Source organism: Mesorhizobium sp. M0185, from assembly GCF_040322175.1.
In the GTDB taxonomy this organism is placed as follows: Bacteria; Pseudomonadota; Alphaproteobacteria; order Rhizobiales; family Rhizobiaceae; genus Mesorhizobium.
In genome coordinates this window covers 1-46751 of record NZ_JAMYSY010000047.1, presented here as the reverse complement: position 1 = coordinate 46751, position 46751 = coordinate 1, and the positions used below count along the sequence as shown (strand labels likewise).

55 protein-coding genes and 1 pseudogene are annotated in these 46751 nt (G+C 63.1%); 27 read left to right on the top strand and 29 right to left on the bottom strand.

The genetic code is table 11. The annotated features are described in order from the left end of the window. On the top strand, nucleotides 1-223 hold a 223-nt coding region (locus tag NKJ20_RS27310; RefSeq protein WP_352748311.1), incomplete at its 5' end, for an FAD-dependent oxidoreductase. 18 nt (nucleotides 224-241) lie between these two features. Here NKJ20_RS27310 and NKJ20_RS27305 read toward each other — a convergent pair. From NKJ20_RS27305 to NKJ20_RS27290, 4 genes are all read right to left on the bottom strand, one after another. After that, on the bottom strand, nucleotides 242-748 hold the full coding sequence (locus NKJ20_RS27305; RefSeq protein ID WP_352707631.1) for an SRPBCC family protein: 507 nt from the start codon (nucleotides 746-748) through the stop codon (nucleotides 242-244). A 38-nt stretch (nucleotides 749-786) separates the two neighbouring features. Then, entirely contained in the window at nucleotides 787-1233 is a 447-nt protein-coding gene (locus NKJ20_RS27300; RefSeq protein WP_352450227.1) for an SRPBCC domain-containing protein, read from the bottom strand. Continuing rightward, entirely contained in the window at nucleotides 1233-1544 is a 312-nt protein-coding gene (locus tag NKJ20_RS27295; RefSeq protein ID WP_352450226.1) for an ArsR/SmtB family transcription factor, read from the bottom strand. Before NKJ20_RS27295 ends, NKJ20_RS27300 begins: the two co-directional genes overlap by 1 nt. Before the next feature lie 79 nt (nucleotides 1545-1623). Further along, nucleotides 1624-2049 (bottom strand): GNAT family N-acetyltransferase, encoded by a 426-nt coding sequence (locus tag NKJ20_RS27290; RefSeq protein ID WP_352450225.1) that lies wholly within the window; start codon nucleotides 2047-2049, stop codon nucleotides 1624-1626. A gap of 167 nt (nucleotides 2050-2216) precedes the next feature. On the opposite strand from NKJ20_RS27290, the gene leuD reads away from it, so the two are divergent. The 6 genes from leuD (at nucleotide 2217) to NKJ20_RS27260 (ending at nucleotide 6394) form a co-directional block, all read left to right on the top strand. Then, on the top strand, nucleotides 2217-2822 hold the full coding sequence (gene leuD / locus NKJ20_RS27285) for a 3-isopropylmalate dehydratase small subunit (RefSeq protein ID WP_352450224.1): 606 nt from the start codon (nucleotides 2217-2219) through the stop codon (nucleotides 2820-2822). A 61-nt stretch (nucleotides 2823-2883) separates the two neighbouring features. Next, nucleotides 2884-3813 (top strand): Ivy family c-type lysozyme inhibitor, encoded by a 930-nt coding sequence (locus NKJ20_RS27280; RefSeq protein ID WP_352458325.1) that lies wholly within the window; start codon nucleotides 2884-2886, stop codon nucleotides 3811-3813. A gap of 110 nt (nucleotides 3814-3923) precedes the next feature. Next, a complete protein-coding gene (locus NKJ20_RS27275; protein WP_352458324.1) occupies nucleotides 3924-4307 on the top strand; it encodes a RidA family protein in 384 nt (127 codons plus the stop codon). A 51-nt stretch (nucleotides 4308-4358) separates the two neighbouring features. Then, on the top strand, nucleotides 4359-4709 hold the full coding sequence (locus tag NKJ20_RS27270) for a VOC family protein (RefSeq protein ID WP_352458340.1): 351 nt from the start codon (nucleotides 4359-4361) through the stop codon (nucleotides 4707-4709). A 91-nt stretch (nucleotides 4710-4800) separates the two neighbouring features. Continuing rightward, a complete protein-coding gene (gene leuB / locus NKJ20_RS27265; protein ID WP_352707636.1) occupies nucleotides 4801-5904 on the top strand; it encodes a 3-isopropylmalate dehydrogenase in 1104 nt (367 codons plus the stop codon). A 4-nt stretch (nucleotides 5905-5908) separates the two neighbouring features. Next, complete coding sequence (locus tag NKJ20_RS27260; RefSeq protein WP_352748304.1) at nucleotides 5909-6394, top strand: GNAT family N-acetyltransferase; 486 nt, start codon at nucleotides 5909-5911, stop codon at nucleotides 6392-6394. Here the strand turns inward: NKJ20_RS27260 and NKJ20_RS27255 are convergent. Together NKJ20_RS27255 and NKJ20_RS27250 are read right to left on the bottom strand one after the other, a co-directional pair. Further along, nucleotides 6384-7097 carry a DUF805 domain-containing protein gene (locus NKJ20_RS27255; RefSeq protein ID WP_352748301.1) on the bottom strand — a complete coding sequence of 238 codons (714 nt, stop codon included), beginning with the start codon at nucleotides 7095-7097 and terminating at the stop codon, nucleotides 6384-6386. The genes NKJ20_RS27260 and NKJ20_RS27255 overlap by 11 nt on opposite strands. A gap of 88 nt (nucleotides 7098-7185) precedes the next feature. Next, the gene (locus tag NKJ20_RS27250) at nucleotides 7186-9018 is read right to left on the bottom strand and encodes a DEAD/DEAH box helicase (protein ID WP_352748298.1); all 1833 of its coding nucleotides are present in this window, start codon (nucleotides 9016-9018) and stop codon (nucleotides 7186-7188) included. A gap of 200 nt (nucleotides 9019-9218) precedes the next feature. Here NKJ20_RS27250 and NKJ20_RS27245 point away from each other — a divergent pair, with 200 nt between their 5' ends. Then, nucleotides 9219-9368 carry a hypothetical protein gene (locus tag NKJ20_RS27245; RefSeq protein ID WP_352748296.1) on the top strand — a complete coding sequence of 50 codons (150 nt, stop codon included), beginning with the start codon at nucleotides 9219-9221 and terminating at the stop codon, nucleotides 9366-9368. A gap of 106 nt (nucleotides 9369-9474) precedes the next feature. Continuing rightward, nucleotides 9475-10509 carry an aspartate-semialdehyde dehydrogenase gene (locus NKJ20_RS27240; protein ID WP_023680535.1) on the top strand — a complete coding sequence of 345 codons (1035 nt, stop codon included), beginning with the start codon at nucleotides 9475-9477 and terminating at the stop codon, nucleotides 10507-10509. Nucleotides 10510-10902: 393 nt separating this feature from the next. On the opposite strand, the gene NKJ20_RS27235 is transcribed toward NKJ20_RS27240, so the two are convergent. Next, on the bottom strand, nucleotides 10903-11310 hold the full coding sequence (locus NKJ20_RS27235) for an ACT domain-containing protein (RefSeq protein ID WP_352577286.1): 408 nt from the start codon (nucleotides 11308-11310) through the stop codon (nucleotides 10903-10905). Nucleotides 11311-11568: 258 nt separating this feature from the next. On the opposite strand from NKJ20_RS27235, the gene NKJ20_RS27230 reads away from it, so the two are divergent. Then, nucleotides 11569-11979 (top strand): DoxX family protein, encoded by a 411-nt coding sequence (locus NKJ20_RS27230; RefSeq protein WP_352748294.1) that lies wholly within the window; start codon nucleotides 11569-11571, stop codon nucleotides 11977-11979. A gap of 191 nt (nucleotides 11980-12170) precedes the next feature. Beyond that, nucleotides 12171-12434, top strand: coding sequence for a YMGG-like glycine zipper-containing protein (locus NKJ20_RS27225; protein ID WP_023680734.1), 264 nt, complete (start codon nucleotides 12171-12173; stop codon nucleotides 12432-12434). A gap of 73 nt (nucleotides 12435-12507) precedes the next feature. On the opposite strand, the gene rpsP is transcribed toward NKJ20_RS27225, so the two are convergent. The 7 genes from rpsP to NKJ20_RS27190 all read right to left on the bottom strand — a co-directional run bounded on the left by rpsP (nucleotide 12508) and on the right by NKJ20_RS27190 (nucleotide 19535). After that, the gene (rpsP, locus tag NKJ20_RS27220; RefSeq protein ID WP_352450212.1) at nucleotides 12508-12909 is read right to left on the bottom strand and encodes a 30S ribosomal protein S16; all 402 of its coding nucleotides are present in this window, start codon (nucleotides 12907-12909) and stop codon (nucleotides 12508-12510) included. 50 nt (nucleotides 12910-12959) lie between these two features. Further along, complete coding sequence (locus NKJ20_RS27215) at nucleotides 12960-13286, bottom strand: chorismate mutase (protein WP_352450211.1); 327 nt, start codon at nucleotides 13284-13286, stop codon at nucleotides 12960-12962. 7 nt (nucleotides 13287-13293) lie between these two features. Beyond that, on the bottom strand, nucleotides 13294-14910 hold the full coding sequence (ffh, locus tag NKJ20_RS27210; protein ID WP_352748291.1) for a signal recognition particle protein: 1617 nt from the start codon (nucleotides 14908-14910) through the stop codon (nucleotides 13294-13296). Nucleotides 14911-15320: 410 nt separating this feature from the next. After that, nucleotides 15321-16289 (bottom strand): CPBP family intramembrane glutamic endopeptidase, encoded by a 969-nt coding sequence (locus tag NKJ20_RS27205; protein WP_352748290.1) that lies wholly within the window; start codon nucleotides 16287-16289, stop codon nucleotides 15321-15323. Nucleotides 16290-16436: 147 nt separating this feature from the next. Continuing rightward, complete coding sequence (locus tag NKJ20_RS27200) at nucleotides 16437-17039, bottom strand: DUF1236 domain-containing protein (RefSeq protein ID WP_352450208.1); 603 nt, start codon at nucleotides 17037-17039, stop codon at nucleotides 16437-16439. A gap of 63 nt (nucleotides 17040-17102) precedes the next feature. Continuing rightward, on the bottom strand, nucleotides 17103-18197 hold the full coding sequence (locus tag NKJ20_RS27195) for a zinc-binding metallopeptidase family protein (RefSeq protein ID WP_352450207.1): 1095 nt from the start codon (nucleotides 18195-18197) through the stop codon (nucleotides 17103-17105). A 90-nt stretch (nucleotides 18198-18287) separates the two neighbouring features. Continuing rightward, nucleotides 18288-19535, bottom strand: a complete 1248-nt coding sequence (locus NKJ20_RS27190; protein ID WP_352450206.1) for a flavin monoamine oxidase family protein — start codon at nucleotides 19533-19535, stop codon at nucleotides 18288-18290. A 185-nt stretch (nucleotides 19536-19720) separates the two neighbouring features. On the opposite strand from NKJ20_RS27190, the gene NKJ20_RS27185 reads away from it, so the two are divergent. The 3 genes and pseudogenes from NKJ20_RS27185 to NKJ20_RS27175 all read left to right on the top strand — a co-directional run bounded on the left by NKJ20_RS27185 (nucleotide 19721) and on the right by NKJ20_RS27175 (nucleotide 21892). Further along, nucleotides 19721-20521 carry a lytic murein transglycosylase gene (locus NKJ20_RS27185; protein WP_352450205.1) on the top strand — a complete coding sequence of 267 codons (801 nt, stop codon included), beginning with the start codon at nucleotides 19721-19723 and terminating at the stop codon, nucleotides 20519-20521. Between the two features lie 106 nt (nucleotides 20522-20627). After that, nucleotides 20628-21050, top strand: coding sequence for a DUF4279 domain-containing protein (locus tag NKJ20_RS27180; protein WP_352748287.1), 423 nt, complete (start codon nucleotides 20628-20630; stop codon nucleotides 21048-21050). 76 nt (nucleotides 21051-21126) lie between these two features. Beyond that, a pseudogene (locus NKJ20_RS27175) lies at nucleotides 21127-21892 on the top strand (IS5 family transposase). Nucleotides 21893-22816: 924 nt separating this feature from the next. Here the strand turns inward: NKJ20_RS27175 and NKJ20_RS27170 are convergent. Further along, a complete protein-coding gene (locus NKJ20_RS27170) occupies nucleotides 22817-24040 on the bottom strand; it encodes an argininosuccinate synthase (protein ID WP_352685353.1) in 1224 nt (407 codons plus the stop codon). Nucleotides 24041-24208: 168 nt separating this feature from the next. Between NKJ20_RS27170 and NKJ20_RS27165 the strand changes: the two genes are divergently transcribed. Further along, the gene (locus NKJ20_RS27165) at nucleotides 24209-24850 is read left to right on the top strand and encodes a LysE family translocator (RefSeq protein ID WP_352470836.1); all 642 of its coding nucleotides are present in this window, start codon (nucleotides 24209-24211) and stop codon (nucleotides 24848-24850) included. On the opposite strand, the gene NKJ20_RS27160 is transcribed toward NKJ20_RS27165, so the two are convergent. From NKJ20_RS27160 to NKJ20_RS27145, 4 genes are all read right to left on the bottom strand, one after another. Continuing rightward, nucleotides 24822-25301, bottom strand: a complete 480-nt coding sequence (locus NKJ20_RS27160) for a hypothetical protein (RefSeq protein WP_352540808.1) — start codon at nucleotides 25299-25301, stop codon at nucleotides 24822-24824. The genes NKJ20_RS27165 and NKJ20_RS27160 overlap by 29 nt on opposite strands. Next, entirely contained in the window at nucleotides 25298-25723 is a 426-nt protein-coding gene (locus tag NKJ20_RS27155; RefSeq protein WP_352470834.1) for a hypothetical protein, read from the bottom strand. Before NKJ20_RS27155 ends, NKJ20_RS27160 begins: the two co-directional genes overlap by 4 nt. Further along, complete coding sequence (gene rlmN, locus NKJ20_RS27150) at nucleotides 25720-26952, bottom strand: dual-specificity RNA methyltransferase RlmN (RefSeq protein ID WP_352748284.1); 1233 nt, start codon at nucleotides 26950-26952, stop codon at nucleotides 25720-25722. The genes NKJ20_RS27155 and rlmN overlap by 4 nt, the downstream gene beginning before the upstream one ends. A gap of 144 nt (nucleotides 26953-27096) precedes the next feature. Continuing rightward, nucleotides 27097-27603 carry an invasion associated locus B family protein gene (locus NKJ20_RS27145; protein ID WP_023721899.1) on the bottom strand — a complete coding sequence of 169 codons (507 nt, stop codon included), beginning with the start codon at nucleotides 27601-27603 and terminating at the stop codon, nucleotides 27097-27099. Nucleotides 27604-27963: 360 nt separating this feature from the next. Here NKJ20_RS27145 and NKJ20_RS27140 point away from each other — a divergent pair, with 360 nt between their 5' ends. Next, nucleotides 27964-28572 carry a methyltransferase family protein gene (locus NKJ20_RS27140; protein ID WP_352456357.1) on the top strand — a complete coding sequence of 203 codons (609 nt, stop codon included), beginning with the start codon at nucleotides 27964-27966 and terminating at the stop codon, nucleotides 28570-28572. Nucleotides 28573-28612: 40 nt separating this feature from the next. Here NKJ20_RS27140 and NKJ20_RS27135 read toward each other — a convergent pair whose 3' ends face one another. The 4 genes from NKJ20_RS27135 to NKJ20_RS27120 form a co-directional block, all read right to left on the bottom strand. Next, on the bottom strand, nucleotides 28613-28975 hold the full coding sequence (locus NKJ20_RS27135; RefSeq protein WP_031212728.1) for a YkvA family protein: 363 nt from the start codon (nucleotides 28973-28975) through the stop codon (nucleotides 28613-28615). A 92-nt stretch (nucleotides 28976-29067) separates the two neighbouring features. Continuing rightward, nucleotides 29068-29364, bottom strand: coding sequence for a 4a-hydroxytetrahydrobiopterin dehydratase (locus tag NKJ20_RS27130; protein WP_352748283.1), 297 nt, complete (start codon nucleotides 29362-29364; stop codon nucleotides 29068-29070). 6 nt (nucleotides 29365-29370) lie between these two features. After that, on the bottom strand, nucleotides 29371-29967 hold the full coding sequence (thpR, locus tag NKJ20_RS27125) for an RNA 2',3'-cyclic phosphodiesterase (protein WP_352456356.1): 597 nt from the start codon (nucleotides 29965-29967) through the stop codon (nucleotides 29371-29373). 137 nt (nucleotides 29968-30104) lie between these two features. Continuing rightward, a complete protein-coding gene (locus NKJ20_RS27120; protein WP_352748280.1) occupies nucleotides 30105-30749 on the bottom strand; it encodes an arylesterase in 645 nt (214 codons plus the stop codon). A gap of 107 nt (nucleotides 30750-30856) precedes the next feature. Here NKJ20_RS27120 and NKJ20_RS27115 point away from each other — a divergent pair, with 107 nt between their 5' ends. The 4 genes from NKJ20_RS27115 (at nucleotide 30857) to NKJ20_RS27100 (ending at nucleotide 35795) form a co-directional block, all read left to right on the top strand. Beyond that, on the top strand, nucleotides 30857-31567 hold the full coding sequence (locus NKJ20_RS27115) for an ABC transporter ATP-binding protein (RefSeq protein WP_352748278.1): 711 nt from the start codon (nucleotides 30857-30859) through the stop codon (nucleotides 31565-31567). Continuing rightward, on the top strand, nucleotides 31567-34116 hold the full coding sequence (locus NKJ20_RS27110; RefSeq protein WP_352748317.1) for an ABC transporter permease: 2550 nt from the start codon (nucleotides 31567-31569) through the stop codon (nucleotides 34114-34116). Before NKJ20_RS27115 ends, NKJ20_RS27110 begins: the two co-directional genes overlap by 1 nt. A gap of 219 nt (nucleotides 34117-34335) precedes the next feature. After that, nucleotides 34336-35115, top strand: coding sequence for a Bax inhibitor-1/YccA family protein (locus NKJ20_RS27105; protein WP_352450195.1), 780 nt, complete (start codon nucleotides 34336-34338; stop codon nucleotides 35113-35115). 110 nt (nucleotides 35116-35225) lie between these two features. Continuing rightward, a complete protein-coding gene (locus NKJ20_RS27100) occupies nucleotides 35226-35795 on the top strand; it encodes a GNAT family N-acetyltransferase (RefSeq protein WP_352748276.1) in 570 nt (189 codons plus the stop codon). Between the two features lie 4 nt (nucleotides 35796-35799). Here NKJ20_RS27100 and NKJ20_RS27095 read toward each other — a convergent pair whose 3' ends face one another. Beyond that, nucleotides 35800-36186: a DUF2794 domain-containing protein gene (locus NKJ20_RS27095; protein ID WP_031212724.1), complete on the bottom strand. Its 387-nt coding sequence runs from the start codon at nucleotides 36184-36186 to the stop codon at nucleotides 35800-35802. 613 nt (nucleotides 36187-36799) lie between these two features. Then, nucleotides 36800-37549: a DUF1223 domain-containing protein gene (locus NKJ20_RS27090; RefSeq protein WP_352450193.1), complete on the bottom strand. Its 750-nt coding sequence runs from the start codon at nucleotides 37547-37549 to the stop codon at nucleotides 36800-36802. A gap of 175 nt (nucleotides 37550-37724) precedes the next feature. On the opposite strand from NKJ20_RS27090, the gene NKJ20_RS27085 reads away from it, so the two are divergent. Continuing rightward, nucleotides 37725-38411, top strand: coding sequence for a ceramidase domain-containing protein (locus NKJ20_RS27085; RefSeq protein ID WP_352450192.1), 687 nt, complete (start codon nucleotides 37725-37727; stop codon nucleotides 38409-38411). Nucleotides 38412-38464: 53 nt separating this feature from the next. Here NKJ20_RS27085 and acnA read toward each other — a convergent pair whose 3' ends face one another. Next, nucleotides 38465-41155 carry an aconitate hydratase AcnA gene (gene acnA, locus NKJ20_RS27080; RefSeq protein WP_352450191.1) on the bottom strand — a complete coding sequence of 897 codons (2691 nt, stop codon included), beginning with the start codon at nucleotides 41153-41155 and terminating at the stop codon, nucleotides 38465-38467. Between the two features lie 282 nt (nucleotides 41156-41437). On the opposite strand from acnA, the gene ccmA reads away from it, so the two are divergent. From ccmA to NKJ20_RS27060, 4 genes are all read left to right on the top strand, one after another. Continuing rightward, nucleotides 41438-42037, top strand: coding sequence for a heme ABC exporter ATP-binding protein CcmA (ccmA, locus tag NKJ20_RS27075; protein ID WP_352748272.1), 600 nt, complete (start codon nucleotides 41438-41440; stop codon nucleotides 42035-42037). A 37-nt stretch (nucleotides 42038-42074) separates the two neighbouring features. Beyond that, the gene (gene ccmB / locus NKJ20_RS27070; RefSeq protein ID WP_023679814.1) at nucleotides 42075-42740 is read left to right on the top strand and encodes a heme exporter protein CcmB; all 666 of its coding nucleotides are present in this window, start codon (nucleotides 42075-42077) and stop codon (nucleotides 42738-42740) included. A 126-nt stretch (nucleotides 42741-42866) separates the two neighbouring features. Beyond that, nucleotides 42867-43034, top strand: a complete 168-nt coding sequence (ccmD, locus tag NKJ20_RS27065) for a heme exporter protein CcmD (protein WP_352456348.1) — start codon at nucleotides 42867-42869, stop codon at nucleotides 43032-43034. Continuing rightward, the gene (locus tag NKJ20_RS27060) at nucleotides 43031-43606 is read left to right on the top strand and encodes a DsbE family thiol:disulfide interchange protein (protein ID WP_352450188.1); all 576 of its coding nucleotides are present in this window, start codon (nucleotides 43031-43033) and stop codon (nucleotides 43604-43606) included. Before ccmD ends, NKJ20_RS27060 begins: the two co-directional genes overlap by 4 nt. Before the next feature lie 88 nt (nucleotides 43607-43694). On the opposite strand, the gene NKJ20_RS27055 is transcribed toward NKJ20_RS27060, so the two are convergent. Beyond that, nucleotides 43695-43862, bottom strand: a complete 168-nt coding sequence (locus NKJ20_RS27055) for a hypothetical protein (RefSeq protein ID WP_023721879.1) — start codon at nucleotides 43860-43862, stop codon at nucleotides 43695-43697. A 264-nt stretch (nucleotides 43863-44126) separates the two neighbouring features. On the opposite strand from NKJ20_RS27055, the gene NKJ20_RS27050 reads away from it, so the two are divergent. Next, entirely contained in the window at nucleotides 44127-45044 is a 918-nt protein-coding gene (locus NKJ20_RS27050) for an SMP-30/gluconolactonase/LRE family protein (RefSeq protein WP_352748269.1), read from the top strand. A gap of 32 nt (nucleotides 45045-45076) precedes the next feature. Next, on the top strand, nucleotides 45077-45286 hold the full coding sequence (locus tag NKJ20_RS27045) for a tautomerase family protein (RefSeq protein WP_352748266.1): 210 nt from the start codon (nucleotides 45077-45079) through the stop codon (nucleotides 45284-45286). A gap of 106 nt (nucleotides 45287-45392) precedes the next feature. On the opposite strand, the gene NKJ20_RS27040 is transcribed toward NKJ20_RS27045, so the two are convergent. Further along, complete coding sequence (locus NKJ20_RS27040; RefSeq protein ID WP_352748314.1) at nucleotides 45393-45926, bottom strand: NADPH-dependent FMN reductase; 534 nt, start codon at nucleotides 45924-45926, stop codon at nucleotides 45393-45395. A 40-nt stretch (nucleotides 45927-45966) separates the two neighbouring features. Further along, a complete protein-coding gene (locus NKJ20_RS27035) occupies nucleotides 45967-46587 on the bottom strand; it encodes a pyridoxamine 5'-phosphate oxidase family protein (protein ID WP_352748263.1) in 621 nt (206 codons plus the stop codon). Nucleotides 46588-46751 lie beyond the last annotated feature (164 nt).

Below are 46751 nucleotides of genomic sequence, written 5' to 3'. Positions count from 1 at the left end.
CAATACGCTCGACCAGAACGCGGTGATCGGCCCGCACCCGGAGGTCGGCAATTTCCTCTTCGCCAACGGTTTTTCCGGCCACGGCTTGCAGCAGGCTCCGGCGGTCGGCAAGGCGCTGGCCGAACTGATCGTGCATGGCGGCTATCGCACGGTGGATTGCTCGGCGTTCGGGTACAGCCGGATCGCCGACGGGCGGCCGTTTCGGGAATTGAATGTAATTTAACGCTGGCGCGAAGGGATGCTACCGTTGCTTGGTGGATTGAGCCGCCACCAAGCCGCCCGTACCAAGATACGCCTGAAGCCAGCCCAGCACCCGGGCCCAGCCTTCGGCATGCTTCGTTGCGGCAGCAGCGAGGCCGGCGAAGCCGCCATGGCAGATGGTGACGCGTGTGCCGCCGGCGATCGGCTCCAGCAGCCAGGCGACTTTGGTTTCGCGGCGGCCAAGCGTCGGATGGTCCCAGTCGTATCTCCGCGTCTGCACGATCCGGCGCGGCTCTTCGATCTCCAGGAATTCGCCGCTGGCGGGCAGGTGTCTGCCGGCCGCCGTCTCGACGGTGACGCTCCAGCGGCCGCCGACGCGGAGGTCGGCCGCCCATCCGGTCATCCGGTAGGTCCTGGCGGACCCCCACCAGCGCTCGACCTCGCGTGTAACGAGCGCGTCAAATATCCGCTCGGGCGGCGCGCGAACATCGGCGCTCGCCATGACGGTCTCGCCATTGGTCATGCTGTGCACCGCGGAACCGTGCATCACCTGTCCTCCAGAAACGTTTCGCTATCGAAACAACCTCAAGCCTTCGACGCCGGGCGCGACAGGCCTTTGCCGGTTTCGAGCAGGCTCTTCAGGCTGGACAGGATGAGCGGCCAGCCGTTCGCCACATGGCCAAGCAGCTTGTGCGGTCCATCGGCTTCGTGTGTGATGGCGAGCTTCATCATCTCGCCCTCCTGCTCGAGGGCGAAGGTGCAGCGTGTGTAGCCGTCCGCCTTGACCTCGGGCATGAACTCGTTGCGCCATTTGAGCACGATGCGCTTGGGTGGATCGATCTCGAGGACCTCGCCGCTGTCGGTGACCCGGCCGTCGGTGTAAACCATCTTCCACGCCGAACCTTGTTTCCAGTCGCTTAGCATCTGAGCGCCGAGGAAATATTGCCGCTGGAACTCCGGCGCGGTCAGTGCTTGCCAGAGTTTTTCGGGCGAAGTGCGGATGTAGGTGACATAAACGAAAATGTTGCTCATCAGTCTTCCCTTTCGAGACGTTTCTTCAAATCGCCGAGGGCGCCCAGTCGCCCCCGCTCGAATTTGCCGATCCAGCGTTCGGCGATCTCGTTGATGGGAACGGGATTCAGATAATGTTGCTTCTCGCGTCCCTTGCGGATGGTGGCGACGAGGTTTGCTTCTTCCAGGATCGCCAGATGCTTGGTCACCGCCTGGCGCGTCATGTCCATCTCACCGCACAGCGCGTTCAGCGTCTGCCCGTTCCTGGCATGAAGGCTGTCCAGCAATCGCCGGCGTGTCGGGTCGGCCAAGGCGCGAAAGACAGCATCCATGCTCATGACTCTAATATGCAACCATTTGGTTGCATGTCAAGAGGCAGAATGCGCGGGTTGAGGTCGCTGGGAGTGGATTTCAGCGCTTGCGGCCGAACCAGAATGCGTTGGGCATGCGCTCCATGCCGATACGCTCATAGAAGCCGACGGCGTCGGGTATGGAGATCAGGCTGATGGCAACGGAAGGTCCGAGTTGCCGGCGTGCCTCATCCATCAGGCCCTTGCCGATACCCAGCCCTTGCGCCGATGCAGAAACAGCGAGCTCGGAGATATAGCAGACCCAGGAAAAGTCGGTGATGCCGCGAGCGACACCAACCAGCGGCTTGCCCGGTGCATCGATGCGCGCGGTGAGCACCAGGTCGGCACTCGTGAGCATCGCCTTCAAACGGGCATGATCATCGACGGGCCGTGTCTCGCCGAGGCCGGATTCCACCAGAACGCGGCGGAACTCGGCGATGCCGAGGCCCGGTTCGCTGGCGTAAAGGATCGTGGATCGCGTTGTCATGTCGACAAAAGTGCACCATGGGCAGGTGGTTTTGAAGCTGTTTTGTACCGATTTTGTGTTTCGATCGACGACGGAAGTCCAAAAACAGCCGTCTTTTATTTGCCCGCGGCATTGTGTAAACCGGGCGCCAGCAATTCCCCGCAACGAGAAGAAGACGGGCAAGAACCATGGAAAAATTCACCAAGCTCACCGGTGTCGCCGCGCCGATGCCGATCGTCAATGTCGACACTGACATGATCATCCCCAAGGATTATCTCAAGACGATCAAGCGCACCGGGCTCGGCACCGGCCTGTTCGCCGAAATGCGTTACAAGGACGACGGCTCGGAAAACCCGGACTTCGTGCTCAACAAGCCGGCCTACCGCAAGGCGCAGATCCTGGTCGCCGGCGACAATTTCGGCTGCGGTTCGAGCCGGGAACATGCGCCGTGGGCGCTGCTCGATTTCGGCATCCGCTGCGTCATCTCGACCTCGTTCGCCGACATTTTCTACAACAACTGCTTCAAGAACGGCATCTTGCCGATCACCGTCAGCGCGGAAGACCTGGAGAAGCTGATGGACGATGCCTCGCGCGGTTCCAACGCGACGCTGTCGGTCGATCTCGAAGCCAAGGAAATTCGCGGGCCGGACGGGGGCGTGGTCAAGTTCGACCTCGACGAATTCAAGCGCCACTGCCTGCTCAACGGGCTCGACGATATCGGTCTGACCATGGAGAAGGCCGGCGCCATCGCTTCGTTCGAGAAGAAGAACGCTGCTGAGCGCCCCTGGGCCTGAGCGGTACGATGACCTGGCCGCGACAGGCCGGGTTCGTGGCGGCTGAACGGAGGGAACAGTCATGACACGTTCGCTTCTTGCCGGGGCCTGCGCGCTGGCGTGGATTCTGATGCCGGTGGCAGGCGCGCATGCACAGACCGACGTGGTGCTCGTGCCGGCTGACGATGCGTCCGGCGGGGCCGCCGACCAGGGCGCGTTGAGCAATGCGGCCCTAGCCGACAATGACAAACAGGCGCCGATGCCGTTCGAGGGCGGCCAACTGACTATCACCCAGGAGGAAGAGTACGGGGAACGGGTGCTCGCCTTCGACGGCAAGGAACTGGCGCGCAATTACGACGTCTTCTTCGACAAGATCGTCGAGGTCGGCGGCGTCAAGGTGGCGCTGGTCGATGTCGGCGACGGCGGCAATCAATGCGGCCCGGCCAAGGTGATCGTGTGGAAGCCGGAAGGCGGCACGATCCAGACGACCACGGTCGAGCAGGATGAATGCGGCGCGCCGCCGGCCGCGATCTCCGACAGCGCCATCTATTTCGTGCCCTATCTGCTGCCGGGTGATTCCAAGCCGGCGCTGCAATGGTCGCCGACGGACGGACTGACGACGTCCGGTAATCTGACCTACATGCCGGAGCCGGGCACCGACTGGAAAGACATCGATCCGTCGAAATACGACAACATCATTGATGCCTTCCACAACGAGGCCGTCTACAGGCTAGCCGAGACGCTGCTCGGCAAGGACATGCCCGACATCGCGACCAGCCTGCTGGTCGGCGGCGGTACTGAGGAGACCGCTTCGGGCGCCTTTTTTGCCAGCGGCTGCGTGCCGCATGATTGCGGCGGCAATGACGGCTTCATGGCCGTTGACCCGGTCAACCAGAAGCTCTATTTCGCCCGCCGCGGCGACAAGCCCGAGCCGGACGCGTGGCCAGCGGTGAGTACATGGCCGGCCGACGTCAAGGAAGCGCTGGACAAGGCGCTGGGGTCGGCGAATTAGATCGTTCTGCCGCGATCCTTCGCGCGCCCCGGACATCTCCCCACTTGGGGGGAGATCGGCCGTCACCGCCGCTTTCGCCAAACCGCCTACGCTGCAAAAAAGGAGGACCTATGCGAAAACTGATCTCCACCGGTTCGCCCTTCGAGAACACCGCCGGCTATTCGCGCGCCGTGGTGCAGGGCGACTGGTGTTTCGTGTCCGGAACGACCGGCTACGATTATGCGACCATGTCGATGCCGGAGACCGTAGAGGCACAAACGCGCAATTGCCTGGCGACGATCGCCAAGGCGCTCGGGGACGGCGGCTTCGAGATGGCCGATGTGGTGCGGGCACATTACTATATCACCGATGCGGCTTTCGTGGATGTGGTGTTCCCGATCCTCGGCGAGGCCTTTGGCGAGATCAGGCCGGCGGCAACGATGATCGTGTGTCAGCTCAACAAGCCGGAGATGAAGATCGAGATCGAGGTGACGGCGCTGCGGCGCACAGCCTGATGCCTGTCACGGTTGCGACAACGACACGGTCAGCACGAGGATCGGCCCATGGTGAAGGTCAGGCGCATCGTTGCAAACATAGACACGCAGGATATCGCGGCGGCAAAACCTTTCTATCAGGATGTGCTCGGCCTCGATCTCAAGATGGATATGGGCTGGATCGCTACCTACGGCTCGCAAGAGACGATGTCCGTGCAGGTCAGTTTCATGGCCGAAGGGGGATCAGGAACGCCGGTGCCGGACATCTCTATCGAAGTCGACGACATCGATGACGCGCTTGAAAGCATGAGAAAGGCCGGCTTTGCCATCGAATACGGTCCGGCGGACGAACCCTGGGGCGTGCGGCGCTTCTTCGTACGCGACCCGTTCGGCAGGCTGGTCAATATCCTTTCGCACCGGTAGCGACACCGGGCGGCAAAGCGCGGGCTTGCGCAGAACCCGCTTGGCCTTTAGCAAGGCCGCGTTCATGCGCTAAACGATTGGGACGGTTCTCATGGCTTCGAAAAATCTTCTCCTGCTTGCCGGCGACGGTATCGGCCCCGAGGCGATGGCCGAGGTGAAGAAATTGATCGCCGCCATGAACGACAGCCTCGACAGCGATTTCGCCACCGATGAGGGCCTGGTCGGCGGTTGCGCCTATGATGAGCATGGCGCGGCGATTTCCGATGCCGACATGGCCAAGGCGATGGCGGCGGACGCGGTGCTGTTCGGTGCCGTCGGCGGGCCGAAATGGGATGCGGTGCCCTATGAGGTGCGGCCCGAGGCCGGTCTCTTGCGCCTGCGCAAGGACATGGAGCTGTTCGCCAATCTCAGGCCGGCAATCTGCTATCCGGCGCTGGCGGCGTCTTCCTCGCTCAAGCAGGAGGTGGTCGAGGGTCTCGATATCCTCATCGTGCGCGAGCTCACCGGCGGCGTCTATTTCGGCGAGCCGAAGCAGATCATCGATCTCGGCAACGGCCAGAAGCGCGGCATCGACACCCAGGTTTACGACACGTTCGAGATCGAGCGCATTTCGGGCGTTGCCTTCGAGTTGGCACGCACGCGCAAAAACCACGTCACCTCGATGGAAAAGCGCAATGTGATGAAATCAGGCGTGCTGTGGAACGAGGTCGTCACCCAGACGCACAAGGCGCGCTATGCCGACGTCAAGCTCGATCACATGTTGGCCGATGCCGGGGGCATGCAGCTGGTGCGCTGGCCGAAGCAGTTCGACGTCATCGTCACCGACAATCTGTTCGGCGACATGCTGTCCGACATCGCCGCCATGCTGACCGGCTCGATCGGCATGCTGCCGTCGGCCTCGCTAGGCGCACCTGATGTCAAGACCAAGAAGCGCAAGGCGCTCTACGAGCCGGTGCACGGCTCGGCGCCCGACATCGCCGGCAAGGGTATCGCCAATCCGATCGCCATGATCGCCTCCTTCGCCATGTGCATGCGCTATTCCTTCGGCATGGTTGATGAGGCCGACAGGCTGGAAGGCGCGATCGCCGCCGTGCTCGATCAGGGCTTGCGTACCAGGGATATTCATTCGCCGGGGATGACCGAGGTCGGCACCGCTGAGATGGGCGATGCGATCATCGCCAAGTTCCTGGGCTGATCCCGTGTCGGTCGACGTCCGCTGGGCGACGACCGGGGATGCGGCGGCACTCGCCGCCATGCTTTGCGAAATGGCGGTGCATTACCGGCAGCCGCCACTCGACGCCAGCCAAGCTTTGTCGGCGGCACAGAAATGGCTTGGCGACGAAAGTCCGGCCTATCCGCATTTTGCGCTCGCCTTCGTCGATGGTGGAGTTTGCGGGCTGGCCTCGGTTGCGATCGCGCATCCCGGCATCGATCTCGAGCGGCTGCTGTTCCTCAAGGACCTGTTCGTGCGCGATACCGCCCGCGATGGCGGTGTCGGTCGAGCGCTGATGGCATTCCTCGCTGGCAATTGCATGCGCGAAGGCATCGGCCGTATCGATCTGACCACGGAGGACTGCAACGAAGGCGCGCTGCGCTTCTACGTCGGACTCGGAGCGGAGCGCCAGGGCCAGAAGGTCTTCCTCAGGCTTTCGAGCGAGGTGCTGAAGGCGATCGCTAAACCCTGACACCCGCCGGCACCGGACCCCACTTGTTCTCGCGCGGCTGGTTCGGGATCAGCGCAAAGATCAGGATGATCACGGTGCCGAAGGTCGGGATCAGGAAAAGCAGGAAGAGCCAGCCGGTCAGGCCGGTATCGTGCAGGCGACGCACGTTCAGCCCGAACCACGGCAGGGCTGTCGCCAGCAGGAAGAGACCGGAAAGGCCGACCGTCACTGCCGGCAATTCACTGTTGTCGAGATTGCCCATGGCGTCGTCGATAAAGACGCCGAGTCCTATGACCACAATCAGCGCGATCGTCCAGAACAGACAATAGCCCCAATACTCTTTGCGGCGGGCACGGCCGGCGAAGTTGAAGTAATTCTTGGTCAGACCCCGCCAGAAGTAGCTCCACAGGCCAGCCGACTCGGCCGGACTTTGTTCCGCGGAACGGCCGAAATGTTGCGGCTGACGTGCCGCTGGCGCATTGCCGGCCTGAGACGGCGCGGCGGTTGCAGTGGAGGCGTCGGCGGGCGCACTGGCAGGTTGGGCACGGATCGAAAAAACATCGCGTGCCCGTCCGCCAGCCGGCTGGAATTCGACGGTCGTACCTCCGGCAACCGATGCTTCGCGGCGCAAATCTTCGCGCGCCAAAGTGTAGCGGTTGCCGTCGGCTCCGGTGATGAAGCCGAAACCCTGGTCTTCGTCGTAATGAAGAACTTCGCCGCGCATGTCCTGCCCACCCCCATTTCCCCGCCCCAGACTGTGCAAAGTTCCGGCAGACCGCAAGGGGCGTGCGGAAATGGAGAGTGCTGGCTATTTACCCCGGCCGTTTCTTCGATTTCTTGTGTTTCGCAGGTCCGCCTTCGACCTTCGCCTTGGCCGGTTTCCCGGCCCAGGGCTTCGCCTCGAATGCCGGGCGCTGGTCGGCCGGTGCGCGCTTCTCGAATTTGGGCGTGTTCTGATCGAAGGTGCGCTTGCCGCGGTGCGGCTTCCTGTCGGGCCGTGGTTCCTGATAGCCGGCCCGCGACAAATCCGGCGTGCCGTCCAGCCGCTTGACCGCAATGTTGCCCTGCAGCTTCCGGTCGGGGCCGATCGCAGCGAGGAAACGCTCGGCCCAGTCCGCCGCGATCTGCACGAAGGTTTCCTCCGGCTGCATCTTGATGGCGCCGATCTCGCGCTTGGAAATGCCGCCTGTCCGGCACAGCATCGGGATCAGCCAGCGCGGCTCGGCATTCTGCCGGCGTCCGACCGACAGCGAGAACCAGACGCTGTCGCCGAAATCGTCGCGGCGGCTCGGTGTCTCGTCCCGGCGCGCAAATTTTTCGCCCGACGGCGTGAACGCTGCCACGTCGAGAAGATCCTCCGGCGCCGAGTGGCTGGAGCGGCACATCCGCACGAAGGCGGCGGCAACCTGTTCGGGCCCGTGCTGATCGAGAAGCGCCTCGACGAAGCCGCGCTCCTCATCCTTCATAGGCTCGCTGAAGACCGGATCAGCGAGAATGCGCTCGTCGTCGCGCCGTATCACGTCGTCGGCCGACGGCGGGCTCGCCCAGGTTGCCGCAAGGCCGGCACTTTGCAGCAGCCGCTCGGTGCGCCTGCGGGCACTATTGGGCACGATCAGGGCGCTGACGCCCTTGCGTCCCGCACGACCCGTGCGTCCGCTTCGGTGCAGGAGCGTTTCCGGGTTGGTCGGCAGGTCGGCATGGATCACCAGCTCGAGATTGGGAAGGTCGATGCCGCGTGCCGCGACGTCGGTGGCGATGCAGACCTTGGCGCGGCCGTCGCGCATCGCCTGTAGCGCATGGCTGCGCTCGTTCTGGCTAAGCTCGCCGGACAGCGCCACGACGGAAAAGTTGCGATTGTTGAAGCGCGCCGTCAAATGGTTGACGGCGGCGCGCGTGTTGCAGAACACCAGCGCGTTCTTGGCCTCGTAAAAGCGCAGCACGTTGATGATGGCGTTTTCGCGATCCGCCTGGGCGACGCTCAGCGCCCGGTATTCGATGTCGAGATGCTGCTTTTCCTCACCGGAGGCCGAGATGCGTACCGCATCGCGCTGGTAGCCTTTGGCCAGCGTGGCGATGGAGCGCGGCACGGTCGCGGAAAACATCAGCGTGCGGCGATCGGCGGGTGCGGCATCGAGGATGAATTCCAGATCCTCGCGAAAGCCGAGATCGAGCATCTCGTCGGCCTCGTCGAGCACCACTGCCTTGAGCGCCGACATGTCGAGCGAATTGCGGGTGATGTGGTCGCGCAGGCGGCCGGGCGTGCCCACGACGATATGGGCGCCGCGCTCCAGCGTGCGCCGTTCGGTGCGCATGTCCATGCCGCCGACGCAGGACGCCACCGTGGCGCTGGTCAGTTCGTAGAGCCATTCCAGCTCGCGCGTTACCTGCAGGGCCAGCTCCCGCGTCGGCGCCACGGCCAGCGCCAGGGGTGCCGCCGCGTGGGAAAAGCGCTCCGCGCCATCGAGAAGGGTCGGCGCCAAAGCCAGACCGAAGGCGACGGTCTTGCCGGAGCCGGTCTGGGCCGAAACCAGCGCATCGGCCTGGCCAAGCTCGAGAACGGCCTTCTGCACCGGCGTCAGCTCGACATAGCCGCGTTTTTCCAGCGCCTTTGCCAGCGCGGGAACAATAGCTTCGAAGTTGGACATCTTGCTCTTTCGAAATTCGGATTCTGAATACCCGGCGACGGGTCAAATGTCGGCAAGCGCCACAGACGGGCGCCACGAGCCAGACGATGCTCGTTCGTACTTGGTGCCGCCGTCATTGTACAGGGCGGCGGGTCGGCCTGCTTGCGATTGACTCTAGACGTAAACCGCGTAAAAGCCGGCACCGAACGGGATAGTTTTCGATGCGCGGCCTTTTGATGGCGCTTTCTGCCTTCGACATCCCCGGCCCCAATGCGAACCATTGGGCCGGGCGGGTCGCTGCGTCTCCTCGTTCCAGCAAAATCATGTTCTTGCTCAAAAAATCCGGCAAAACGACCACCAAAACGGTCTGATTCCCTTGGCCTAACCACCCTCTCCCGGGTCCGGCCCGGGGGTTGAAACCCGCATCGGCCGGCGGGTTTTCTCCAGAAACCGAGCGGAGAGGGACAGGAGATTTCGATGAGTTTCAAGGTTGCGATCGTCGGCGCCACGGGCAATGTGGGCCGGGAAATGCTCAACATACTGGAGGAACGCGGCTTTCCGGTGAGCGAGGTGGTGGCGCTGGCCTCGCGGCGCAGCCAGGGCACGGAAGTGTCGTTCGGCGACCGCACGCTGAAGGTCAGAGCGCTCGACCAATATGATTTTTCAGATACCGACATCTGCATCATGTCGGCCGGCGGCAACGTCTCCAAGGAATGGTCGCCGAAGATCGGCAAGCAGGGCTGCGTCGTCATCGATAATTCGTCGGCCTTCCGCTACGACCAGGACGTGCCGCTGATCGTTCCGGAAGTGAACCCGGATGCGATCTCGCTGTTCACGCGCAAGAACATCATTGCCAACCCGAACTGCTCGACGGCGCAGCTGGTCGTGGCGCTGAAGCCGCTGCATGACGCGGCCACCATCAAGCGCGTCGTCGTCGCCACCTACCAGTCGGTCTCCGGCGCCGGCAAGGAAGGCATGGACGAATTGTTCACGCAGACGCGCGCGGTGTTTGTCGCCGACCAGGTCGACGTCAAGAAGTTCACCAAGCGTATCGCCTTCAACGTCATCCCGCATATCGACGTCTTCCTCGACGACGGCTTCACCAAGGAAGAGTGGAAGATGGTGGCCGAGACCAAGAAGATGCTCGACCCGAAGATCAAGCTGACGGCGACCTGCGTGCGCGTGCCGGTGTTCATCGGCCATTCGGAAGCGGTCAACATCGAGTTCGAGAAGCCGATCACCGCCGATGAGGCGCGCGAGATCCTGCGCGAGGCGCCGGGCTGCCAGGTCATCGACAAGCGCGAGGACGGCGGCTACATCACGCCGCTGGAATCGGCCGGCGAGGACGCCACCTTCATCTCGCGCATCCGCGAGGACTCGACCATCGACAACGGCCTGTCGATGTGGATCGTCTCCGACAATCTGCGCAAGGGCGCGGCGCTGAATGCCGTGCAGATCGCGGAGCTGCTGGTCGAGCGCGGGCTGATCCAGCCGAAGAAGAAGGCGGCATAGTTCGCTCACGGCCGTATCGCCGCTAGCGCGGCTGGCCTCCGCGGGGGCGCCGGACGACCGGCGGCCTGCGGTCGCAGGCTCGGCCTTCGGCCGCGATTTTTGCTCAGCTTGCTTTTCCGCTCACGGCCGTATCGCTGCTGTCGCGGCTGGCCCTCCGCGGGGGCGCCGGACGACCGGCGGCCTGCGGTCGCAGGCTCGGCCTTCGGCGGTTGTTTCGCTCACGGCCGTATCGCCGCTACGCGGCTGGCCTCCGCGGGGCGTCGGAAGGCCGGCGGCCCGCAGTCGCGGGCTCGGCCTTCGGCCGTTAGCGCCCTTCTCCCCGTTCACGGGGAGAAGGTGCCGGCAGGCGGATGAGGGGCATAGGCGTCTCAAATAGGCAGCAAGGCGACGGCGTCACAGCCGGTTCTCCTCCGCCAGGTCCAACAGCAACTCCAGCGCCTCCTCCGCCCGGTCGGCGGGCACGAACAGATGATCGTGGTAGAAGGCCGAGACCGGATTGACGCCGATGCCGGCGGTGGCCAGCCGCGCGGTGATGGCGGCGAGGAAGCCGACCGCTTCCAGCGACGAATGGATGTTCAGCGTCAGCATCCGGCAGCGGAACACGGTTTTCAGTCCAGCGGCCTTGGCATGGTCTTCAAGCACGATCAGCGTCGTGCCCTCGCGCTCGCGAAATAGCATCACCGGGTGGAGCCTGTCGGGAACGGGCGCATCGGGTGGCAACGTGGTGAAGACATGAACGCCGGCAAGCAATTCCGGCGTCATTGCCGCCAGCAACTTTTTCAGGTCGGTCTCTCCGGCCATCGGTTGCTTTCGTTGTGCGATCAGGCGGCGGCTTTCGTCGAGCGTCGGAAGACACCCCTACGGATTTTCAATAACGCCCTCCATCTCACCTCGCAAGGTGGACTTGCCAGGTTCGTTGCTGGCTGAACTTGTACATCCCAGGTCGCCGTCCCCGGGAGTGAAAAAGAACTGGAGGCATGTCGGATCGCCATCCTGGGCCGCGTCCTTGGTTCGAGCTGGCGAAGGAGCCAGTGCTCACAACGACCGGAGGGAACGTCAATGACCATGTCTCAGGCAGCACCCGTCTCATCGCGTGCCTTGTGGGCCGGCCGCGTGCTCAGCGCCGTCATCGTGCTGTTCATGATCTTCGACGGCGTCATCAAGCTACCGCCGCTCGAAATCGTCACCCAGACCATGGTGCAGCTCGGCTGGCCGGCCGATGCCAATGTCTCGCGCATGCTCGGCATCATTGGACTGGTCTCGACAGCGCTTTACGCGCTGCCACGCACCTCGGTGCTCGGCGCCATCCTGCTCACCGCCTATCTCGGCGGCGCCGTCGCCACGCATGTGCGTATCGGCAGCCCTTTGTTCTCGCACATACTGTTCGGCGTCTATCTCGGCGCCGTCCTCTGGGGTGGCCTGTATCTGCGCGATCCAAGGGTGCGCGCGTTGTTCCCGTTCAGCCAATAGCGGCGACATCGAAAGCCGTTCGATGGTGGCCACGCCGCCAGAGCGGGCGCGGTCTGCGGCCGCCTTTCTACTCTTTGGATCAAATTGAGCGCCGCCGGGCGGCAGCCGATCTTCTTCTTTGGATCAAATCGCCTGGTTGCGAGTTAGGGGGTGCAGCGGCGAGGACGGCACCCTGTTGGAGAGGAACGACAATGAAAAAGGTGATGATCTTGATGGCCTTGCTGGTCCCGCTCGGTGCCTGCTCCCGTACTGAGCAAGGCGCGGCAGTTGGTGGCCTGGGCGGTGCGGCGGTCGGCGCTGCTGTGGCCGGCAACCCGACCAAGGGCGCGGTGATCGGCGGTGCGGCCGGCGCTTTGGCCGGTGCACTGATCGGCCGTGCCAGCGAAAGCGGCCAATGCCGTTATCGCGATCGTAACGGTCGTGTCTACGTTGCGAGTTGCCCGGAAGGCTATTGATCGGGCCGCATCATATGGATGCAATAGCAAAACGGCGGGCAGGGCCCGCCGTTTCGTGGTTGTGGAGATGATTTTATTCGGCGCTGGCGGCTTCCGCCTCGGCCGGCGCGGCTGCGGCGGCGGCAACGGCCGCGGCGGCATCTTCCTGCGCCTTCTTCAGCAAGGCTGCGCGCTCCTGCGCCTTCTTGCCAGGCTCGGCCTTTTTCGGGTTGGCGCGCGCTTCGCGCTTGGCGATGCCGGCTTCATCGAGGAAGCGCAGCACGCGGTCGGTCGGCTGGGCGCCATGCGACAGCCAATGCTTGACGCGCTCGGCGTCGACCTTGACGCGTTCGCCGTCCTTGGGCAGCAGCGGATTCCATGAGCCGAGCGACTCGATGAAACGGCCGTCGCGCGGCGAACGCGCGTCGGCGACGACGACATGGTAATAGGGACGCTTCTTCGAGCCCGCACGGGCCAATCGGATTTTCAGTGGCATTTCTTTTCTCCTAAAAGCTCTGATTTGGTTGATCGGTTGGTGGCTGGTCCTCAGCCGGTTTTCGCTACGCCGTTGGATGCGGCGATCTGCTCGTGATGGCGGATCACTTCGCGGACGACGAAGTTCAGGAATTTCTCCGCGAAATCCGGGTCGAGATGGGCGTCCTTCGCCAGTTGGCGAAGACGGGCGATCTGCTCCTGCTCGCGCGCCGGGTCGGCAGGCGGCAGGCCATGTTCCGCCTTCAGCACGCCGACTGCCTTGGTGCAGCGGAAGCGCTCGGCCAGCATATGGATCAGCGCCGCGTCGATATTGTCGATCGAGGCGCGATAATTGGCCAGCGCCGCACGCGCGTCCGCCATGTCCTTCTCTTCGTTCATGGCGCCCTCACTTCTTCTTGCCGAGGCCATTCTTGCCAAGCATTGGCAGCCCGCCACCGCCCGGCAGGCCGGGAAGTTTCATGCCGCCGGGCAGCCCAGGCAGGCCACCGCCACCGGGAAGACCACCGGGCAGGCCCTTCATGCCGCCGAGCCCGGCCGCCTGGGCCTGCTTCTGCAAGGCGTCGAGCTGCTTGGGGTCCATCTTGGAGAGGTCCGGCATGCCGCCGCCCATCATGCCGCCTGCGCCGCCAGGCATCATGCCGCCGAGCCCCATCTTGGAAGCGAGGCCGCCCATCATGCCGCGCATCAGGCCGCCGCCTTTGCCCTTGCCGCCCATCGCCTTCATCATGTCGGCCATGCCGCGATGCATCTTCAACAGTTTGTTGATTTCGGCCGCGTTGGTACCCGAGCCGGCGGCGATGCGCTTCTTGCGCGAGTGCTTCAGAATATCGGGGTTGGCACGCTCGGCCTTGGTCATCGACGAGATGATGGCGAGCTGGCGACCGAACATCTTGTCGTCGAGCCCGGCGGCGGCCATCTGGTCCTTCATCTTGCCCATGCCGGGCATCATGCCCATGATGCCGCCCATGCCACCCATTTTCGACATTTGCTGAAGCTGGCCGGCGAGGTCGTTCAGGTCGAACTTGCCCGACTGCATCTTCCTGGCCATCGCCGCGGCCTGTTCGGCGTCGATGTTCTCGGCCGCCTTTTCGACGAGGCTGACGATGTCGCCCATGCCGAGGATGCGGTCGGCGATGCGCTTGGGGTGGAATTCCTCCAGCGCGTCCATTTTTTCGCCGGTGCCGATCAGCTTGATCGGCTTACCGGTGACGGCGCGCATCGAGAGCGCCGCACCACCGCGGCCGTCGCCGTCCATGCGGGTCAGCACGAGGCCGGTGATGCCGACGCGCTCGTCGAAGCTTTTTGCCAGATTGACGGCGTCCTGGCCGGTCAGCGAATCGGCGACCAGCAGGATCTCGTGCGGCGACGACATCTTCTTGATGTCGGCCATCTCGACCATCAACGGCTCGTCGATATGGGTGCGGCCGGCGGTGTCGAGGATGACGACGTCATGGCCGCCGAGCTTGGCCGCCTGCACGGCGCGGCGGGCGATATCGACCGGCGTCTGGCCGGCGACGATCGGCAATGTGGCGACCTTGACCTGCTCGCCGAGCTGCCGGAGCTGCTCTTGCGCGGCGGGACGCCGCGTGTCGAGCGAGGCCATCAAGACTTTCTTGTTTTGACGGTCGGTGAGGCGCCTGGCGATCTTGGCCGAGGTCGTCGTCTTGCCGGAACCCTGCAAGCCGACCATCATGATGACGACCGGAGCCGGTGCATTGAGGTCGATGGCGACGCCCTCGGCGCCGAGCATGTCGACCAGCTCGTCATGGACGATCTTGACGACCATCTGGCCGGGCTTGATCGACTTGACCACGGCGGCGCCGACGGCCTTCTCGCGCACCTTGTCGGTGAAGGAACGCACCACTTCCAGCGCCACGTCGGCCTCGAGCAACGCACGGCGCACCTCGCGCAGCGCCGCCGAGACATCAGCCTCCGACAAGGCGCCGCGGCCGGTGAGGCCGTTCAGGATCGAACCAAGGCGCTCTTGCAGGGACTCAAACATTGGTCAAACCGCCGTGCGAGAGCGCCTTGGATTCATGCTGATCCCCGTCGGGCCTGCGGCCCTCCACGCCTCTTGTGCGTTCCTGTAGCGATTCAAACATTCTTTTTCCTTTTCCCTGGCACCCGGATGATGCCCGAGAGGTAATGCGTTCGCGCCGACTGTCCAAGCAAAAGCCGGTCCGGGCAAAAGCCCAAAGCCAAAAAGCACCCGGGGGCGCACAGCGCTGCCGGGTGTTGGCCTCCGGGATCGATTTACAGCACTTCACCTCAAAGAGGTTTCGGCGTCCCGGTCGGTTTGCTCGGAGGAATACTCGTCGCGGAATTCGCGGCGTGTAGACAGGAAATCGGCCGCAGAGTCAAGCTTTGGTCAAGCTTTGCGTCAAATAGCTCAGGACGACCAGGCAATGCACATCAGCGCACGCTGCCGGCGCGCGCCATATCCGGCTCGACCTTCAGCGGTGAGCGCGGATGTAAAAGCAGCAGAACGGTCAACAGGCTGCTGACGATGCCGATCGAAGCGATGAGGACGGCGTCTGAAGTCGTCCAGCCGGCGGCTTCGAGCGGCTTGGCGTTGAACAGGGCGAAGGAATTATAGCTTTGCTGGTGCGAAATCAGCAGGAAGCCGGTCAGATTGTTACCGAGATGGGCACCAAAGCCGGCACCGAGATTACCGGTTGCATAGACCAGAAGCGTTAGCAGCAGCGCAAAGGCGGCGATCGAGGCCAGCACGCAGGCATTGATGGCAGCGCTCGAACCTGGGCTCCAGTGCAGGGAGGTGAACAGCAATCCCGGCAGCAGCGCCCAGATGAAAGGGTTCCGGAACCGGCTCGCCAGGCCCCTGAGCAGATAACCGCGAAACAGCATCTCCTCCGACGAGGTCTGCAGAAAGGTCAGGGCGGTGATCGGGATCAGGAACGAAAGCCACGCGGACAGGCCGATCGCGCCGCGCGCGATGTCGGGCTGCAAACCATAAAGCAGGATCTCGGAAAGCAGCGAGGTGATCAGCACCGCGGTCAGTCCTTTCAGGAACCCCGACCAAGAAATGCGCCGGCTGACGCCAATCAGGGCTGTCAGCTTCTCGCGATGGATCCAGCGCATGGCAGCCCAAAGGCCGAGCCAGATTCCGGCAAATGAAGCCAGCGCCGCGAGGATGCCCGCAGGAGAGGCCATGAAATCCTGCACCGCTCCTCCACCTGGCGGGGCGGTGCCAGACGATGCCTGCCAAACGGCAAAGGCATAGGTGCCGCCGAACAGCACGGCGGCAGTGGTTCCGAGCCAGAACAGGATGACGACCACCGCTCCAAGCAGAAGCCGCGGCAAAGTGGTCTTGTTGTTGGCGGTGTGCCGGTACTGTTGGAAGGCGGTTGGGTCGATCGTCACGCGGGCTCGCTGGCTGGTGCTTCGGCTCGCAAGGTCTAGAACATCGGCCCCAATGTGGAAACCGGTATTGCAGCGGCAATGCCGGCTTGTGGCAATGTCGGGAGTGCGAGCGGCCGCCATTACAGGGCGACCGCCCTGTTTGTATCGTCAGCGCACGACGTACACGATACGCCGGCTGCCCGGATCGACCAGTGCCGGCTGGCCGTTCACATAGACGTAGCGGTAATCATAGTCCGGAATCTCGCGCAGCTCGACGGTGTCAGGCAACGTCGCGCCCGTCACCACCTCGCCCTCCAGATAGACCGGATCGAGCCGATGCGTACGCACATAGGTACGGATCTCGGCCGGCGGTCTCCGGATAGGCTCGATCGCCTCGCCGGCGACGATTGCTCCGGTATAGCTGTCGGAATACTCGACGCTATCGGCGGGCGGCGTCACGACGGCAATGTCGGCGCCGGCCGGACGCTGTGTCAGGACCACACGGCTGCCGCCGAAATCGGCCGTCACATAGTCGGAATAGACCCAGCCCTGGCCGTTAGCCTCGGCGATAGTGCACCATTTGCTGTTAGCGATGCAGCCGTCGAGCGTCGCCGACTGGCCGGCCGCGAGCACGCCGATCACCGGATATTGCGGGCCGGGGCCGGCGCGTACATTGAGATCAGTGATGGCCGAGACGGCGGTGTCGGCCAATGCAGAGCCCGACATCGCTATGAGCGCTCCGGCCACCGCCGGAAACAATATGCGTTTCATGGTCTTCTCTCCGTTTCACAGTCCCTTGGCACGGAAAACGAAGCAAAGCCGCATGCGTTCCGGCTAAAAGGCTTCGGCCGGCTCACGATTTGTTCCAGTCGTTTTCGGCAGGTCGGTCAAAAGCTCGTGAACAAAAGCAAGTTTTTGCGCCGCCACGTCCGAGATGACGAAGGGATAGAGATCGGGCAGGCCCATGCAGCGGTTGATCGAGTTGGACGCCTCCGACAGCACCAGCCAGCGGTCGAGAATCCTTTCGAAAGGCTCTGGCCTGGAGGCGGGTTCCGATGGTGCCGGCTGCAGCTTGCCGCCGGTATCGGCGCGCGGCAGCTCGTTGGCTTCAACGGTTTCCAGCCGGCCGAGCGGGAAATTCAGGGCATGCACCATCTCCAGCGTGTCGGTGATGTGCATGTGATGCGCCCATGTCTCGGCCCAGTCCTCCCATGGGTGCGACGTCGCATAGGCCGAGATATGGCGCTGCTGCCAGTCGGGCGGCGCGCCATCGGCATAATAGGTCTTCAGCGCCTGTTCGTAGCCGGCGCGCTCGTCGCCGAACAAAGCGCGAAAACCGGCAAGCTTTTGCGAATCGTCGCGGATCAGGCGGTCCCAGTAATAATGGCCGAACTCATGGCGGAAATGGCCGAGCAGCGTGCGGTAGTTCTCGCCCATCTCGACGCGACGCCGTTCGCGCTCTGCCGAATCCGCCTCGGCGACGTTGAGCGTGATCCGGCCGTTGTCATGACCCGTCAGGATACGTTCGCCGCCCGGACCGCCGCCGATCGGATCGGCAAGAAAATCGAAAGCGAGACCGATCTCGTCGCCAACGTCCTGCTTGGGTGCGACCGGCAGGCCGAAGGCGAGCAGCGAATAGACGGCACGCTTCTTTGCCGCCTCGACACGGATCCAGCGGCGGCGGTTGCCGTCGACCGACAGATCCGGGATCAGCTGGTTCAGCGCACAGGCGCGGCAGAAGGCGTGGCCGGGCTCCGCCATCCAGTTGCAGGCGCATTCGTCGGCATTGGTGCAATGGAAGACGTCGGCGCCGGACAGCGCGAAGCGCGCATGCTCGGGATCGTAGAGCACGAGGCTGGCGCAGTTCAGGCATTGCGCGTTCTCGAAATAGAGACGGTGGCCGCAATGCGGGCAGTCGAAAAGCTTCATTGGCGTCTCAAATCATTCGAAATGCGGAGGACGATACGAGCAGGAGAACGCCAAACGCCTGTCAGCTGCCCACGTTCCTGCCGGCCGATGCTATTTTGCCGCAAGCTGGGCGACGACTTCCCTGGCCACTGCCTCGCCCGACAATCTGGCGCCGCCGCAGGTCTGCATCAGCGGACCGGCCAAATGCTCGCCGGCGAAGAAGATCTTTTCCGCCACGGGCTGCATCAGCGTGGCGCGCGCTTGCGAGCGGCCGGGCCGCGCCGCCGCATAGGCGCCGCGCACGAACCGCTCAGCGCCCCAATTGGTCATCATTGCGCGTCCGACATGCTTTCGTATGTCGCCGCCAAAGATGCCGCAGAGCCGGTCGACGACGAAGTCGATGCCAGCCGCCTCGCCCGCCGCTGACATCTCCCAAGCGAAATCGCCGCCGACGAAACCGACCATCAAATCGAGGTCGAAGGGAAAGCAGAGGAAGTAAATGTCGTGCCGGGCCAACCGCTCGATCAGCAAATCGTCGAACGGCTCCAGGCCGAGTCTTGTACCGGATATTTCGACCGGCAGCTTGGTCAGCATGCCCATCGGCAGGTCGAAGAAGGCGGCGAAATGCGCATCGGGGAGTGCAGGCGAGAACGCAATCTCCTCGAAGGCGAGCACTGCCGGGGAGGCAGTGACGATGACCGCCTTGGCGCGGATGGTACCGCGATCGATGACGCAGGCTACGCCCGGCCCATCCCAGACGATCTTGCGCACCGGCGTCGACAGCTCCACCGGCACGTCGGCGCCGAAGCGGGCAACCAGCGTACCGAAGCCTTCCCTGGTGAAATAATTCGGATCGAGATCGGCGGCGACCTGAAAGTCGCGGATCGATATCTCGTCCTCGTCGGCGCCGAAATCCATCGGCCCGGCGAAGGTTGCGGCGGCGCGCGGCGCGTGTCCCTTGGCGAGCAATGCCGAAAGGCGGTCGTCGTCGCCTTCCCTCACCTGATGTGCCGCCACCAGTTCGAACAGCCTTGCGTCGGCCACCTTCATCGCCGCCTCCTCGGCTTCGCTTGCCTTTCGCTCACGGTAATAGAGATGATCGACATTCATGTCGTGGTGATGAAGCGTCCAGGCAGCGGCCTTCGCCTCGGGAAAGTAGGGATTGCGGTCCGCGGCATGCAGCCAGGCGCAGCCGATGTCGAACGGCACGCCGAAATGCTGGTCGCTGGTCCAGGCGCGGCCGCCAATGCGGTTCATCGCTTCCAACAATTTGAAGGAAAAACCGGCAGCGCGCAGGGTCTTGGAAGCCGAAAGCCCGGCTGAACCGGCGCCGATGATCACGACATCAACGTCTTCCATGCTTATTCTGTCCCCGCCACAATAATTACTTGATCGTAGGCAAATTCCCGGGCATCCGCCAGTGTGGTGGATTTGAGGTTCCTGCTGTATTGAGTGCATCGGCGCAGCGCCGGGACAGTGACAAGCAGGTGTTTCGCAGGCAAGTTCGCAATTGGGAACGTGATTCAGGCAACCAGGAGAGCAGCATGGCATTTCTTGCCAAGGGGAAGATGTTTGTAGTGGCCACGGTGGTGGCGGTGCTTGCGCTGGCGACGGGCGCGCAGGCGGCGGCCAGCTGTGGCAAGAGCGGCGCCGGCTTCGAGGCATGGAAACCGGAGTTCGCCGCGGAGGCGAAGGCCGACGGTGTCGGCTCGAAGGGTCTGGCCGCTCTGGCTCGCGCAACCTACGCGACAAAGACGATCTCCGTCGATCGCGCCATCCATAAGGCTTTCAGCGGCTCAGTGGAAGCTTTCATGAAGCGCCGTGGCGCGTCCGCGATCATTGCCAGGGGCCGTGCGCTGAAGAAGGCCAATGCTGCGCTGTTCGACAAGATCGAAGGGAATTACGGCGTGTCGCCGGGCGTGTTGCTCGCCATCTGGGGCATGGAGACCGGCTTCGGTTCCGCCATGGGCAACCAGAATACGGTCTCCGCCATTTTAACGCTGGCCTATGACTGCCGCCGTCCGGAGTTCTTCTACCCGCATGCCATTGCGGCCCTGAAGCTGGTTGATCGCGGAGCGTTGAGCGCCTCGTCGGTCGGTGCCGCGCATGGCGAGATTGGTCACACGCAGTTCCTGCCCGGAAATGTTTTGACATATGGCGTAGGCAACAAAAACCTGCGTGACAAGGCCACTGCGTTGGCTTCTACCGCCAACTTCCTCAAGGGTCATGGTTGGCGACCGGGCGCCAGCGCGCAGGCGAATATCGGCGCAATTGCCGGCTGGAATTCGGCGAGCGTCTATCAACAGGCCATCGCCCGCATGGCCACGGCGATCGATGCCGACTGACAGGAAACGCAAAAACGACTGGGCTCGGTTTGGAAGCGCGAGGCGAGCATGAAGAGTCTCGCAACTGCGCAGGGCTTGCCTTGCCCTTTCGAACCTAGGACAGGCGATGATCTCGCTCTCGATCTCTGACTTCGATGCGGACCCCGAGAGGGTGACTGCGATCCTAAGCCTCGAACCGACACGCATAGTCCGCAAGGGCGACCCGATGCGTAACGGTTCCCCGCGCAAGAAGAATGGATGGAGCCTCGATGGTCCGCGGCAAAGGCTCCGGAGTGGGGCCGAGCACGAGAATGCGGTCAACTACCTGATCGAGCAGATGCGAGGTCGGGAGGAAGCCTTCGCCCGGCTGCGGCAGGAAGTGCGGCCGAAGCAGATTACGATCTATGGCGGGTTCTATACGTCCTACGACGAGCAGTGCGGCATCTGGCTTGAGCCGTCCGCGATGAGGGTGCTCGCGGATTGCGGTGTTGGCTGGGGCCTCGACCTTTTCGTTGAGGACGAAGCTCACCAACATGGAAGTGAGGTGTGAGCAGCCGTCCTGTCCGCATTGGGTCGTTTGCCGACTGGCTGGTTCCAAACTTGAGCGGGGTCTGATTCATAAGGGCATGAGCCGATACGATCTGACCGACTTCGAATGGCGGGCGATCGAGCCGCTGTTGCCCAACAAGCCGCGAGGCGTGCCGCGCGTAGACGACCGCCGGGTGCTGAACGGCATCTTCTGGGTACTGCGATCGGGTGCGCCATGGCGCGATCTGCCCGAGCGCTACGGGCCTCGCACCACTGGCTACAACCGCTTCGTTCGATGGCGGATAGCAGGTGTCTGGGATCGGCTGATGGACGCCATTACCGAGGCCCATGACGGCACGGTGCAGATGATCGACACCTCTATTGTTCGCGTCCATCAGCAGGGTGCGACGGCAAAAAGGGGAATCGAGATCATTGTCTCGGTCGTTCCCGAGGCGGGCTGACGACCAAAATCCATGCTCTTGTCGACGCCGAAGGCAGGCCGATCAAGCTGACGCTCACGGCAGGTCAAATGAGTGACATCGCCTACGCAGCGGACTTATCAAGGATTTGCCCGAGGGTGCCATGCTGCTCGCCGACAAGGGCTATGATGCCAACGCGTTGCGCAATGCCGTCACCGAGCAAAAGGCATGGGCCAACATCCCGCCCAAGGCCAACCGCAAGGACCCGATGTGCTTCAGCCCCTTCCTCTACAAGGCCCGCAACCTCGTCGAACGCTTCTTCAACCAGGCCAAGCAGTTCCGTCGCATCGCAACTCGATATGACAAACTGGCAGAAAACTACCTCGCTGCCCTCAAACTCGTCTCCGTCCGTATCTGGCTACGCGGTAACGAGTCTACGTCCTAGTCTAGAGCTTTGTTTTAACGCAATCCCGGACGGAAAACCGTTTCACGCTTTTCCTGGAATTGCGCTATTCGACCGAAAATCCGGCCAAGCCCCGGGCGTGGAAACTTCGTCAAACACCGCCATCGGCCCGGTCGCGGTAAGGACGACGGACGCCGTTTCGCGCCCGAATACGCGAAGCGGGGCCGGCAATTCATATTGCTTGAGGAAAGGATTGCCGGAAGAAACGTCGTTCCAGCCGAGCTTTGCGGGCGCATCGGGGCGGTCGCTCAGCCAAAGGGCAAAACCACTATAGGTCGGAACGTCAGCCCTGCACTCGACCAGCGCGGGAAGGTCAAGGGAGGGGGGCATCGTTGGCTTTGGCGACGGCCAAGTTCGCCAGGACAGCCAACGTGGGCAGGAAACCAGCTCCAAGCGTGGCCAAGCGCCTGGGCACATCACGCTCAATAATGCACGTAGCCGCTCAACGGGCATTTCTGGGAAATGGGAATCTGGAAGGGGCCGTCAAAACTTTTGCAGGTACGGAATTTGGAATTCCGCGGCGCCGGGGTAGCCGCTTTTGGCTTGTCCCCGATGACCGTCGGGACTCTGGGACCCTGCGCGTAGCCGCTCAACGGGCATTTCTGGGAAGCGGGAATCTGGAAGGGGCCGTCAAAACTTTTGCAAGTATGGACCTTGGATGTTTGCCCCGCCGGGACTTGCGTGGACTGACCCGCGGTAAAGACGGCCACCGCCGCAAGCAGAAGAAAAAGTCTGTTTTTCACTGTCAAAGCCCTCCGACCCGCAAGAGAAGTAAGATCAAATCACGGAAAGGTCAAACAGGAAACGATCTGAAATCGCGGCTTCTATTATATTAGAGACGCCAAATAAAACCCGGTGTCCTCACCGGGTTCCTAACTCATCTAAGCATTGGGCCTGTTGGGAATATCAACCCTTGCGATTGCGCGCCGCCAGTGTCCGCAGCCTCAGCGCGTTGAGGCGGATGAAACCTTCTGCATCCTTCTGGTCGTAGGCGCCGCGGTCGTCCTCGAAGGTGACCAGCGCGTCGGAATAGAGCGTCTTCCTCGACTTGCGGCCGCTGACCATGACGTTGCCCTTGTAGAGCTTCAGCCGCACGGTGCCTTCGACGTCTTCCTGGCTCTTGTCGATCATCGCCTGCAACATCAGCCGCTCGGGCGCGAACCAGAAGCCATTGTAGATGAGCTCGGCATAGCGCGGCATGAACTCGTCCTTGAGATGGGCGGCACCGCGGTCGAGCGTGATCGATTCGATCGCCCGGTGGGCGGCGATCAGGATGGTGCCGCCGGGGGTCTCGTAGACACCGCGCGATTTCATGCCGACGAAACGGTTCTCGACCAGGTCGAGCCGGCCGATGCCATTGTCACGGCCGAGATCGTTCAGCGCCGCCAGCATCGTCGCCGGCGACAGCTTCTTGCCGTTGAGCGCGATCGGATCGCCCTTGAGGAATTCGATCTCGATCTCGGTGACCTTGTCCGGCGCGTCCATCGGCGAGATGGTGCGCTGGTGGACGAATTCCGGCGGTTCCGTCCACGGGTCCTCCAGCACCTTGCCCTCGGAGGAGGAGTGCAGAAGGTTGGCGTCGACGGAAAACGGCGCGTCGCCCTTCTTGTCCTTCGGCACCGGGATCTGGTGCTGCTCGGCGAAGTTGATGAGATCGGTGCGCGACTTGAACGACCAGTCGCGCCACGGCGCGATGACCTTGATGTCGGGGTTCAGCGCATAGGCGGAAAGCTCGAAACGCACCTGATCGTTGCCCTTGCCGGTGGCGCCATGGGCGATGGCATCGGCGCCAGTCTCTTTTGCGATTTCGACAAGATGTTTCGAAATCAGCGGCCGGGCGATCGAGGTGCCGAGCAGATAGGTGCCTTCATAGACGGCGTTGGCGCGGAACATCGGAAAGACGAAATCGGATACGAACTCCTCGCGGACATCGACGATGCGGATGTCCTTGATGCCCATCATCTCGGCCTTGCGCCTGGCCGGCTCCAGTTCGCCACCCTGGCCGAGATCGGCGGTGAAGGTGACGACCTCGGCGCCGAGTTCGGTCTGCAGCCATTTCAGGATGATCGAGGTGTCAAGGCCGCCGGAATAGGCGAGCACGACTTTCTTGACGGCTTTTGCTTTCGACATGGTGGGCAGTTCCGCGACAGGGGTTCTTCGCGGGCGAGGTATCACGGCGTTTTAGGCCAGCGCAAGGGACGAACGATGCCTGGACCAGATGCTTCATCTCCAAGAGGCTGGCGAGCACACGGCTCTTGCGCTATGGCTGCGCCGTCTTTTGCCGCTACGAGACGAGCCATGTCCTTCATCCCCGACAGTACGACGCTTATCCAGTTCTCCATCGCCACCTTCATCCTGGCGATCACGCCCGGGCCTGACATGACGCTGTTCGTCTCGCGCACGCTGAGCCAGGGCCGTGCCACCGGCTTTGCCTCCATGGCCGGCGCCTTGTGCGGCACGCTGATTCACACCACGCTGGTGGTGGTCGGCGTCTCGGCGCTGATCGTCGCCTCGCCGATGGCGTTCTTCGTGCTGAAGATTTTTGGCGCCGGCTATCTGGTCTTCCTGGCATGGCAGGCGATCACAAAAGGGTCGGCGTTTTCACCGGAGAAGAAGAGCGGGCCGCAGATCTCGCTGTTCCGCAGCTGGGCGGCGGGGCTCGGGGTCAATCTGCTCAACCCGAAGATCATCCTGTTCTTCATGACCTTCCTGCCGCAATTCGTCTCCGCGCATGATCCCGACGCGCCGGGAAAGCTGTTCTTCCTCGGCGCGATGTTCGTCGTGCTGGCGATCCCGGTAACGGCGCCGATGGTGCTGGCGGCGGAAAAATTCTCGGCCGTGATGAAATCCAGCCCGCGTGTGACCCGCGTCGTCGACTATCTGTTTGCCGGAGTTTTTTCGGCCTTCGCGCTCAAGATCCTGACGGCCCAGGCGAAATAGGGCGTCCGATCTGACGCCAGCTTCCGGCCGAGCGCCCGGCGCTCAGCCAGTAGAAAATACCGCCGACCATGCCGCAGCCGATCACCGCCAGCATGACGCTGGTATTGGTAACCTCGAAATTGGCATCGGCCGTCTGGTGGACGAAGCCAAGGAAGACCGCCGCCACCGCTGCGCCCGCCAGCGCATAGAACAGCCAGTCACGCCGGCCAAGGATCTCGGAGACGAGGATGGCGATGGCGGCCGGCATGAAGGCGAAATAGGCGACGAACAGCGCGACGAAGGGGATTGAAAACCACAGCGACGCCTGCGCCGCCGGTTGCGTCTCGTCCGTTATCAGCCCAAGAGACGCCAGGAACATGACGTTAAGGAAGGCGCTTGCCGCCAGCGAAGCAACGCCGTAGCCGACAAGGATGACGGCGAAGCGGATCAGATAGGCGACGAGGCGGTTCACGCGAATTGTCCGGGCATTTGCAGGAACCGGCTCTCGACCAGGCGATAGACGGCTCCTGCCAAGCTTCCCGCAATGATTAGGGCCACCAACACGTCAACGTCCGGTGGCCTCTGTGCCGACGGATGCAGTTTCCAGACCGCAAATACGCACGTCCCAACGAAAGCTCCCCCGACGACAAAAAGAATCCAGCGTCTCGCCTCGAGAACTTGGGAAGCAATGACCATCGGGATTGCCAGCGGTGCGCCAAAGATGCCTGCGATCATCGCTCCAAGCAGCAACAGCGACCAACTATCTCGAGTGGACAGGAAAGCGGGAACACGCCACCACATCAGTGCATCGAGCAGGAAAAAGACCAGAGACATGGTGAAGGCAGCCAGGGCGTAGCAGAGCAAAGTCACTGCCAATCGCCTGAGGTATTTCACGCCTCGCCATGCCCCGCGATCATCATCGCTTCCAGCGCCAGCCGGTCGACCTTGCGCATGCGCTCGGAGTCCGACTTGAGCTGGCCGCAGGCGGCCAGGATGTCGCGGCCGCGCGGCGTGCGGATCGGCGAGGCATAGCCGGCATTGTTGATGTAATCGGCGAATTTCTCGATCGTTTCCCAGTCCGAGCACTGGTAGTTGGTGCCCGGCCACGGGTTGAACGGGATCAGATTGATCTTGGCCGGAATGCCCTTGAGCAGCTTGATCAGCGCCTTGGCGTCGTCGATGGAATCGTTGACGTCCTTCAGCATGACATATTCGAAGGTGATCCGCTTGGCGTTCGACAGGCCTGGATAGGCGCGGCAGGCAGCGATCAGATCCTTCAGCGGATACTTCTTGTTGATGGGCACCAAGAGATCGCGCAAATCGTCATTGGTGGCGTGCAGCGAGATCGCCAGCATGACGCCGATCTCCTCGCCGGTGCGGAAGATTTCGGGCACGACGCCGGAGGTCGACAGCGTGATGCGCCTCTTCGACAGGGAAAGCCCGTCGCCGTCGGATGCGATCAGCAGCGCCTTTTTCACCGCCTCGAAATTGTAGAGCGGCTCGCCCATGCCCATCATGACGACGTTGGACACTCTCCTGCCCTCGGCCGGCACGATGGCGCCGTCGGGCGTATCGCGGTCGGGGAAGTCGCCGAGCCGGTCGCGGGCGGTCAAGAGCTGGGCGAGGATTTCCTCCGCCGTCAGGTTGCGCACCAGCTTCTGCGTGCCGGTGTGGCAGAAGGAGCAGGTCAGCGTGCAGCCGACCTGCGAAGAGATGCACAGCGTGCCGCGGCCTTCTTCGGGAATGTAGACGGTCTCGATCTCGACCGGCCGGCCAGCGCCGCGCGGCGGAAAGCGGAACAGCCATTTGCGCGTTCCGTCGGAGGAAATCTGCTCCTCGACGATCTCGGGCCTGGCAACGGTGAAATGCGTGTCGAGGGCGGCGCGCAGATCCTTGGAGATGTTGAACATGCCGGCAAAGTCGGAAACGCCGCGCACATAGATCCAATGCCAGAGCTGTTGGGCGCGCATTTTCGCCTGGCGCTCCGGCACGATGCCGGCGGCGACGAGGGCGGCCCCGAGTTCGGCGCGCGTCAAGCCGATCAGCGACGGCTTTTCAGGCGTCGTGTGGGTGCGCAACGCGTCACGCGCGCCTTCGGCGGTAAGATCGAATGTAAGGGTCATTGTTGCGCCAATATAAGCGATTTGCGGCCGAATACAGCATCGTGCCCGAAATCAAGCGCGGCGCATAGCACAGGTTAGCGGCGGAGTCATGCCGGGGTTCTTCCTTCTCCCCTTGTGGGAGAAGGGAAGACCGCGCCTAACCGCCTACTTGCACTTGGCGATCGAGGCCAGCGCCGCCGAGATGCCCTTCAGCGAGAAGACGTAGGTGGTGGTGTTGCCGCGGCCGGACTTGGCCGACACCTTCATGTCGGTGCCGGTCTTCATCGCGGCTATCAGCACCGGCTCCTCGGCGGCGTTCTCGACCCAGGCCGACTTGCCGCGCGTGAACATCGAAAAAGACTTCTTGTCGATGGTGACGGTGGCCTTGGAACCTTCCTGGAAGGTATAGCCGGCGATGAATTGCGGCTCGTAGGACACTTGCTGCCCAGGCCGCTGGCTGACGAAGAAGAACATGTCGCCGTGATCGAGCGTCGGCGGCTGCTTGTCGGTTGGCACCGTCAGGACATAGCAGACCTTGCCGCCGCCCGACGCCTGATAACTGTAGGTGCCCCAGGCATTATGCTGGCCGATCTTGGTTGCCGACTGCGCCAGCGCAGGCGCCGTCAAGGCCACCAGGGCCAGGCTGGAAACTATAGCAATCAATCCGCGCATCGCTTTTCCCGTATTCCACTGGTGCGGCGGCAGGCCGGCTCGGCGTCCTGCCCGTCGCTTCATTTTGATTTAATCTGGGTTACCAAACGGTGAAATTCCCCTGAGAAAAGGATGTTCACGCCAGGAAACCGCCGCCGTCTTCGCGCTGCCGCTCGAAAAAGCGGCTGGCGCAATGTCCCTGCCGCGACTTGGAGGCCACGAAAACGGCAAGAGTTTGACTTTTCAAGCAGCTAGGTCTTGCCGCGATTCTCGCTTTTTGAGGTGCGTGACGAATTTCCCTGCAGGCGGTACCATGTCTGCGTTCGCCGCTACGGCGCTCGGCCAGGGTGCCCTCCCTGGCGGCTTACGGGAGATTTGGCCATGGCCGTTTCCGAGACAGTCCTGATCCTCGCGGGCGGCACAGCCGTCCTGGCGATTGTGTTCGGCATTCGTGTCGCCATGCGGCGGACGGCCGGTGGCGCGGTGCGCCGGTCGGATGCCGGGGAGACGGCGGGCGGATCGGGCGCGCCCGACGTGGCCGGGGTCATTGCGCTGCCGCCTTTGATCTTCCTTGGCTTCCTGGTGGCGGCAACCGTGCTCGAGGTGCTCGTGCCGCTCCCGGTCATGGCCGGGCAGGCGCTCGCCCGCTATCTGACCGGCGCTGTGCTCGCGGTGTGTGGCTTCGTGTTCATCTTTATGGCGGCGGGCCGCTTTCAGGCCGCTGGCACCAACATACCACCGACCTTGCCGACGACGGCGCTGGTCGTCGACGGTATCTATCGGCGCACCAGGAATCCGTTCTATCTGGGAACGACCCTCGTCTATCTGGGCCTCGGCGTCGCGGCCGGAAGTCTTTGGGCTATCGCGCTCGTCATCCCCCTGCTGTGGGTGATCAATACCGGCGTTATCGCGCCGGAAGAGCGCTATCTCGAGCGGAAGTTCGGAGATGCCTATCGCGCCTACAAGGCGCGGGTGCGGCGGTGGGTTTGACGGCCGGAAAGTCTCGCGCGATTTTTTGCGCCGTACCGGCTCAGCTCTTGTCGGCGATGGCCTGCCTGGCGGCGAGCCGGTGCGCCGGCGTGATGTGGGCGCTGACGGCGGTAATCGCGGCGGTCAGCACGGCGATGTCGTCGGTGAAGCCTAGCCCAAGGATGAAATCGGGGATGACGTCCGTCGGCAGCACGAAATAGCCGAGCGCAGCCAGCAAGGTGCCCTTGGCGCGCAGCGGCGTCTTCTTATCCATGGCACAGTAATAGGCGGCGACCACCTCTTCCATGAACGGGATCTGCCGGGCGGCCTTCTTCGCCGTACGCCAGAACTTTTCGCGCACTTCGCTCTCATTGCCCGGCTTGCTGCCGAGGCCGAAGAAATCAAAACCGGATTTTTGCGCCATCAACCTCTCCTTGCGGCCGTCGCGTGACTTCACGCGTGACCGCGACGCAAAATGTGGTGAAAGCCGAACCTCGCTGCAAGGTGCAGATAGGCTCAGCCGCCGAAATAGCGGTTCATTTTCCTGGCCAGATCGAAATCCAGCGCGGTCAGGCCGCCGGCGTCGTGCGTGTTGAGGGTCACGTTTACCGTCTTGTAGACGTTCGACCAGTCGGGATGGTGGTCCATCTTCTCCGCGGCCAGGGCAACGCGGGTCATGAAGGCAAAGGCTTCGGAGAAATTCTTGAAGGTGAAGCTGCGGGTGATCGAGCCACCATCCTTGGCCAGCGACCAGCCGTCGAGGCCGGCAAGTTCGGTGCGGATCGCCTCTTTTGCTAGTTTCTCCCTGGCCATGTCCGTCTACCGCATGATCCGCGAAGCGTCGGCGGCGCCGACCAAACGGCTGGCGACGCGGTTGTCAGCACCTGAAAGCGGCCAGGCCTCCTCGACGACGTAAGGCCCGCCACCGACCGAATCGCGCGACGACATCAGCACGAAGCGGCCGATCCGGAACGGCAGCGTCGAAAAATTGCCGCGTGCCGACAGATACTGGGCGACATCGAGCGGGCTCGAATTGCGCAGGCGGGCCAGCGTCACGTGCGGCATGAACTTGCGCGGGTCGGCCGGGATGCCGAGCCGCTGGCAGATGCGCTCGATCTCGGCCTGCAATGCGGAAAGATCGGGCGAAGCGGCGACCCCGGCCCACACCGCATGCGGCTTCTTCTGGCCGAAGGCGCCGACGCCGGACAGCGTCAGCGGGAAGGACGGGCGGTGAACACGGTCAAGAGCATTGGCGATTTCGTCGGCGACATGGCCCTCGACATCGCCGATGAAGCGCAGCGTCAGATGATAGTTTTCGACGTCGATCCAGCGGGCTCCGGGCAGTCCGCCCCTGAGCAGGGACAGCGAAAGAGCGGCATCACGCGGTATCTCGAGGGCGGTAAAAAGACGCGGCATGGGAAGCCTCCTGTCCTCGAATCGAACTCTTGCCCCTAGCGAATCATCGATATTCAAACGGGGCAAGGGGTTTGTTGGTCGCAGGCCTGCCTAAAAGCTTCCCCTGCGGAAGGTGTTGCGACGGCGAACCCTCGCCTTCAGGAATTGCCCCGGACCGCTTCAATGGTCTTCTCCACACTGGGCAGGATACCCTCGACGATGCGGTCGACGCCTCGGGCGTTTGGATGAAGGCCGTCCTCGAGTTGCAGGACGGATCGACCGGCGATGCCCTCGAGAAAGAAAGGATAGAGCGGCACGCCATATTTTTCAGCCAGTCTCGGAAAGGTCGCGTCGAAGGCGTTCTGGTAGTCGGCGCCGAGATTGGGCGCCGCGCGCATTCCGGCAAGCAAAACGGCGATCTTGCGCTGCTTCAGTTTTGCCAGCATGGCGTCCAGATTCTTTTCCGCTATGGCGGGCGAAACGCCGCGCAGCATGTCGTTGGCGCCGAGCTCCAGGATGACGAGTTGCGTGCCGTCCGGCACCGACCAGTCGAGCCGCGCCAGGCCGCCGCTCGTCGTATCGCCGGAGACGCCGGCATTGGCGACCGTGACATCGTAGCCCTTGGTGCGCAGCGCCGCCTGCAGCTTCTCGGTGAAGCCCTGACCTGGCCCGAGGCCATAACCCGCCATCAAGCTGTCGCCGAAACCGACAATGGTGAACGGTTCGGCGCGCGCCGACGAAATGGCGCCGCAAATGGCGAGGAAAAGGGCGAAGGCTGCGGCAAAGGTGTGTTTGAAAGCCATGCGGCAGGCCCCATATGACTAGGAACATCTGTTGGCGAAGGCAGGTTTTCGTCTTTGTCGAGCATCGGATGCTCTAGCCTTCATCCCCCATATAGGACGATTTGATTTTGGAAGAAGCCGTCATTTCGCTGAAAGACGTATCGCTGACGCTCGGCGAAGGTGCATCCTCGGTCCATGTGCTGAAGGGCGTCAGCCTCGATGTGGCGGGCGGCGAAGCGACAGGCATCGTTGGACCTTCAGGTTCGGGAAAGTCGACATTGCTGATGGTTTTGGCCGGACTTGAAAGGGTCGATTCGGGGACGGTCCGAATTGCCGGCGAGCTGCTCAACGGCAAAAGCGAAGATCAGATCGCATCGTTTCGGGGACGAAACATCGGCATCGTGTTCCAGTCTTTCCATCTCATCCCCAATATGACGGCGCTGGAAAACGTTGCGGTCCCGCTGGAGCTTTCCGGCCATGTCGATCCATTCGGCGTGGCGGCGCGCGAGCTGGCGGCGGTCGGTCTCAGCGATCGCGTCACCCATTACCCCGGCGAATTGTCTGGCGGCCAGCAGCAGCGCGTGGCGATCGCCCGGGCGCTGGCGCCGTCGCCGCGCATCCTGATCGCCGACGAGCCGACCGGCAATCTCGACCAGGCAACGGGGCGGCACGTCGCTGACCTGCTGTTTGCCAAGGCGGCCGAACGCGGCATGACGCTGGTGCTGGTCACGCATGACCCGGTACTCGCGGCGCGCTGCTCGCGCCAGGTGTCGATGCGGTCGGGGCTGATCGAAGACGCGCCTAAGCCGGCCACCAGGGCTGGCAAGGTGACCGCATGATGCCGCTGGCGCGCACGCTGAGGCTCGCCTTTCGGTTTTCGCTGCGAGAAATGCGTGGCGGGCTGTCCGGCTTCCTGATCTTCCTTGCCTGCATCGCGCTGGGCGTCGCTGCGATCGGCGGCGTCAATTCGGTGGCGCAGGCGATTTCCGCCGGTGTTGCCGACCAGGGCCAGACGCTGCTCGGCGGTGATCTCCGCTTCCAGCTCAACCAGCGCGATCCGACCAGAGCCGAACGCAGCTTCCTCGACCGGCTTGGCACGGTTTCGCACAGCGCCAATATGCGCTCGATGGCGAGGCTCGAGGACGGCTCCGACCAGGCGCTGGTCGAGGCCAAGGCGGTCGACGGCGCCTATCCGCTCTATGGTGCGCTGGAGACCCAGCCGGTGCTGTCGCGAGAGGATCTGTTCGGCGAAAAATCCGGCGTCTTCGGCGCCGCCGCGCCGGACCTCTTGTTCGAGCGGCTGAACCTTGGCATCGGTGACCGGCTAAAGCTCGGCAGCGCGACGTTCGAGCTGCGCGCCAGGCTGGTCAACGAGCCGGATGCGGTGTCGGATGGCTTCGGTTTTGCGCCGCGGCTGATGGTGTCGACCGACGGGCTTGCCGCTTCCGGCCTGATCCAGCCGGGCAGCCTGGTCGAGAATGCCTATAAGGTCCGCCTGCCCGGCGGCACCACTGAGGCACAGATCAAGGCGATCCAGGAGCAGGCGACAAACCAGTTCCCGCAGGCCGGCTGGTCGATCCGCACGCGCAGCAACGCAGCGCCGGCGCTGTCCTCGAATATCGAGCGGTTTTCGCAATTCCTGACGCTGGTCGGGTTGACGGCGCTGGTGGTCGGCGGCGTCGGCGTGGCCAATGCCGTGCGTGCCTATCTCGACGGCAAGCGCGGCGTCATCGCCACCTTCAAGAGCCTGGGGGCTTCGGGCGGGTTCGTCTTTGCCGTCTATCTGGTGCAGATCCTGATGATCGCCGCCCTCGGCATCACGCTAGGCCTTGTACTTGGCGCGCTGATGCCGTTCGCGGCCAGCGCGGCACTCCAATCGGTCATTCCAGTGCCGGCGGAAGGTGGGTTCTATCCCGGCGCCCTCGGCATGGCAGCGCTGTTCGGGCTACTGGTGACGCTGGCTTTCGCCTTGCTGCCGCTCGGCCGCGCCCGCGACGTGCCGGCAACGGCGCTGTTTCGCGAAATGGGTTTCGAGGGCCGCGGTTTTCCCCGCCCGCTCTATATCGCCGCGGCATTGGGCATCGCGCTGCTGCTCGCGGTACTGGCGATTCTGTTTTCCGGCGACCGCCGTATTGCCTCGATCTTCGTTGGCGCCACGATCTTTTCGTTCCTGGTGCTGCGTGTGGTCGGCTCGCTGGTGCAGTGGGCGGCGAAGAAAAGCCCGCGCGTGCGCTCGACCGCGCTCAGGCTCGCCATCGGCAACATCCATCGGCCTGGCGCCTTGACGCCGTCCGTGGTGCTGTCGTTGGGACTCGGGCTGACGCTGCTGGTGACGCTGGCGCTGATCGACGGCAATCTCAGGCGGCAGATCTCGGGCAGCCTGCCGGAAAGGGCACCGAACTTCTTCTACGTCGATATCCAGAGCGGTGACGTCGATGCCTTCACCGCGCTGGTCGGCAAAGAGGCACCGCAAGGCAGGCTGATCAAGGTGCCGATGCTGCGCGGCCGGGTGATGGCGCTCAACGGCGTCGATGTCGACAAGGTCAAGGTTCCGGCCGAAGGCGCCTGGGTACTGCGCGGCGATCGCGGCCTGACCTATGACGCAAAGCTGCCGGAGAATGCGACGCTGACCGAGGGCAGCTGGTGGCCGGAGAACTATGCCGGCGAGCCGCTGGTCTCGTTTTCCGCCGAGGAAGGCAAAGAGATCGGGCTGAAGCTCGGCGACACCATCACCGTCAACGTGCTCGGCCGCAACATCACGGCCAAGATCGCCAATTTCCGCCAGGTCGAATGGGAAACCATGGGCATCAATTTCGTCATGGTGTTCTCGCCCAACACATTCGCCGGTGCGCCGCATGGCTGGTTGGCGACGCTGACCGAGACGAATGCGTCGGCAGCCGACGATGCGCATCTTCTCAACGCCGTCACGCGTGCCTTTCCCGCGGTGACGACGGTCAGGGTCAAGGACGCACTCGAAATCGTCAACCGGCTGGTGGCGCAGCTCGGCACAGCAATCAGGGCAGCAGCGGGCGTGGCGTTGATCGCCTCGGTGCTGGTGCTGGCCGGGGCGCTCGCCGCCGGCAACCGGGCTCGCATTCACGACGCGGTGGTGCTGAAGACCCTGGGTGCGACCAGGAAAACGCTGATCGCCGCGTTTTCGCTGGAATACATGCTGATCGGCCTTGCCACTGCGATCTTCGCGCTGGCAGCGGGCGGTGTGGCGGCGTGGTTCGTCGTCGCGCGCATCATGACGCTGCCATCGCACTTCATGCCGGAGGTGGCGGTGGCGACCATCGGCTTTTCGCTGGTGGTCACGGTCGGCATAGGCCTTGCCGGCACGTGGCGGGTGCTGGGCCACAAGGCGGCGCCGGTGCTGCGGAATCTTTGAGCCAGAGCCGGGTGCGATTAAATCTCGGTAATGTTCCGGGCGGGAAGGCCAATAAAACCGTATCTCCGGCACTTCACGGAGCATTACGTTTGGTTACGGTCTTGTCCTTTACGCCAAGAACCATCATATTTCGGCGCAGGCATGCTGGAGCCCCGCCAGCGGCGCCTGGGTTCAAAAGGACCTGACACCGGACGGGGCAGAAGCAATATGAGGATTTCCATGGCTGATCCCGTTCGCAATTATCAGACGCGCGCCGTGCCCGGCGCCGGCGTCGATGCTGCCATCGACCAGGGCCTGCGGGCCTATATGATTAAGGTCTACAATCTGATGGGGCTTGGCCTCCTCATCACCGGCCTTGCCGCGGTCGGCACAATCATGCTGGCCACCACCAGCGATCCCGCCTCGGCCGTCGCGACGTTGCCAAGCGGCGAGATGCTGACCTCGTTCGGCTACGCGATCTTCGGCTCGCCGCTGAAATGGCTGGTGATCTTCGCCCCGCTGGCAGCGGTGATGTTCCTGTCGTTCCGCGTCCAGTCGATGAGCGTTTCGGCCGCGCAGACGACATTCTGGGTCTACGCCGGCCTCGTCGGCCTGTCGCTGTCGTCGATCTTCCTGGTCTACACCACCGCCAGCATCTCGCAGACCTTCTTCGCCACCGCCGCCGCCTTTGGCGGGCTGTCGCTCTACGGCTACACGACCAAGCGCGATCTCTCGGCGTTCGGTTCGTTCCTGGTCATGGGCCTGGTCGGCCTGATCATCGCGATGGTGATCAACGTCTTCCTGCAGTCGTCGGCGCTTTCCTTCGCCGTTTCGGCGATCGGCGTGCTGATCTTCGCGGGCCTCACCGCCTATGACACGCAGAACATCAAGGAGATGTACTTCGAGGGCGACGAGACTGATGTCGCCGGCCGCAAGGCGATTATGGGCGCATTGAGGCTCTATCTCGACTTCATCAACCTGTTTATGTTTCTGCTGCAGTTCATGGGCGACCGTCGCTAAATACGGTTTTCCTGGACCAGCGAGTTTGGAAAGGGCGGCCCAATGGCCGCCCTTTTCTTTTGTGCCGGCTTTTGCTGTGATATAGGGCAGATGAACGACGTGCCTAAATTATGAGCAGCATCACCTTGCGGGCCGCGACGTCGGCCGATCTCGACCGGATCACGGAAATCTATGCCGACGCGGTAACGAATGGCACGGCGAGCTATGAACTCGAGCCACCAAGCCGCACCGAGATGGGCGTGCGCTTCGACAACCTGATGGCGGGCGGCTTTCCCTATCTCGTTGCAGAAAAGGCCGGCGCCGTGCTCGGCTATGCCTATGCCGGAGCGTTCCGGCCGCGCCCGGCGTACCGCTTCGTCGTTGAGGATTCCGTCTATGTCGCGCCCGAGGCCAAAGGGCAAGGCGTCGGGCTGCTCTTGATGCAAGGGCTGATCGAGGCGGCCAAGGCGGCGGGTTTTCGCCAGATCATCGCGGTGATCGGCGACTGCCGGCCCGACAGCGCCTCGGTACGGCTGCACGAGAAGCTCGGCTTTCGTCATTCCGGCCGCCTGGAAGGCTCAGGCTACAAGCACGGACGCTGGCTGGACACGGTGTTCATGCAACTGCCGATCAATGGCGGGGCGTCCATCCCGCCTGATCCGCAATCGCTGCCCGAGCGGAAGTTCCGCCAGCAAAAATAAAGGGTTACGCCTCGACCAGCTTCAGTGTTCGGTCGAACACGCCAAGCACCCGGCCGAGTTCCTGGCCGCGCTTGAGGATGCGCCCGCCGGCGGCGATGACGGCGAACGCGCCTTGCCGGCGCGCCAGCTTCGGATCCTTGACGATCTGGAAAAGCGGCACTTCGCTGGTGCGGCGGAAGACGGAAAAAACGGCGCGGTCGGCGAGATGGTCGATGGCATAGTCGCGCCACTCGTTGGCGGCAACCATACGGCCGTAGAGCCTGAGGATCTGGTCCAGTTCGCGCCGGTCGAACCGCACCGGCTGGTCGAGGCGTTCGCGTCTTGCCTCATGCAGCGGGATCAATATTGCGGATGCGTCCCCATCCTCCGTCCCGCTGCTGCGATCAGTCATGCCTGGATCCTCGCAATGAATCGTACGCCGACCAAAGTTGGCGCTTTCGTTGCCGAATTGCAAGGCCCGGCCGGGCAAGGCCAGCACCGCGCGGTTTCTCCAGCGTCCAGTCACGTTTGCGAAACGCCTGTTGGAATTGGTGATGCTTCGCCACAATCCTGCCTTTTTTTATCCGTGCTCATGCCCCAATGTCCGACGAATTTACCGGTGTTGCCTGAGACGGTTCGGTCCGGCACCGGCTCGTAAACCCCAAGCCCCCCGCCCACGGGTCTGCGTCGGATCGAACCAACCTCGGTTTTTCCTTGGAAAGATCGGGTGCGACGATCCCAAAACCTAAATGACCGGCGTCAGAAGCAAGCTGACGCCGGTTTTTTATTGGCCGGAGCCGTGGCGGTGCGATCCGTCCGGATTGGCTGCCATCAGAAGGTTGAGCGCGGTTCTCCCTTCTCCCCTTGTGGGAGAAGGTGTCGCCGAAGGCGACGGATGAGGGGTGTTCCAGCTTGGCAATTTCCTTGAAATCGCCGCCGCCTCAATTCTTCCAGCACCCCTCAACCGTCTCGGCGCTGCGCGCCGATCCACCTTCTCCCACAAGGGGAGAAGGAGAGGTCCCCGCTTAAGGCTTGCGGATAAAGGCTGCACCCAGGATCGGACCGGGCATGCCGTCCTTGCCGACCGACTGCAGCAGCACGGCGCAGCCGCCCTTCTTGGCGATCTCGCTCATCGGCAGTTCGTAGCGCTGCGCCTTGCCGTGCCACATGCCGGCGGTCTGGATGGTGGAGACGGCGTTCCAGTAGGTCATGCTGCGGCCGCTGTTTTCGCCCTTGCCGATCTTTATCGTCTGTGGCGGGTTGAAATAGACGATGACGACATGCGCGTCGGTGGGGCCGCTAACGGCGTCGCCGGCATCGATCATGACGCGATCGCTGGTCCGGCTGACCTTGATGCCGACGCGCATGCCTTCGCCGACCCTCTCCATGCGGGCCAGCGCGCCGTCGACTTCCTCGCGGCTGGCGCCGTTGACATGGCTGCGGCCGTTTATGACGGCTTGCGGGGTGTAGACGGAACGACTGCCGAAGGCGCGCATATACTCGTATTGCCGCTCGGTATTTTCCTTGCGGCTCAGCGTGTCCTGCCAGCCGAGGTAATCCCAATAATCGACATGATAGGCGAGCGCGACGATGTCCTCCTTGGCGGCAAGCTCGGCGAAGAATTCGTCGGCCGGCGGACAGGAGTTGCATCCCTGGCTGGTGAAGAGCTCGACGACGCCTAATGGCTTGTCGGTTGGCTCGGCAAGGGCCCTGCCGGCAAACGCCGAGAGGGCCAGCGCAAGGGCCGCAAGCCGCAATGGTCTTCGAGATGGCATGGCCGTTCCGATCCCGCCGGTGACGCCGGCTTTGTTCTGGTTGTCGAAATATGTGGCAGAAGCGGCAGTCAACGGGAAGTCACGTTGCGGTGAAATTTTGCCGTTGCAACCGCTGGCAAGGGCGCAATAGGTGGACTTGCACTTCACGATGGAAGCGATTCGGGCGGCAATCAGCATGTGGCAATCTCTCCTGGCGCCGGTCGACCTCTATTGCGAACGGACGGGGCCGGAATTCTGGGCCGAACCGCTCAATGCGCTGAGCAATCTGGCTTTTTTTGCCGCCGGGCTATGGGGTGTCTGGCAGGTGCGCAAGCGCGGCACCGGCACCTTCGCCGAAGTGCTGGCCTGGTGGGTGGTGGCGATCGGCATCGGCTCGTCGCTGTTCCATACCTTTGCCACAAGGGCAATGATCCTGGCCGACGTGCTGCCCATTGCAGGATTCACGCTGGCCTACACGCTGTTCAACCTGCGACGTTTTCTCGGCATGAAATGGGGCAGGGCGATCGCCATCTTCGTCGCCTTTTACGCCGTTGCCGGGCTGGTGACCTTTGCCGTGCCCGACTGGCTGCGCCAGGCGTCGAACGGGACGACCGGCTATCTGCCTCCGTTTCTGGCGCTCGCCTTCTTCGGCGCCTGGGTGGCGGCCAGCGGCAATCGCGCCGGCTGGTACAATCTGGCGGGTTCGGCGATCTTCGTCGTGTCGGTCATCTGCAGGATGATCGATCCGCTGGTCTGCGGCGGCTTTCCGCTCGGCACGCATTTCCTGTGGCACATATTCAACGGGCTGATGCTCGGCGTGCTGCTGGCGGCGACAGCGCGGTTTGGCAAGCCAAGACAGGGCAGTAGGGCAGTAGGGGAATAAGTCGCTTCTCTTTGCTTCACCCTACTGCCCTACTCCCTTATTGCCCTACTCCCTTAAGCGGCCAGATCGCGCAGCACGTATTGCAGGATGCCCCCATTCTTGAAGTAGTCGAGCTCGTCCAGCGTATCGATGCGGCAGATGATCGGAACCTCTTTGACGCTGCCGTCGCCGTAGGTGATCCTGGCGATCATCTTCTGCCGCGGCTTGATGTTGCTCAGTCCGTCGATCTCGACCAGTTCGTCGCCCTTGAGGTTGAGCGAGGCCCATGAGGTGCCTTCCTCGAAGACGAAGGGGATCACGCCCATGCCGACCAAATTGGAGCGGTGGATGCGCTCGAAGGACTGGGCGATGACCGCGCGGACGCCCAGCAAATTGGTGCCCTTGGCCGCCCAGTCACGCGACGAGCCGTTGCCATATTCGACGCCGGCGAAGATGACCAGCGGCACGCCTTCCTTCTTGTAGCGCATCGCGGCGTCGTAGATCGATTCCTCTTCTTTCGAGGGGTAATGGATGGTGTAGCCGCCCTCGCGGCCGTTCTCGCCCAGCATATGGTTGCGGATGCGGATATTGGCGAAGGTGCCGCGCATCATCACCTCATGATTGCCGCGGCGCGTGCCGTACTGGTTGAAATCGGCGACGCCGACGCCGTGGTCGGTGAGATACTTGCCGGCCGGCGAGGCCGCCTTGATCGAACCGGCCGGCGAAATGTGGTCGGTGGTGATCTTGTCGCCGAACAGACCGAGCACACGCGCGCCCTTGATATCGCCGATCTTGCCGAAGCCTGACTTCATGCCGGCGAAATAGGGCGGGTTCTGCACATAGGTCGAATTGTCGTCCCAGGCATAGGTCTGGCCTTCCGGCGCCTTGACGTTCTGCCAGTACTCGTCGCCCTTGAAGACGTCGGCATATTTGCGGGCGAACAATTCGCGCGTGACGTTCTTCTCGATGAATTCTTGGATCTCGACCGAACTTGGCCAGATGTCTTTGAGATAGATCGGACTGCCGTTGCGATCGTCGCCGAGCGGCTCGGTGGTCAGATCTTTGGTCACCGTCCCGGCCAGCGCGTGGGCGACGACCAGCGGCGGCGAGGCGAGATAGTTCGCCTGCACGTCGGGCGAGACGCGGCCTTCGAAATTGCGGTTGCCGGACAAAACTGCCGCAGCAATCAAGCCCTTATCGTTGATGGTCTTGGAGATCGGCGCCGGCAACGGGCCGGAATTGCCGATGCAGGTGGTGCAGCCGAAGCCGACCAGGTTGAAGCCGATCTGGTCGAGCTCCTTCTGCAGGCCGGATTTCTCGAGATATTCGGCGACGACCTGGCTGCCCGGCGCCAATGAGGTCTTGACCCACGGCTTCTGCTTGAGGCCGAGCCGGTTGGCATTGCGCGCCAACAGCCCGGCGCCGATCAGCACGCTCGGGTTCGAGGTGTTGGTGCAGGAGGTGATGGCGGCGATGACCACATCGCCATGGCCAAGATCGTAGTTCGTGCCCTCGACGGCATAGCGCTTGTCGATTTCGGCGGCCTTCTTGTATTCGGACTCCATGGCCTTGGCGAAGCCGGCCGGAATGTCTTCAAGTGCGACCCGGCCTTCCGGCCGCTTCGGGCCGGCCATCGACGGGACGACACTGCCGAGATCGAGCTCCAGCAGGTCGGTGAAGACCGGATCGGCCGAGCCGGCATCGCGCCACAAGCCTTGCGCCTTAGAATAAGCCTCGACCAGGGCGATGCGGCTTTCGTCGCGACCGGACATTGTGAGATAGCGGATGGTTTCGCTGTCGACCGGGAAGAAGCCGCAGGTGGCGCCATATTCCGGCGCCATGTTGCCGATGGTGGCGCGGTCGGCCAGCGTCATGTTGGACAGGCCCGGCCCGAAGAATTCGACGAACTTGCCGACGACGCCCTTCTTGCGCAGCATCTGGGTGACGGTGAGCACCAGGTCGGTGGCGGTGACGCCTTCCCTCAGCCTGCCGGTGAGCCGGAAGCCGATGACTTCAGGCAGCAGCATGGAGACCGGCTGGCCAAGCATCGCGGCCTCCGCCTCGATGCCGCCGACGCCCCAGCCGAGAACGCCGAGGCCGTTGATCATCGTGGTATGTGAATCGGTGCCGACGCAGGTGTCGGGATAGGCGGTGGTCTCGCCGTCTTCGCTGTTGGTCCACACGACCTGACCGAGATATTCGAGATTGACCTGATGGCAGATGCCAGTGCCGGGCGGCACGACGCGGAAATTGCGGAACGCCTGCTGGCCCCATTTCAGGAATTTGTAGCGTTCCTCGTTGCGCTCATATTCAAGCTCGACATTGCGGGCGAAAGCCAGTGGCGTGCCGAATTCGTCGACGATGACCGAGTGGTCGATGACCAGATCGACCGGCACCAGCGGATTGATCTTTTGCGGGTCGCCGCCGAGCGAGGCCATGGCGTCGCGCATGGCGGCAAGGTCGACCACGGCTGGAACGCCGGTGAAATCCTGCATCAGCACGCGAGCCGGGCGATAGGCGATCTCGACGCCGGCGGTGCCCCGGTCAGTCAGCCAGCCGGCGACCGCCTGGATGCTCTCCTTGGTAACGGAACGGCCGTCCTCGTTGCGCAGCAGATTCTCCAGCAGCACCTTCATCGAATAGGGCAATTGGGCAATACCGGTGAGGCCGTTCTTTTCGGCCTCGACAAGGTCATAGTAGATGTACTCGGTGCCGCTGGCGGTCAGCGTGCGGCGGCAATTGAAGCTGTCGAGTGATTTGGACACGTGCGATCCCTAACTGTCGGTTGCCGGAAGGGAACGGACGCCAGTGGGCATGCAAATCACGCGCAAAGGTGCGGGTACGGCCATTTCCGCTATCCGTTCCCAAGCGTCCGGGCCGTTCAAGGCGGCACGCGCGCTGGTTCGGCGCAAATTCGGTTCCCGTGCCGACCGCTGGCACGGATGATGCGGATATAGAGAATTTTCTGGAATAGTTCTAGACACGGAATTGCCATTTTTGCTGCGGCGCACCGAAGCCGCGCCTGAACTTTCGGCGAAGGGGAACGGATGCGGCTGATCGCCGAAAATCTTGGCGGCGAACGCGGCGGCGAGACGGTATTTTACGGCATCGAATTCGCGCTGGGGGATGGCCAGGCGCTGGTCGTCACCGGGCCGAACGGCGCCGGCAAATCGACGCTGCTCAGGATCGTCGCCGGGCTGTTGCCGGTGGCGGCAGGCCGTGTGCGGTTCGAAGGTGGTGGCGAAGACTTTCCGTCGGCCGCCTCGGCGTGTCACTATCTCGGCCACCTCAACGCGATGAAGACGGCGCTGAGCGTTACGGAAAACCTGTGCTTCTGGCGCGATTTTTCGGGCGCCGGTTCCGCGGGTGTTGAAGAGGCGCTGGAAACCGTCGGGCTGGGCGGCATCGGCCATCTGCCGTTCGGCTATCTCTCGACCGGGCAACGCCGCCGCGCGGCGATTGCAAAACTGCTGGTAAGCCACCGGCCATTGTGGCTGCTCGATGAGCCGACGGCAGGACTGGACAATGCTTCGGAGGAGAGATTCGGCGAATTGATGGGGAAGCACCTCGAGAGTGGGGGGATCGTGGTTGCGGCGACGCATTTGCCGCTGGGGATCGAGGGAAAGGAATTGAGGATGACCGGCTGATGTTGGCATTCCTTCACAGGCGAAAGCATCTCACATCATGCTAGCCCTCTTCCTGCGCGACATCCGCCTGAGTATCCGCGCCGGCGGCGGGGCGCTTACCGGCGTGATTTTCTTTCTCGCCGTTATCGCGACCATCCCCTTCGGCGTCGGTCCCGAGCTGAAGCTGCTGGCCCGCATCGGCCCGGCGATCCTGTGGATCGCCGCCTTGCTGGCCTGCCTGCTCGGCCTCGACCGGCTGTTCCAGGCCGACCGCGAGGACGGCTCGCTCGATCTTCTGGTGCTTGGCAACGACCGGCACATGCTGGCCTTGACCGTTCTGACGAAATGCCTGGCGCATTGGGCGGGAAGCGTGCTGCCGCTGGTCATCGCCGCTCCCTTGCTCGGCCTGTTCATGAACATGGAGCCGGCCGGCATCGGCGCCACGGCGTTGACGCTTCTGGTAGGCACGCCGGCGATCACCTTCATCGGTGCTGCCGGTGCAGCGGTGGCAGTGGCGTTGCCGCGTGGCGGGCTGCTGATCTCGGTGCTCGTGCTGCCGCTGACCATTCCCGTGCTGATCTTCGGCGTATCGGCAAGCTATGGCGCGGTGGCGGACCCCGATCCATTCCTGCAGCCCTTCCTCATTCTTGCCGCGCTGACCTTGTTTCTTGCCGTGCTCGGCCCTGTGGCGGCGGCGCTGGCGCTACGGCACGGAACGGATTGATGCGTTGGCTTCAGCTCATGCCTGCGGCGCGGCGAACAATTGCGGAGCCGATGGCGCAGCGTTAAGAGAAGACATGTTGGAACGGCGTGAGACGGACCGGTTGGAAAGCGCCGCGGAGCGAAAAGCATGAGCGTACATGCGCTTTATGTCACCGCCGCCTATGCGATCACGGCCGTGGTGCTGGGCGGGCTGATCGGCTGGATTCTGCTCGACCAGCGCGGCCGCAAGCGAGAGCTTGCCGAGCTGGAGGCATCCGGCGTGCGCCGGCGCTCCGATAAGGCAGTAAAATCATGAGCACGGAAACCCAAACACCGGCGCGCCGCCGCCTGATCGTGCTGCTGCCGCTGCTGGTCTTTCTCGGGCTGGCGGGATTGTTCCTGGCGCAGCTTTTGTCCGGGCGCGACGTGTCGGAAGTGCCGTCGGCGCTGATCGGCCTGCCGGCGCCGCAGACCAACTTGCCGGCGCTCGAAGGCACCAATTTGCCGGGCCTTGATTCAAAACAGTTCGCCGGCAAGGTGACGCTGGTCAATGTCTTCGCGTCCTGGTGCGCGCCGTGCCGCGAAGAGCATCCGGTGCTGCTGGCGCTGTCGCAGGACAGACGTTTCGTCATGGCCGCGCTGAACTACAAGGACCAGCCGGAAAACGCCCGTCGGTTCCTTGGCGATCTCGGCAACCCATTCCAGGCGATCGGCGTCGACCAGGCCGGACGCACGGCGATCGACTGGGGTGTCTACGGCGTGCCGGAGACCTTCGTCATCGGCAAGGATGGCAAGATCGCCTATAAGCATGTAGGGCCGCTGACGCCGGACTCGGCGCGGACGCTGCTGTTACCCGAAATCGAGAAGGCGCTGGCCATGCCGGGCTGATGGCCCGCCGTTTCGTCATGCTAGGGTCTTTTCTCCGCTTTGCGTCGCTACGCCCAAGGATGACGAACGTGATAGGTCGACCGAAGACTCAGCCGTAGATCTGCTTGTGGACCTGGTAGAGCATTTCGCTGCGGTCGGCGCGCATGTCGGCGAGGTCACGGCTGCTGAAGCTGTCGATTTCGGCGACGAGGCGGTTGTAATGCCGGCGCTTGGCGATGCTGGCGCGAGCGCGGCTCATGAGGCTGTCGATGATCATAGCGAGTTTCCTTTTTGCGCCGCGTTTCGCGACCAGTTGTTCCTCCCTTGATCGATACGGAGCATGACATAGTTATGGTGCGTTGCAAAAATAAGATGTTGCAATGCACCATTGCGCTGGGCGCATAGCCGGTTAACGGGATGTGACCTGCCGTCCGGGCCAGCATTCGCTTCCATAATGCTTCTGACGCATCATCGATCTTGCCATATCGATCGTGGGCTGGCTTGATCGCGCCTTGCCAAGCGACCGCTACCGGGAGGAACCATGGCCAGCGAATTCTACGAAGTTCTCGATCCGCGCTTTTCGCGGCTGTTCAACGGCAATGCACAGGTCGACAGGCTGTTTACCGGCTGCCGATGGGCGGAAGGACCGGCCTGGTTCGCGGCCGGGCGCTATGTGGTCTGGTCCGACATCCCGAACAATCGCATGCTGCGTTACGACGAGACCGACGGCAGCGTCAGCGTGTTCCGTCAGCCGTCCGGCAATTCCAACGGCAACACCGTCGACCGGCAAGGCCGGCTGGTTACTTGCGAGCATTCCGGCCGCCGCGTCAGCCGCACCGAGCATGACGGGTCGGTAGTCACCATCGCCGACAAATGGCGCGGCAAGCGGCTGAACTCGCCCAATGACGCCGTGGTCAAGTCCGACGGCTCGATCTGGTTCACCGACCCGAGCTACGGCATCGATACCGATTACGAGGGCGACAAGGCCGAAAGCGAGATCGGCGCCTGCCATGTCTACCGGGTCGATCCCGGCACCGGCGAGACCGAGGCCGTGATCACCGACATGGTCAGGCCCAACGGGCTCGCCTTCTCGGTTGACGAGAGCAAGCTCTATGTCGCCGACACTGGCCGCACGCATGGTGCGCAAAACCCGGCGCACATCCGGGTGTTCACTGTCGACCAGGGCGGCAAGACGGTCTCAGGCGAAAAGGTCTTTGCCGACTGCACCGCCGGCCTGTTCGACGGTTTCAGGCTGGATGCGGACGGCCGCATCTGGGCCAGTGCCGCCGACGGCATCCACTGCTACGATCCGGACGGGACGCTGATCGGCAAGGTCAAAGTACCGGAAGTCGTTGCTAATTGCGTGTTCGGCGGCAACAAGCTGAACTGCCTCTACATCGCCGGCACGACCTCGCTCTACATGGTCCGGCTCATGGTCAACGGCGCCAAAACCTACTGAGCGGCCGCCAAGCATATGCAAGGGAGGGAACCATGCCATTCGTGAATATCCGTCTGGTCAAGGAGGTGATTGCCGATGACCCGGCCGGCAAAAAGGCCGCGATTGCCGCCCAGGTGACGGCGGCCATCACCGGCGCCACCGGCCTGACCAGCAATGATGTCTGGGTGGTCTTCGAGGAGGTCAATGCCCGCGACTGGTTCGTCGGCCAGACCGACGTCGAGACGCGGAGGGGCAAGGGATAGTTCCCGGCACAGATTGGCCGCAGCTCCTAGCGTCGTCATCCCAGGGCGGAGCAGGAGCGAAGCTCCGTCGCGGAGACCCTTGGATGACGAAAGCACGGCCCGGCGTTCACCGCGAGCGGATGAAGCCCGCGAAGGCCGAAACGGCGCGGCGCATCGTCAGCCGGTTTTCCGGCTGCGATAAGATTTCCTCCACCTCCGGCGGCCTCTTGCCGAGCAGCGCGATTTCGAGCGCTGCTTCCTCATAGAGCGCGAAAGACATTGTCCGCATGACCTCGGCCAGTGCGGCGCGGGCAAACAGCGAGCGCGGCGAGGCGTGGACCAGCGTGGCCGGCTTGCCGACGGCGGCATCGCGCGACACCAGCCAGTCAAGCGCGTTCTTCAGGCCGCCTGGCACACCGTGGGCATATTCCGGGCAGGAGACGATGACGCCGTCAGCGGCGGTGACCGCATCGATCAGCACTGCTGCTTGCGGCGGCGTCCGCTCGCCTTCGTCGTCGGGGTTGAAAATCGGCAGCCGGCCAAGCCCATCGTAGACGGAGACGTGACAGTCCGGCGGCGCGTTTTGCGCGAGTGCCGCGACCAGGGCCGAATTGGTCGAGGCGGCGCGCAGGCTGCCGGAGATGGCGAGGATGTTCAGCAAAGGAATGGAGACCGGCTTGGGCGATTCGTTGCCGATCACGCTACCACATGGTCTCCCTGTATTCCTCGTCCAGCCAGCGGTCGGTCGCCTCGGCCGAATCGGCGAGCGCCAGCTGGTCGCGCAGGATCTGGCCGAGCGTCGGCAGCGTCGCGCGGTCGTACCAGCTCTCCGGCTTCCACAGTTCGGAGCGCATGAAGGCCTTGGCGTAATGCATATAGGCGGCCTTGACCGTCACCACGACGACGCTTTGCGGTGCCTTGCCGTCGACCGCCAGCCGCTCGCGCAATACCGCATCGACGGTGATGCGGGCATCGCCGTTGACACGCAGCGTCTCGTTCATGCCGGGAATGAGGAAGAGCAGCCCGACCGAGGGATTGAGAAGGATGTTCTCCAGCGTGTCGAGCCGGTTGTTGCCGGGCCGGTCGGGGATGGCGATGGTCTTCTCGTCGAGCACTGTTACGAAGCCCGGCCTGTCGCCCTTGGGCGTCACATCGGCATTGCCGGCGCCGTCGGACGAGCCGATCAGCACGAAAGGGCTCTTGCCGATGAAGGAACGGCAGTGGCCGTCCAATGCCTTCAGTTCCTTGCGGATCGAGCCGTCAGTCGGCCGAGGCGTCTTGTAGATCGTCCTCAACTCGTCGCGTGTGGTGATGAATTCCATGCCCCTCTCCTCTTATTCTGGCGCAATTCCCTAGGGAAAGCGCTACGCGCTTTTCCCAGGAAAGCCGCTACACACTTTCCTGGAATTGCTTGTCTTATGACTTTCGCTGCCGAATGGGTCAGAAAGGAACGCTGAGAGAGGGTAGCCGCCCTCCCTCAGCGGCG

Coding starts and splice junctions, on each gene's coding strand:
- rpsP (WP_352450212.1), bottom strand. CDS start 12,909: ATGCCACTGAAAATCCGATTGGCCCGTGCGGGCTCGAAGAAGCGTCCC.
- NKJ20_RS27035 (WP_352748263.1), bottom strand. CDS start 46,587: ATGGAATTCATCACCACACGCGACGAGTTGAGGACGATCTACAAGACG.
- NKJ20_RS27045 (WP_352748266.1), top strand. CDS start 45,077: ATGCCATTCGTGAATATCCGTCTGGTCAAGGAGGTGATTGCCGATGAC.
- ccmA (WP_352748272.1), top strand. CDS start 41,438: ATGCGGCTGATCGCCGAAAATCTTGGCGGCGAACGCGGCGGCGAGACG.
- NKJ20_RS27120 (WP_352748280.1), bottom strand. CDS start 30,749: ATGGCTTTCAAACACACCTTTGCCGCAGCCTTCGCCCTTTTCCTCGCC.
- NKJ20_RS27255 (WP_352748301.1), bottom strand. CDS start 7,097: ATGCGCGGCGAAGTTCTTCATTACGACGAAGACCAGGGTTTCGGCTTC.
- NKJ20_RS27215 (WP_352450211.1), bottom strand. CDS start 13,286: ATGAACGAAGAGAAGGACATGGCGGACGCGCGTGCGGCGCTGGCCAAT.
- NKJ20_RS27085 (WP_352450192.1), top strand. CDS start 37,725: ATGTGGCAATCTCTCCTGGCGCCGGTCGACCTCTATTGCGAACGGACG.
- NKJ20_RS27290 (WP_352450225.1), bottom strand. CDS start 2,049: ATGACAACGCGATCCACGATCCTTTACGCCAGCGAACCGGGCCTCGGC.
- NKJ20_RS27280 (WP_352458325.1), top strand. CDS start 2,884: ATGACACGTTCGCTTCTTGCCGGGGCCTGCGCGCTGGCGTGGATTCTG.
- NKJ20_RS27055 (WP_023721879.1), bottom strand. CDS start 43,862: ATGATCATCGACAGCCTCATGAGCCGCGCTCGCGCCAGCATCGCCAAG.
- NKJ20_RS27245 (WP_352748296.1), top strand. CDS start 9,219: ATGCGCGGCCTTTTGATGGCGCTTTCTGCCTTCGACATCCCCGGCCCC.
- NKJ20_RS27130 (WP_352748283.1), bottom strand. CDS start 29,364: ATGGCCAGGGAGAAACTAGCAAAAGAGGCGATCCGCACCGAACTTGCC.
- ffh (WP_352748291.1), bottom strand. CDS start 14,910: ATGTTTGAGTCCCTGCAAGAGCGCCTTGGTTCGATCCTGAACGGCCTC.
- NKJ20_RS27050 (WP_352748269.1), top strand. CDS start 44,127: ATGGCCAGCGAATTCTACGAAGTTCTCGATCCGCGCTTTTCGCGGCTG.
- NKJ20_RS27170 (WP_352685353.1), bottom strand. CDS start 24,040: ATGTCGAAAGCAAAAGCCGTCAAGAAAGTCGTGCTCGCCTATTCCGGC.
- NKJ20_RS27090 (WP_352450193.1), bottom strand. CDS start 37,549: ATGCCATCTCGAAGACCATTGCGGCTTGCGGCCCTTGCGCTGGCCCTC.
- NKJ20_RS27110 (WP_352748317.1), top strand. CDS start 31,567: ATGCCGCTGGCGCGCACGCTGAGGCTCGCCTTTCGGTTTTCGCTGCGA.
- NKJ20_RS27100 (WP_352748276.1), top strand. CDS start 35,226: ATGAGCAGCATCACCTTGCGGGCCGCGACGTCGGCCGATCTCGACCGG.
- leuD (WP_352450224.1), top strand. CDS start 2,217: ATGGAAAAATTCACCAAGCTCACCGGTGTCGCCGCGCCGATGCCGATC.
- NKJ20_RS27300 (WP_352450227.1), bottom strand. CDS start 1,233: ATGAGCAACATTTTCGTTTATGTCACCTACATCCGCACTTCGCCCGAA.
- NKJ20_RS27185 (WP_352450205.1), top strand. CDS start 19,721: ATGGCATTTCTTGCCAAGGGGAAGATGTTTGTAGTGGCCACGGTGGTG.
- NKJ20_RS27165 (WP_352470836.1), top strand. CDS start 24,209: ATGTCCTTCATCCCCGACAGTACGACGCTTATCCAGTTCTCCATCGCC.
- leuB (WP_352707636.1), top strand. CDS start 4,801: ATGGCTTCGAAAAATCTTCTCCTGCTTGCCGGCGACGGTATCGGCCCC.
- NKJ20_RS27180 (WP_352748287.1), top strand. CDS start 20,628: ATGATCTCGCTCTCGATCTCTGACTTCGATGCGGACCCCGAGAGGGTG.
- NKJ20_RS27060 (WP_352450188.1), top strand. CDS start 43,031: ATGAGCACGGAAACCCAAACACCGGCGCGCCGCCGCCTGATCGTGCTG.
- NKJ20_RS27235 (WP_352577286.1), bottom strand. CDS start 11,310: ATGGCCGGAGAGACCGACCTGAAAAAGTTGCTGGCGGCAATGACGCCG.
- NKJ20_RS27095 (WP_031212724.1), bottom strand. CDS start 36,186: ATGACTGATCGCAGCAGCGGGACGGAGGATGGGGACGCATCCGCAATA.
- NKJ20_RS27225 (WP_023680734.1), top strand. CDS start 12,171: ATGAAAAAGGTGATGATCTTGATGGCCTTGCTGGTCCCGCTCGGTGCC.
- NKJ20_RS27105 (WP_352450195.1), top strand. CDS start 34,336: ATGGCTGATCCCGTTCGCAATTATCAGACGCGCGCCGTGCCCGGCGCC.
- NKJ20_RS27145 (WP_023721899.1), bottom strand. CDS start 27,603: ATGCGCGGATTGATTGCTATAGTTTCCAGCCTGGCCCTGGTGGCCTTG.
- ccmD (WP_352456348.1), top strand. CDS start 42,867: ATGAGCGTACATGCGCTTTATGTCACCGCCGCCTATGCGATCACGGCC.
- NKJ20_RS27275 (WP_352458324.1), top strand. CDS start 3,924: ATGCGAAAACTGATCTCCACCGGTTCGCCCTTCGAGAACACCGCCGGC.
- ccmB (WP_023679814.1), top strand. CDS start 42,075: ATGCTAGCCCTCTTCCTGCGCGACATCCGCCTGAGTATCCGCGCCGGC.
- NKJ20_RS27135 (WP_031212728.1), bottom strand. CDS start 28,975: ATGGCGCAAAAATCCGGTTTTGATTTCTTCGGCCTCGGCAGCAAGCCG.
- NKJ20_RS27305 (WP_352707631.1), bottom strand. CDS start 748: ATGCACGGTTCCGCGGTGCACAGCATGACCAATGGCGAGACCGTCATG.
- thpR (WP_352456356.1), bottom strand. CDS start 29,967: ATGCCGCGTCTTTTTACCGCCCTCGAGATACCGCGTGATGCCGCTCTT.
- NKJ20_RS27230 (WP_352748294.1), top strand. CDS start 11,569: ATGACCATGTCTCAGGCAGCACCCGTCTCATCGCGTGCCTTGTGGGCC.
- NKJ20_RS27190 (WP_352450206.1), bottom strand. CDS start 19,535: ATGGAAGACGTTGATGTCGTGATCATCGGCGCCGGTTCAGCCGGGCTT.
- NKJ20_RS27295 (WP_352450226.1), bottom strand. CDS start 1,544: ATGGATGCTGTCTTTCGCGCCTTGGCCGACCCGACACGCCGGCGATTG.
- NKJ20_RS27140 (WP_352456357.1), top strand. CDS start 27,964: ATGGCCGTTTCCGAGACAGTCCTGATCCTCGCGGGCGGCACAGCCGTC.
- rlmN (WP_352748284.1), bottom strand. CDS start 26,952: ATGACCCTTACATTCGATCTTACCGCCGAAGGCGCGCGTGACGCGTTG.
- NKJ20_RS27195 (WP_352450207.1), bottom strand. CDS start 18,197: ATGAAGCTTTTCGACTGCCCGCATTGCGGCCACCGTCTCTATTTCGAG.
- NKJ20_RS27250 (WP_352748298.1), bottom strand. CDS start 9,018: ATGTCCAACTTCGAAGCTATTGTTCCCGCGCTGGCAAAGGCGCTGGAA.
- NKJ20_RS27200 (WP_352450208.1), bottom strand. CDS start 17,039: ATGAAACGCATATTGTTTCCGGCGGTGGCCGGAGCGCTCATAGCGATG.
- NKJ20_RS27240 (WP_023680535.1), top strand. CDS start 9,475: ATGAGTTTCAAGGTTGCGATCGTCGGCGCCACGGGCAATGTGGGCCGG.